Below are 57,532 nucleotides of genomic sequence, written 5' to 3'. Positions count from 1 at the left end.
GAGGACGAAGACGAAGGCCAGGCCCACCAGGAGGGCCGGGATCATCGGGACGAAGATGTCGCTGGCGTCGAGCTTGAGCGCGGTGGCGGCGCGGGCGGTCGGGCCGCCCCACGGCAGGGTGTTCATCACGCCGTTGGCCATGGCGGCGACACCGGTCATCACGACCAGGCTCATCTTCAGGCGCTTGTACAGCGGGTACATCGCCGAGACCGTGATCATGAAGGTGGTCGAGCCGTCGCCGTCGAGCGAGACGATCGCGGCGAGGATCGCCGTGCCGACGACGATCCGCATCGGGTCCGCCTTGGCGAACTTCAGAATCCCCCGGACGATCGGGTCGAAGAGGCCGACGTCGATCATCACACCGAAGTAGACGATCGCGAACATCAGCATCGCCGCGGTAGGGGCGAGGCTGGTGACGCCGTCGATGACGTAGTCACCGAGCTTGGCGCCCTTCCCGACGAAGACGCAGAACAGTGCCGGGATCAGCACGAGCGCCGCGATCGGCGACATCTTCTTCATCATGATCAGGACCAGGAAGGTCGCGATCATGGCGAAGCCAAGGATGGTCAGCATGAGTGGATACCTAACGTTCGCCTTTGAACGACCCCACCAGGGTCGGCGGTGCGTTGACGTTAGGTCCCGCTCTGCGGCGTTAACAAGACGTTGACGTGCGAGCAATAAGCGCAAAACTGCTGGTCACAGCTTTGCACTGCTCACAGGGCCGACGCGGGTGGCCGGTTCACTCATGTTTGCTTCGCCGATGTCCGTGCCGGTCGCCCCAGCCGACCTGCCTTTCTGCTGGGGGTCCGGGGGTCATCCCCCGGGGAAAAGCAGTACCGGTACGCCGTTGAGGACCGCGTTGCCCGACAGCGGGTCGAGCAGGCTGCCGTCGAGGAGCTGGTTGACGTTGACGCCGGGTTCTTTCAGCGCATGGTTCAGCCGGGTGCCGGGCCGGTCGTGTCCCCAGCCGTGCGGGAGGCTGACCACGCCCGGACGCACGCCGTCGGTGACCTCCGCGGGCGCGGTGACCTCTCCTCCGGCGCCCTTGACCCGCACGGGCGCCCCGTCGGTGACACCGAGCCGTTCGGCGTCCTCGGGGTGGATGTGCAGGGTGCAGCGGTTGCTGCCGCCGGTGAGGGCGGGGACGTTGTGCATCCAGCTGTTGTTGGAACGCAGGTGGCGGCGACCGACGAGGACGAGTCCCTCGGGGCGCTCGTGCAGGGCCTGGCGCAGCCGGGGCAGATCGTCCGCGATCGGCTGCGGCAGCAGCTCCACCTTGCCGCTGACGGTCTTCAGCGGCTGCGGCAGCCGGGCCCCGAGCGGCCCGAGGTCGATGCCGTGCGGATGCGCCAGCAGTTGCTCCAGGGTCAGTCCGTCCGGCCGTACGCCGAAGCCGTCGCCGTAGGGGCCCAGGCGCAGCATCATGTCGAGCCGGCGTTCGGCGCCGGTGTCGCCGGTCAGCTGCCCCGCGAGCTCGTGCGGGTCCCGCCCGTACGCAGGGGAGTGCGCCTCCTGCACCGCCTTGCCGAGGGTCTGCCCGATGACCAGGTCGTCGACGGCCGACGGGTCGGCGCCGTGCATCCCGGTCGCGGCCAGGATCAGCCGGGCCAGGATCTCCGTCTCGGCCATCCGGCCGGGCTCCAGCGGGACCGCGGGCCGGCTGAAGCGGACCTGGTTGCGTACGGCGAGGGTGTTGAACGCGAAGTCGTGGTGCGGGCTCTGCGAGGGCGGGGGCGGCGGCAGCACGACGTGGGCGTGGCGCGAGGTCTCGTTGAGGTACGGGTCGACGCTGACCATGAAGTCGAGCGAGCCGAGGGCCTTGTCGAGCCGGTCGCCGTCGGGCACCGACAGCACGGGGTTGGCGGCGACGGCGATGACGGCCCGGATCGGCTCGCCCTGCTCGGTCGCGGTGTCGATCTCCTCGGCGAGCGCGGAGATCGGCAGCTCGCCCTTGGCCTCGGGGTGCCGGCTGACCCTGGAGTGCCAGCGCCCCAGCGCGAAGCCGTGGCCGGGCCGCGCGGGGCGGGGCGTCTTGTCGGTGGCCGCCTGCGGGAAGAGGGCGCCGCCGGGCCGGTCGAGGTTGCCGGTCAGGATGTTCAGTACGTCGACCAGCCAGCTGGCGAGGGTGCCGTGCGGGACGGTGCAGCTGCCGATGCGGGCGTAGACGGCGGCGGTGGGCGCGGCGGCGAGCTCACGGGCGAGGGTACGGATCACGGCGGCCTCGACGTCACAGGCCCCGGCGACGGCTTCGGGGGTGAAGTCCCGTACGGCGTCCCGGAGTTCGGCGATCCCCTGGAGGTGCGGGGTGAGCTCGCCCGGGTCCACGAGGTCTTCCTCGAACAGGGTGTGCGCCATCGCCGCCAGCAGCAGCGCGTCGGTGCCGGGGCGGATCGCGAGGTGCCGGTCGGCGAGCTTGGCGGTGCGGGTGCGGCGCGGGTCGATGACGGTGAGGGTGCCACCGCGGGCCTTGAGCGCCTTCAGCTTGCCCGGGAAGTCGGGCGCGGTGCACAGGCTGCCGTTGGACTCCAGCGGGTTGGCGCCGATCAGCAGCAGGTGGTCCGTGTGGTCGAGGTCGGGCACCGGGATCGCGTTGGCGTCGCCGAAGAGCAGTCCGCTGGAGACGTGCTTGGGCATCTGGTCGACCGTGGAGGCGGTGAAGATGCTTCGGGTGCGCAGTCCGGCGAGCAGCACCTGCGGGTAGAGGGCGCCTGCCATGGTGTGCACGTTGGGGTTGCCGAGCACGACGCCCACCGCGTTCGGCCCGTACCGCTCGACGACCGGGCCGATACCGGCGGCGACCGCGTCGAAGGCCTCCTCCCAGGTGGCCTCGCGCAGCTCGCCGTCCTTGCGTACCAGCGGGGTGCGCAGCCGGTCCGGGTCGCCGTCGACGGCGCCGAAGGAGGCGCCCTTGGGGCAGATGAACCCTTGGCTGAACACGTCGTCGCGGTCGCCGCGGGCCCCGGTGACCTTGGTTCCCTCGATGGTGAGGGTGAGGCCACACGTGGCCTCGCACAGGGGGCAGATACGCAGTGCGGTGCGGGACACGGGTCCTCCCGAGGTGGCGGCGGCAATGACGCGCGGACTCACAGCCGAGCATACCGACCGGTATGCATGGAGGGGAGGGCTCGGAGGGGTGAGGTCGGAAATTCTCCTCCGGTTCAGTCGAGCACGCGCGCCAGATACGCCCGCAGCAGCTCCCGGGCCTCCTCGATGATCCGCTCATCGCCCTCCGGTGCCATCCGGAAGGCCAGGTGGACCAGGGTGTCGGCGGTCTCGACGGAGATCAGGAAGGTACGGCGCAGATCGTCGTCGGGCTCGCGGTCGAGGTAGCCGGAGAGCAGCTCGGTGAGGCGGTCGGCGACCCGGTGGTTGGGTTCGCCGCGGTTGCCGACCGGAATCTGGTTGCCGAAGTCGACCAGGGAGAAGCCGGGCGCGGTGCGCTTCATGGCGAGGTACTCGTCGAGCACGACGTCCATGGCGGAGCGCCAGCCTCCGTCGCCGGCCCCCTTGAGGCGCTCGGTGACGCGGGCGGTGTAGCGCTCCAGGTTGCGCTGGGCGAGGGCGTCGGCCATCTGGCGCTTGTTGCCGAAGAAGCGGTAGACCGAACCGATGGGAACACCGGCACGCTGGGCCACGGCCCGGGTGCTCAGGTCGTCGTAGCCGACCTCGTCGAGGAGGTCGGCGCAGGCGTCGAGGATTCGGGTGAGCCGTTCGGCGCTGCGCCGCTGCACGGGCGCCCGGCGTAGCGATGCGGGATGGGGCACGGTCTTCATGATGCCTTTCCGGCTCGTTCCGGTGAAGCTCGCCCCCCTGTACGGAAGCCGGTACCCGGCGCGCTCAGTGCCGCGGGGGACGGGGTCGCCGCCGGCGTGGCGGCCGGCTTCGGCGTGCCGGCCGGCGTCGCGGTCGCCTCCTCCTGAGATGCCGTGATGGCGGCCGTGTTCTCGACGGGCTTGCCGTCCACCGCCCACACCGTGCCGTCGTCGGCGTACAGCCGGACGGTGACCTGGTGCGTGCCGCGCGGGACGAGGTTGGGAGCCAGACGGTACTCCGGCATGCGGAGCCTGGTCACGAGACGGCCGTCCACGTAGAGGTACGCGAGCCCGCGGCCGGCCATCGCCTTCGCCTCGGCGCCGGCGGGCGAGAAGCGGAAGTCGCGCACGGTCAGCCGTACGTCCCAGCCGCCGGCACCGCCGGCACCGCCGCCCGGATCCGGCTGCACCTCTACGCCGACCTCGGGGGCGCCGCCCTTGCCCACCTCCCGGTAGTGCCGCCCCTCGCCGTCGGTGTCGTCGAGGACCTTGCCCACCGGGGACACCCCGCCCTGTCCCTGTTCCCGCGCATCACTGGGACCGCAGCCCACGGATCCGGTCAGCAGCAGGACACAGACCGCGAGCGCGGCGAGAAGGCTCCGCGTCCACGACATGTCCGGAGACTAGAACACCCCTCCGACAGCCGAATCCCCCTCAGGTCTGGTTGATGTCCCGATCCTGTCGTACCTCCTGAGGAGGACCGGCCGAATCTGTTCCGCCGCTCTTGCGCCCGGGAAAACGCAATCCTACGGTGAAGCATAGGAATCAGATCTCAAGGGAGCGATCATGAGCGGGGACGCGCGGAAGACCGCGGAAGGGCTGACCTACCTCTCCGGTTTCGGCAATGAGCACAGCTCGGAGGCGGTGCCCGGTGCACTTCCCGAGGGTCGCAACTCACCCCAGCGCGCCCCGCTGGGCCTGTACGCCGAGCAGCTGAGCGGGTCGGCGTTCACCGAGCCGAGGGCGCACAACCGCCGCTCGTGGCTGTACCGCATCCGCCCGTCGGCCGCGCACCCCGCCTTCAGCCGCATGGACAACGGAGCGATCCGCACGGCCCCCTTCACGGAGTCCGTGCCCGACCCGAACCGTCTGCGCTGGAACCCCCTGCCCGAGCCCGCACCCGGCACCGACTTCCTCGCCGGCCTGTGGACCCTCGGCGGCAACGGCGACGCGACCCAGCGCACCGGCATGGCCGTGCACCTGTACCACGCCAACTCCTCGATGGACCGCGTCTTCAGCGACGCCGACGGCGAGCTGCTGATCGTCCCGGAGCGCGGCGGACTGCTGCTGCACACGGAGTTCGGAATGCTGCATGTGGAGCCGGCACATGTGGCGCTGATCCCACGTGGGGTGCGCTTCCGTGTGGAGCTGCTGGACGCCTCCGCCCGAGGCTATGTGTGCGAGAACTATGGTGCGCCCTTCCACCTCCCCGACCTCGGCCCGATCGGCGCCAACGGCCTCGCGAACGCCCGGGACTTCAAGGCGCCGGTGGCCGCGTACGACGACACCGAGGGCCCGGTGGAGGTGGTGAACAAGTTCTGCGGCAACCTCTGGAGGGCCACCTACGACCACACACCCCTCGACGTGGTCGCCTGGCACGGCAACCATGTGCCGTACGTCTATGATCTGCGCCGTTTCAATGTGATCGGCACCATCTCATACGACCACCCCGACCCGTCGATCTTCACGGTGCTGACGTCACCGTCGGACACCCCGGGGCTGGCGGGCGTCGACTTCGTGGTCTTCGCGCCGCGCTGGCTGGTCGGCGAGGACACATTCCGGCCGCCCTACTTCCACCGGAACGTGATGAGCGAGTACATGGGCCTCGTCGAGGGCGCCTACGACGCCAAGGCGGAGGGCTTCGTGCCGGGCGGCGGCTCGCTGCACAACATGATGTCGGCGCACGGCCCGGACCGGGAGACGTTCGACAGGGCGAGCGCCGCGGAGCTGAAGCCGCAGAAGATCGACGACGGTCTGGCGTTCATGTTCGAGACCCGCTGGCCGGTGACGCTGACCCCGCAGGCGGCCGACGCCGACCACCTCCAGCGACGCTATGACGACGTCTGGCAGGGCATGGAGCGCCACTTCCGCCCCTTGCAGTAAAGATCCCCGACCGGTACGGATGGCCCCGTGACCTCCTTCGCCCCGGACTCGATCGTCCTGAACCGCAAGCTGCCGCTCTGGTACCAGGTGTCGCAGTCGCTGCGCGCCTCGATACTGGGCCGCCGCCCGCAGGACCCGCTGCGCCTGCCCACCGAGGAGCAGCTGGCCGAGCACTACGGCGTGAGCGTGCTGACCATGCGGCAGGCGCTGAAGGAGCTGGAGGACGAGGGCCTGATCACGCGGCATCGCAGACGCGGCACGTTCATCGAGCCGGACGCCCGCCGGGGCTCCCCCGTGCGGCTGCTCGGCTCGGTGGACGCGATCGTGGCCCAGCAGTCCGGCATGGCGACCGAGCTGCTGGACCACGGCAAGGCGCCGGTGCCGGGCGAACTCGCCGAGTACTTCCCGGACGTCGACGAGGTGGCGACGTACCACCGTCTGCGCAGCGACGAGAAGACGGGCGAGCCGACCAACCACGCCCGCAACTACGTCCGCCCCGAACTGGCCGCGCGCATAGACCTGGACGACCTGGTCCGCTGGCCGATGACCAAGGTGTTGCGGGATGTCGTCGGGGCGGACATCAGCCGCATCACGGACACGGTGGAGGCTCGCCTGGCCGACCCGGAGACGGCGAAGCTGCTCCAAGTCCCGTTGCTGAGCCCGATCCTGCACTACACGGGGGTGACGTACGACATGGAGGGGCGGGTGCTGGACGTGGCGGTCATCCACTACCGGGGCGACCGGTTCTCGTTCACGGTGACCTTGGAAGCAACATAGGCGTGGTACGAGACCTGCGGCCGGTGGGGGCTGGTCGCGCAGTTCCCCGCGCCCCTTTCGGGGCGCTGCCCCAACCCGCGTTTCGGAGCCAGGCCGTACGATGCCCAGCGTGACGCACGACGACGCTCCGCTGCTGGCGGACCTCATGCCGTGGTCCGTCGCACCGCCGCGGCTCGGCCGGGGGTGGCCGACGGGCCCCGACGCGGCGTCCCTGAAGGCCCGCTGGGACGCGTTCGTGAAGGCCGAGGGCCCGGACCGGGAGGCCCTGCTGGAGCCGACGCGCTCCCGCACCCTGCACTCGGCGGTCGGACAGCTTCCCGGCCAGTCGACCGACACGGCGAAACTGTTCCGTGCCTCGGGCCCCTGCCCGGACCCGGTGCGCGTCCTGCACGCACCGTTCGACGAGCAGTGGCTGATCCCCGACCACCGCCTGATCGACGCGGCCCGTCCCGAGCTGTGGCGGGTGGCGGACGAGCACCAGATCTTCGTCCTGGAGACCCCGGAGTCCGGCCTGCTGGCGACCTCGCTGCTCCCGCTGCTCCGCCCTGGCCGCGTCCGCCCGCTGTACCGCCGCCCCGGCGGCACGGAACCCAACCTGGCGCCGGGCCTCCTGGAGCACCTGCGGGACCGGCTCGGCGGACCGGTCGAGCCGCTGGACGTCCTCGCCTGGACGCTGGCGGCGGTACGCCCGGACCTCACCGTCCCCCTCACCGGCGACCCCGGACTCTGGGCCCGCGGCGTGGAGTCGGGCCGGCGCGCCCTGTGGCTGATGCGCCGCGACGGCGACCGCCCGAAGCTGCCCGGCGGCCGCCGCCCCTACGTCCGCGCCCCGCTCCCCTCCCGTCCGCTGACGCTGGAGTACGACCGCGAGGAGGAGGCCCTGCTGCTGGGCGAGGGCCGCATCTCACCGGTCCCGCCGCAGGCCTGGGACTACGAGGTGGCCGGCGTGAAGGTCCTGGAGCAGTGGTTCGCCGCCCGCGTCACGGAGCCCGAGCCGGGCACCCTGGCGGCGATCCGCCCGGCGACCTGGCCGCAGGCGTGGACGTCGGAGCTGCTGGAGCTGATCACGGTCCTGGCCCTGCTGGCGGAACTCCAGCCGCTCGACCAGGAGTTGACGTCGACCATCACCGCGACCGACCTCCACAAGGCCGCAGTCCTCCCGGTCGCCGAGTCGGCCCGCAGACCGGCGTCGGTGCTGGACGGCCACGAGGAAGGGCCGGAAGGGCAGCTCGCGCTGATCTGACGCGCGCCGGGATCAAAGGCGTCCAGCACCCGTTCGAGCGCCCGCCTGAACACCGCCTCCAGCTCGATCGACCCACTGTCCTCCATGAAGGCCGCGGCCAGTCGCGGGTACTTCCCGGTGGCGACCTGGCTGCCGAGGCAGGCGATGCGGACCGCGCTCTCCTCCTCGGACCAGGGCATGGCACGGGTGCGCTCGGCGGTGGTGACCTCGTTCGCGGTGTACGTCGCCACCAAGTCTTCGGCAACGCTGCGGTGCCGGACGGAGCCGCCTGGCCGGGCGCGTATCCGGTCGCCGGTTCGCCGGCGTGGTGCGCGGTACTGCTCGCGGTGTTCGCACCGCTCGCCGTACGCCGGGTACGCGCGCGGCGGACGGTGAGGAGCGGTACTCACGCGGTCGGCCCCGTCAACGTCCGTACGCGCCAAGGCGGTTACGGATGGGACGGGGCCGATGAGCGGGGTGGGTGAAATTCGGGGGACGTGCCCGCGCCCGGTAGGACTCCGAGGCGCCGCCGGGTGCCGTGGGGATGACGGCGGACGACAGCGCGGTACGGCGCCGGAGACGGTGTGATCTGTCGGGCGCGGGCCTGGAAGTCGTTCGGGGAGCGCCGGTAGGAGTCAGCGCCCGCCGAACAGCGAACGGCGGAGCCGACGCAGCGGGGCGAAGAGCGAGACGCGGCGAACGCGTGCACCCTGGTCGCTGCGCTCGTGCGTCTTGTCACGTGTGGTCAGCTCACGCATCAGCGAAGTCGCCTCGGCTGCCTCCCGCTGCGGCACGGCGGGACCCGCCAGCACCGAGAGATGGCGGTCGAGGCGCGAACTGGTCGCGCTGCTCCCGCAGGTGATCGCAGGGACCCTGGCCCTGCTGCGCACTGTTATCTGATCCATGTCACTCCCCACCCGTACGAGTCCACCCGGCCCGGGCAGGTTAACCCTATCGCCCCGGTGAGGCACTCGTGTATCGCGGTCACAGGATTCACCTTCCCCGTAAGGGTGTTGACAACCCGTTCCTGATTACTCTCCGAATCCAACCGATTTCAGGGCGAGTTGGACAACGGGCTGGCTGGTGGGTTGTGGTGAGCCTCCGTCAGGTTCGACGGTCACAGCCAGTGACGTCGCCGATTTGTCGAGACCGGCCGCGACCAAGGGCGTGTCGCCGTCGAAAAGCCCCAGGGAGCGCGGTTGCACGTCGGGGCGCATCTGCCAGAGCTGGTGCACCCGGCCGCTCGGCAACTCGCCGTATCCGCTCAGAGTGACGACGGCACGCCCCTCCGATGCGGAGGCGACCACTCCGATCGTCCGGCCCTCCGCGTCCTCGTCGGCGGTCGCGCGGGCGTCCGGCGCCCCGAGAACGTTAGCGATCTCACTTGCCCGGGCCTGCTGGGCGTCCAGCTCGTCCTGTGTCCGGTTGGCCTGGACGGCGAAGAGGGAGGCGACGACGAGGGCCGCGGCGGCCGTGGCCGTGGCGAACGGCACGAGCAAGAGGCGCGTCCTGGGCGCACGGGTGCGCGGCGGCGGCTGGGTGCCCCACACATGCGGCGGCAGCTGAGTGGCACGCGCGTGCGCCGGCTCCCGCCCGAGGGACTCCTGCGGGGTCGTCCGTACGGCGGCCAGGACCCGGTCGCGCATCGCGGCGGGGGCCGGGGCGGCCGTGGACCAGGCGAGGCGGACGGCGTCCTCGGACAGGGCGCGCACCTCGGCGGTGCAGCTGTCACAGGCCCGCAGATGCTTCTCGAAGCGCAGCCGCTCGCCGGGTTCCAGGGCGTCGAGGGCGTAGGGCGCGGCGAGGGAGTGCAGGTCCGCTCGGCGGAGCAGTCGGTCCATGAAACTCACGCGACGCCTCCCAGGCACTTGCGCAGCTGGGTGAGTCCGTCGCGCATCCGGGTCTTGACCGTGCCCAGCGGCAGGGAGAGCCGCTCGGCCACTTCACGGTAGGTGTAGCCGTCGTAGTAGGCGAGGGTGACGGACTGGCGCTGGAGCGCGGTGAGGCGGTCCAGGCAGCGGCGTACCCACTCGCGTTCGAGGCCGGCCTCGACCTCCTCGGCGACATGGTCGAAGGCGGGGTGGTTCGCGCGGAGCGCCTCGCGCTGCTCGCGTTCGCCGGCCGCGCGGGCGCTGCGCACCCGGTCGACGGCACGGCGGTGGGCGAGGGTGAGGATCCAGGACAGGGCGCTGCCCCGGCCCGGGTCGAACCTCGCGGCCGACCGCCACAGTTCGAGCAGCACTTCCTGGGTCACCTCCTCCGACTGCGCGATGTCGCGCACCACACGCCTCACCAGCCCGTACACCGGCCCGGAGACCAGCCCGTACAGCTCCTCGAACGCCTTCTGGTCTCCGCCAGCCACGAGCACCAACAGCTCGTCCGCCTCCAACTCGTCTCCCCCTCCAGCCAGACCGCAGCGCGGCCGTCTAGTCCCACGAGGCATTCGCAACCGACCCACCTCCGGATGGGGTTACGGATCAGCGGGCCGAAAACGCGGGTGGTCCACCGATGAAACAAGTTTTCAGTTCAGCCGTAAGAACGCTTGAGATTCGACCAATCCACCCTGGCGACCGCTCCGAATCGTGTTCGTCAGGCAAGTTGGCACTGAGGACGGACGGCATGACACCTAATTCCAGGAGCGGTGCGGGACGCAAGGGCCTCGCGACCCTCGTATGTGGTGCGCTGGCCGCCGGGGGGCTCGCAGCCGCCGGCGTCGCCGCGCTGGCACCGGGGGCGGCCTCCGCCTCCAGCCACCGGGAGGCCCCACTGATCTCGGGGACGCCGCAGTACGACAACACGGACGTGTACGCGTTCGTCAGCCCGGACAAGCCGGACACGACGACGATCGTCGCGAACTGGATCCCGTTCGAGGAACCGGCCGGCGGACCGAACTTCTACCCGTTCGCCGAGGACGCGCAGTACGACCTCCACATCGACAACAACGGTGACGCGCAGGGCGAGCTGCTGTACCGGTTCACCTTCGACACGCACGTGAAGAACAAGAAGACGTTCCTGTACAACACGGGTCCGGTCGAGAGTCTCGACGACAAGGACCTCAACATCACGCAGACGTACGACATCGAGCTGATCAAGCTCAAGAACCAGAAGCTGGTGTCGAAGACGAAGATCGCCAACGATGTTCCGGTGGCGCCGTCGAACGTCGGCAAGGCGTCGATGCCGGACTACGCCAAGCTGCGCGAGCAGGCCGTGCACGAACTGCACGGCGGCACGACGACGTTCGCCGGCCAGGCCGACGACCCGTTCTTCCTGGACCTGCGGGTCTTCGACCTGCTGTACGGCGGGAACCTCTCCGAGGTCGGCAACGACACGCTCAAGGGCTACAACGTCAACTCCATAGCCCTGCAGGTCCCGACCCACATGATCACCGAGTCGGCGGACCAGCCGATCGTCGGCATCTGGTCGACGACCCAGCGGCAGAACGCCAAGGGCTACTACGAGCAGGTCTCGCGCCTGGGCAGCCCGCTGGTCAACGAGGTCGTCAACCCGATCAAGGACAAGGACAAGTTCAACGCGTCCGCGCCCTGGGAGGACGCCCAGTTCCTGAAGAACGTCACCAACCCCGAACTGCCCAAGCTCATCGAGGGGATCTACAAGATCCCGGCACCCGACGAGCCGCGCAACGACCTGGTCGACGTCTTCCTCAAGGGCGTGAAGGGCCTCAACCAGCCGCCGCACGTGCGCCCGGCGGAGGAACTGCGTCTGAACACCTCGATCAAGCCGACCGCGGAACCCAAGCGCCTCGGTGTCCTCGACGGCGACAACCAGGGCTTCCCGAACGGCCGCCGCCTCAGCGACGACGTGATCGACGCCTCGCTCCAGGTCGTCGAGGGTGAACTCCTCGGCGCCAAGAACGACCTCGGTGACGCGGTCGACAAGAACGACAAGGACTTCGAGAAGGCCTTCCCGTACGTCGCCCTGCCGACCGAGGGTTCGCGCGGCCCGCTCGCCAAGGGCACGGACGGCGGGACCGACGTCCGCAGCCAGCTCGGTGACGCGCTGCAGCCGGCCGGTTCCTCCGGCGGCACGGACAACATGGCCCTGATCGCCGGGTCCGCGGGCGCCGGCGCCCTGGGCATCCTGCTGATCGGCGGGGCCCTGATGTGGTGGCGCCGGATGCGGGACCGGGCGTACTAGGCGCTCCGCGGGGAGAGTCGCGAGATGCCGTCGACCGACTGCGGGTCGGTCGTGGCCGGTCGCGCAGTTCCCCGCGCCCCTTGGGGCGCTGACGCCCCCCAGACTGGCGCGGCCCGCAATGTACTCATCCCCCACGGCGCGGGCCGCGCCCCCCACGACAACAACCGCCCCCGCAAACCCGATCGAGGAGAGGGCATGGCCCCGCGTACGAACGACAGCGCATCGGAGAACGAGAACAGCAAGGTCACTGGTGCGGATGCCGCTGCCGCGGGGGTCGATGAGCGTGTTGCCGCAGTACGTCGGCTGAGTGCCGCGAGGCGGGCTGCCTTGCAGCCGGTCCGGCGTTTGAGGACGAGGCCCCTTCAGGGCCGAAGCGGGGGTCCGGGGGCGGCAGCCCCCAGGAAGGCCGGGGTCGAAGGGGCAGCGCCCCTGAAGGACGGGACGGGTAGGGGCGGCGGGGGCGAGGAACCCGGCGACGAGCGCATCGCCGCGGTACGCCGAACCGCCGCGGCCGCCCGCCGCCGACGCGCCCTTCACCTCGCCGGCTGCGTGACACTCCTGGCCGTGGCCCTCACCGCCGGCTCCATCGCCCTCGGCGCCGCACGTGACAACGCGGGCCAGAGCGTCGCCCCGGCATCCGCCGCACTCTCACCGGGCCTCCTCGCGAGCGGTGACCTCGACTCCGGCATCGCCTCCCTCCAGTCCCACCTCCGCGACCAGCCGAGGGACTTCGGCAGCTGGGCCACCCTGGGCCTGGCCTACGTCGAACAGGCCCGCACCAAGGGCGACCCCTCCCGCTACCCCCAGGCCGACAAGGCCTTCGAGCGGTCGCTGGCACTGCGAGCCGAGAACGACCAGGCCCTCGCCGGCCGCGCCGCCCTGGCCGCCGCCCGGCACGACTTCGAGAACGCCCTGAAGTACGCCGACCAGGCCCTGAAGGTGAACCCGTACAACGAACGCGCCCTCTGCTCCCGCGTCGACGCCCTGGTCGAACTCGGCCGCTACGCCGACGCGTCCAAGGCCGCCGACACCGCCGACGACCGCCGCCCGGGCATCCCGGTCTTCACCCGGTACGCCTACGTGCACGAGCTGCGCGGCGACGTCCGCACGGCCGAGCGGGTCCTGAACCGGGCGCTCTCCTCCGCCGTCGCGCCCGGCGACACCGCCTACGTCGCCACCCAGCTGGGCCAACTCGCCTGGAACCAGGGCGACTACGAGGCGGCCCTCACCCACTACGCCCGAGCCCTCGCGGCCGACGAGAACTACCTGCCCGCCCTCGAAGGCCGCGCCCGTGCCCAGGCCGCGAGCGGCGACCGGACCGGCGCCCTGAACGGTCTGCGCGACGTCGTCTCCCGCTACCCACTCCCCGGCCCCCTCGTGGAGCTCGGCGAGCTGTACGAGGCGGCCGGCGACAAGGTCAAGGCCGACGACCAGTACGCCCTGGTCGACGCCTGGACGGCACTCGCCCGCGCCAACGGCGTCAACGCCGACCTCGACACCGCCCTCGCGGCCGCCGACCACGGCGACAAGGCGTCCGCCCTGCGCGCCGCCCGCGCCGAGTTCAAGCGCCGCGAGACCGTGCACACCGCGGACGCCCTCGCCTGGGCGCTGCACGTCAACGGCAAGGACGAGGAGGCCCTGCCCTACGCCCGCAGGGCCACGGCGACCGGCTACCGCAGCGCCGCGTTCCTCTACCACCGCGGCGTCATCGAGCGCGCCACGGGCCACGCCGAGGACTCCCGCAGGCATCTGCGCGCCGCGCTGAAGCTGAACCCCGGTTTCTCACCGCTGGGCGCCCGGGAAGCCCGTACCGCGCTGAAGGACCTGGAGGCGGCCAAGTGACGCTCCGTCGGCTGTTCGCCTCCACCGCGGCCGTCCTCACGGCGGCCTGCGCGCTCGCGCTCGTCCCCTCCCCGCCCGCGAGCGCGCACCCCCTCGGCAACTTCACCGTCAACCGCTACGACGGCCTCGTCGCCGCCCCCGGCGAACTGCGCGTCCACCATGTCGAGGACCTCGCCGAGATCCCGGCGACCCAGGCCAAGCCCGACATCGAGAAGGCGGGCGTGACGCAGTGGGCCCGGCAGCGCTGCGAGAAGGCGGCGCGGGGCAGCGAGGTCACGGTGGACGGCCGTACCGTCGATCTGGCGCTGAACAGCAGCCACGCGCGCGTGCGGCCCGGTCAGGCGGGGCTGGACACCCTGCGCGTGGAGTGCCGGCTGACGGCGCCGCTCCCCGAGGGCGCCACCGACGCCGTCGCCGTCGGCTTCCGCGGCGCGGGCGCGCAGTCCGGCCCCGGCTGGCGGGAGGTCACCGCGCGGGGCGACCGTATGACGCTCACCGCCTCGGACGTGCCGAAGGAGTCGATCTCCGGGGAACTGACCAAGTACCCCGAGGAGTTGCTCTCCTCCCCCGCCGACACCAAGGCCGCGTCCCTGCGCGTACGCCCCGGCGGGCCCGCCCTCGCCGAGTCCGAGCAGGACACCCCGGCCTCCTCCGTGCTGCCGCGCGGCGCCGACCGCTGGACGCGTGCACTGGACAGCCTGGTCTCGCGCCAGGACCTCACCCTCGGCTTCGCCGCGCTCGCCCTGGTCATCGCGGTCTTCCTCGGCGCGATGCACGCGCTCGCCCCCGGCCACGGCAAGACCATCATGGCCGCGGTCGCGACGGCGCGCGGCGGCCGGGCGCGCATGAAGGACGTCATGCCGCTGGCCGCCTCGGTGACGGTCACCCACACGCTCGGCGTGGTCGCCCTGGGCCTCCTGGTCACGGCCGGCTCGGCGGCGGCACCCTCGGTGATCACCTGGCTGGGCATCGCCAGCGGCGCCCTGGTGATCGCGGCGGGCGCGACCCTCGTACGCCGGGCCTGGCACATGCGCAAGCACGGCCTCGGGCAGGGGCACGGACACGAGCACGGGCACGACCACTCGCACGGGCACGGGCACGGGCACGGGCACTCGCACGACCACGAGCACGACGCCCCGCACGGACACGATCACGACGATCACCCGCACCCCCATCCCCACGAGCACCCCCACGAGCCCGACCACACCCACGAACGCCAACCGGTCCTGGTCGCCGCCCACACCCACACCGCGACGGAACCCTCCGCACCCACAACGGCCCACTCACCCGCACACCACGACCACAGCCACAGCCACAGCCACCAGCACGACCACGATCACGACCGCCACCCCCACGGCCACACCCGCAAACACGGCCTGCTCACCCACACCCACGGCGGCTTCGAGCACAGCCACCCCACCGCCCCCACCCTCCGCGGCACGATCCTCCTCGGCTTCGCCGGTGGTCTCGTGCCCAGTCCCTCCGCGGTCGTCGTGCTCGTCGGCGCGGCGGCGCTCGGCAAGGCGTGGTTCGGGCTGCTGCTCGTCGTGGCGTACGGCGTCGGGCTGGCCCTGACCCTCACGGCGGCGGGCTTCGCGGTCGTCAAGCTGGGTTCGGGGGTGACCCGGGTGCTGGACAGGCGTCCCCGCTGGACCACGCACCCGGCCACGACCTTCCTGCGCAGGACCGCCCCGCTGGCGTCCGCGTGTCTCGTCGTACTGCTCGGGGCCGGATTGGTGTTCCAGGGGGCGGCATCCGTACTCGGCTGAGCTACTTTTGGGAAGAAATAGCACGGAGTGGAGATTTCGCACGCATGCGAATGGGGGACGTCCGTGTCCGAAGACCACGGCAGTGAACGTGTGATCGCGGGCCGCTACCGCCTCCTGTCCCCGCTCGGCGAGGGCGGCATGGGCACCGTGTGGCGGGCCCGTGACGAGGTGCTGCACCGTGAGGTGGCCGTCAAGGAGGTGCGCGCGCCGGCCGGGCTGCCGGCGGCGGAGGTCGAGCGGATGTACGCCCGGCTGGAGCGGGAGGCGTGGGCGGCGGCGCGGGTCGCCAACCGCAATGTCGTCACGGTGTACGACGTGGCCGCGCAGGACGGCCGCCCCTGGATCGTGATGGAGCTGGTCCGCGGTATCTCGCTGGCCGAACTGCTGGACGCCGAGGGCCCGTTGAGCCCGCAGCGCGCCGGGCACATCGGTGCCGAGGTGCTGGCGGCGCTGCGGGCCGCGCACGACGCCGGGGTGTTGCACCGGGACGTGAAGCCGGCCAATGTGCTGATGTCGAACGACGGCCGGGTGGTGCTCACCGACTTCGGGATCGCCATGGTCGAGGGCAGTTCGGCGCTGACGATGACCGGCGAGGTCATCGGTTCCCCGGAGTTCCTGGCCCCGGAGCGGGCGCTGGGCCGTACGCCCGGCCCGGAGTCCGACCTGTGGTCCCTCGGTGTGCTCCTCTACGCGGCCGTGGAGGGCAACTCCCCCTTCCGCCAGAACACCCCGCTGAGCACCCTGCGCGCGATCGTCGACGACGAGTTGCCGCCGCCGCACCGGGCCGGTCCGCTCACCCCGGTCATCGAGGGGCTGCTGCGCAAGGACCCGGCCGAGCGACTGTCGGCCGAGCGGGCCGAGCAGGACCTGCGGATCGTCGGCGCGGGTGGCACGCCGCGCGCGGACACCGTGCAGGCGACCCCGTACACCCCGACGATGGCGGCGTTCCCGGCGCCGGAGCGGACCGCCCCGACGGCCCCGGTCCCGGCGCCCACGCCGACCCGGCCCGTCACCCCCGCCTCCACCACGACTCCGGTCCGCCCCGACCGCAACCGGCGCGCCGCCGTCACCCTGATCGCCGGCATCGCCGTCCTGGCGCTGGCCGTGGCAGGGCTGACGTACGCCCTCCTCAACCGTGGGGACGACGGGGACCGCGGCGCGGGCGGTGAGAGCACCAACAGCCAGGTGAGCGACGGGACTTCGCCGACCAAGACCGAGGACGAGAACGCCGCGGGCGGGGCCGACAGCCCGACACCGAGCAAGAGCGAGAGTCGTACGACCGCTCCGGCGCCGCAGTCCGTGCGGGTGTCGCTGGCGGGGGCCAACACCGAGTACTCCGGCGCCTGTCCGCCGTCGAGCGGCCAGGCGCCCGCCTTCACGGCGACGTTCACGGTGGGGCGGCTGCCTGCGCAGGTCAGCTATCGCTGGGTGTCGAAGGACGGCGACGTCATGGACCAGGGCTGGAAGACCCTGTCGTTCCCGGAGGGCGGGGATCGCACCAGGCAGGACCGGGTGTTCCTGACGACGTACGACGAGAGTGGGACCTTCGAGAGCGAGATCAGTGTCGAGGTGCGCGACCCGGTGGAGACGAAGTCGAACTCGGTGCCGTTCTCGGTGACCTGTGAGACGGAGACCCCGACGGGCGGGGTCTCACCAACGCCTACCGAGTCGCCCAGCTCGTAGGAGAGCGGCGGGCGGTCAGGCCGCGCTGTTCAGCACCGGCAGATATCCACCCGACTGGCCCGCGGCCGTCGGGTGGTACGACTCCGGGATGTTGAGCCAGCTCACGGCGTGCATCCATGAGCTGCCGGAGCAGATCTCGTGCCCGGTGAAGGTGGGCCGCACGTCGCCGAAGGTGAACCCGTGGTCCAGGGCGCGCTTCTCGGTCGCCGCGTCGATGTGGTCGGCGGCCTCGTTGAGCGCCCTGCGCTTGGTCTCGGACAGGCCCAGGCAGCCGGAGGCACCCAGCTTGTAGAAGCGCGGGTAGCCGAGCACGACCACATGGGCGGAGGGAGCCTTGGCGCGGATGGCCGAGTAGACGGTGTCGAGCCGGCCGGGGAGCGTCGAGTCGACGAACGCCTTGGCGGTGTTGATCCGGGAGACGCAGGCGCTGTCGGACTGCAGGACGCAGGTCTGCATGATGTCGGCGAACCCCGCGTCGTTGCCGCCGATGGTGATGGAGACGAGGGCGGTGGAGGCGCTGAGCGGGCCGAGCTGACTGGCGGTCACATCACCCGTTTGAGCGCCCGAGCAAGCTGTGAAGTCGAACGACGAGGGTGAGTGCGCGGCGGCCCACAGGTAGGGGTAGGCCCTGGTGCTGCGCGAGCAGTCGCCGCTTGAGGCGAGGTAGCTGCCGGCGCCGAGGCCGGCGGAGTACGAGTCGCCGAGGGCCACGTACCCGCCGGTGGCGGCGGTGTCGGCGGCCTGTGCGGACGCGGCCCCGGTGAGGGCGGTGCCGACGGCGAGGAGGAGCGAGGCGACGTATACGGAAAGTCGGGAACGTCTCATGGAACCTCCCTATAGCAGGATCACTGCAATAACCGTCGTACCAACTACGCGTGTTGACCGGAAGTGTTCATGCCAAGACTTTTCCGGGCATCGCGGAGTCTGTTCCTGTCGGTTTGCTGTGCGGTTTGTTGCGTGTTCATGACAGGTCTGTTGACAGGTCGTCAACTCCCTTGTCGGTCACCGCAGGACCACAGATCCTTTACCTCGGCTTTGGAACGGGAACGCGACGTTCCGAGGCCGTGCCCGCGATCACGCGCGCACCCCCCACAGACGTGCGCCCCACCCAGGCGCGCGCCGCCAAGAGGAGGACTCCCTCGTAATGGCACAACTGCGTAGCAGGAAAATCCGGTTCGCCGCGATAACCAGCCTGGCGACCGCCGCCCTCGTGGGCGGGCTCACCTCCCTCCCCGCCCAGGCCGCCCCGGCCGAGGGCAAGGTCCTGGCCGCCGGCTCCCCCACGGCGATCAAGGACAGCTACATCGTCACCCTCAACAAGAGCGCGGGCCTCAAGGCCGCCTCGGCCTCGGGCAAGGACCTGGTCGAGGAGTACGGCGGCACGGTGAACAGGACGTTCACCAAGGCGCTCAACGGCTACACCGCCACCCTCTCCGCCGCCGAGGCCAGAAGACTCGCCGCCGACCCGGCGGTGGCCTCCGTCGAGCAGAACCAGAAGGTCCACCTGGCCGACACCACGCAGTCCAACGCCCCCTGGGGCCTGGACCGCATCGACCAGGCCGCACTGCCGCTGTCCGGCACTTACACCTACCCGGACAGCGCGGGCAGTGGTGTGACGGCATATGTGATCGACACCGGTGTGCGCATCACCCACCAGCAGATCAGCGGCCGTGCCAGCTACGGCTACGACGCCGTCGACGGCGACACCACCGCCTCCGACGGCAACGGCCACGGCACCCATGTGGCCACCACCATCGCGGGCTCGACCTACGGCGTCGCCAAGAAGGCGAAGATCGTGGCCGTGCGCGTGCTCGACAACGCGGGCTCCGGCACCACCGCGGGCGTGATCGCGGGCATCGACTGGGTGACCGACAACCACTCCGGCCCCTCGGTCGCCAACATGTCGCTCGGCGGCGGCGCCTCCAGCTCACTCGACACGGCGGTGCGCAACTCCATCGCCAGCGGCGTGACCTACGCGATCGCGGCCGGCAACAGCAGCGCCAACGCCTCCTCGTACTCCCCGGCCCGGGTCACCGAGGCGATCACCGTCGGCGCCACCACCAGCTCGGACGCCCGGGCCAGCTACTCGAACTACGGCTCGGTCCTGGACGTCTTCGCGCCCGGCTCCTCGATCACGGCCGGCTGGAACACCGGCGACACCGCGACGAACACCATCTCCGGTACGTCGATGGCGACCCCGCACGTCGCGGGCGCGGCCGCGGTCTACCTGGCGGGCCACACCTCCGCCACCCCGGCCGCGGTGGCCTCGGCGCTGACCTCCGGGGCCATCGCCAACGTGGTCACCAGCCCCGGCAGCGGCTCCCCGAACCGGCTGCTGAAGCTCGTGCCGTGACGCACCCCCGCACCATCTGAACCACCGGTCCCCGCAGACCCCACGCCTGCGGGGACCGGCTGCGCGCGGGCGCGAAACGAACAGATGTCAAGAGGCCTTTCGCATCTTGACGGCCGACGCGGCGCTGAGCCACATTGAAGCCCGGCATCCGGCGCTTCGGGGGGCAAAGTCGCCAATGCAGACCATACGTATCAAGACAGCTTCATCCAGAGCCGAGACTCAGGACACCGAGGGCGCGCGACCAGGACCGGGGAGGGACCTGACGCCGCTGCTCGCGGGTGCCGCGACGGCTGTGGGGGCGGTCGGCGCGGTCCTCGCGCTCGTCGACTCGGACTCGCCGCTGCGCGGCCCCTTCACCCTGTTCTTCCTGCTCGCGGCTCCGGCGACGGCGATCGCCGCCGCGCTGCGCGGGCTGGAACCCTTCGGCCGGGCCATCGCCGCGGTTGCGGGCGCGGTCGTCGTCAACATGCTGGTGACCCAGGGCATGCTGGCCGTGCACCAGTGGTCGGTACGCGGCGGGATCGTGGCGGTGACCGCGATCAGCGCTCTCATTCTCCTGCTGGTTCTGGTGCGGCGGCTGCGCGGCCGTACGACGCGAAGGCGGACTCCCTGACGTGGACATCAGCGTGTACCGCCCCGGGGAGCTCAGCTCCGCCGACCGGGCGGCGTGGACATCGATGCAGTCCAAGGCCCATCTGCAGGGCTCACCCGAGCTCGCCAACCCCTTCCTGTCGCCCGAGTTCGCGCTCGCCGTCGGCCGCTGCCGGCGCGGGGTGCGGATCGCGGTCGTGCGGGAGGGCGGCGAGCCGGCCGCGTTCTTCCCGTTCCAGCGGACGGCGACCGGTGTCGGCCGGGCCATCGGCCTCGGCGTCTCGGACGCCCAGGGCGTCGTGCACCGGCCCGGGTTCGGCTGGGACGCCCAGGAGCTGCTGAAGGCGTGCGGGCTCGCCGTGTGGGAGTTCGACCACCTGGTGGAGGGGCAGACGGCGTTCGCGGCGGAGGCCTCCAGCACCTACCCGTCCCCGGTCATGGACGTCGACCAGGGCTACGACGCCTATCTGGCCCAACTCCGCGCACACTCACCGAAGTTCACCCGGACCACGCTGGCCAAGGAGCGCAAGCTGGGCCGGGACCACGACGGGGTGCGCTATGTGCACGACGAGCGCGATCCGGCGGCCCTGCGCACCCTGATGGCATGGAAGTCCGCGCAGTACCGCAGGACGGGGCGCAGCGACCGGTTCGCGCACGAGTGGATCACCCGGCTGGTGCAGCAGCTGTTCCACACCCGCTCCGAGCCGTTCGCGGGGGTCCTGTCGGTGCTGTACGCGGACGGCAGGCCGATCGCCGGGCACTTCGGGCTGCGTACCGAGCGGGTACTGGCCTGCTGGTTCCCGGCGTACGACCCGGCGTTCTCGAAGTACTCGCCGGGTCTGGTGCTGCATCTGCGGATGGCCGAGGCGGCCGCAGCCGACGGCATCGGCCATCTCGACCTGGGCCGGGGCCAGAAGGAGTACAAGGACTCCCTGAAGACACGTGAGCTGACGGTGTCGGAGGGGTGGGTGACCAGGCGTCACCCGGTCGCGTTCGGGCATCGGGCACGCCGTGCCCCGGTCCGGGCGCTGCGCAACACCGTGCAGACGCGGCCGGAGCTCTTCGAACCGGCGGACCGGCTCCTCAAACGTATGGGGAAGATCCGTTCCGGACGTAGCTAACTCCGGTCAAACCAACAAAAACGTGGGGGCTCGTTCCAGCTCTTGCCATACAGGTGCAATCGTCAATACCGTCGTATATCTCACTCGCATCGGACGGTTGACCGCGGCTCTAGGGGAGGGCTCAAGGACCGCGACGGTCCCGACGCGAGGCGTGGTAGGGGGGTGCTCGGTGAAGGTGTCCGCACTTGCGACCGGGTCGTGCCGCGCGACCGGCTGCCGTTCTTCCGGTGGCCGGCCAGAAATGCCAGCTCACCACACGCGTACGGAGATCCGTTCCTCTGTGCCGTGAGTGAGAAGAACCCCCCTTTCGAACCGGACACATAGCCGGGCCGCCCAGGGGCGGGCGGTCCACCGGACGAGAGGGACCTGACTCATGAGTTCTGTGCTGCGCCCGGCGGTCGCGGACCAAGATCCGTCACCGCAGGGAAGGTACCGGCCCGTCTCCATGCACCTGGCCATCGCGCCGCCGGTGAGTGTGGTGATCCCGGCCATGAACGAGGCGGAGAACCTGCCGTACGTCTTCAAGACCCTGCCGGACTGGATACACGAAGTGGTCCTGGTCGACGGCAATTCCACCGACGACACCGTGGAGGTGGCCCGGGAGCTGTGGCCCGACGTGAAGGTCGTGCGGCAGCGTGGCAAGGGCAAGGGGGATGCCCTGATCACCGGGTTCGAGGCGGCCACCGGCGACATCATCGTGATGGTGGACGCAGACGGCTCGGCCGACGGCAACGAGATCCTGTCGTATGTCTCCGCGCTGCTCTCGGGCGCGGACTTCGCCAAGGGGTCCCGCTTCGCCAACGGCGGCGGCACCGACGACATGACGCCGATCCGCAAACTGGGCAACTGGGCGCTGTGCACGGCCGTCAACCGCAAGTTCGGCGCCCGCTACACCGATCTCTGCTACGGATACAACGCGTTCTGGCGGCACTGCCTGGACAAGATCGAACTCGACTGCACCGGCTTCGAGGTGGAGACCCTGATGAACATCCGGGTCGTCAAGGCGGGCCTGAAGGTGCAGGAGATACCCAGCCACGAGTACCTCCGTATCCACGGCACGAGCAATCTGCGGGCCGTGCGGGACGGGTTGAGGGTGCTCAAGGTGATCCTTAGAGAGCGCTCCAACCGGCGTGCCCTGCGCCGCCGCACCGCCGCGGCGCACTCCCCGACGCTCGACTCGGTTCGCCCGGTTCACCCGGCTCGCCCGGTTCACTCGGCTCACTCGGTCCGGGGAGAGGCGTCTTGAGCGGTCCCGACATCTCCGTCGTGATCTGCGTGTACACCGAGGACCGCTGGGAGGACATCCTCGCGGCGGTCTCCTCGGTGCGGGCGCAGGCGTATCCGGCACTGGAGACGCTGCTGGTCGTCGACCACAACGAGGCGCTCCTGGACCGGCTGACCAAGGAGTACAAGGAGTCCGACGAGAGCGCGACCGAGGTTCGGGTGCTCGCCAATGCGGGCCCCCGCGGCCTCTCCGCCGGCCGCAACACCGGCATCGCCGCCTCGTACGGCGAGGTCGTCGCGTTCCTCGACGACGACGCCGTGGCCGAGCGGGACTGGCTGGGGCACTTCGCCGCCGGGTACGCCGACCCTCGTGTGATGGCCGTCGGCGGGCGCACCGAGCCGGTCTGGGCGTCGGGGCGGCGGCCGGACTGGTTCCCGGAGGAGTTCGACTGGGTCGTCGGCTGCACCTACCGGGGGCTGCCGCAGGGACTGGTCGAGGTACGCAACGTCCTCGGCGGCAACGCCTCCTTCCGGCGCACCGCGTTCGACTTCGCGGGCGGTTTCGCCACCGGCATCGGGCGCGACGGCGACCGGTTGCCGCTGGGCTGCGAGGAGACGGAGCTGTGCATCCGGCTCACCCGCGCCCGGCCCGACGCGGTCCTGCTGATCGACGACCGCGCGGTGATCCACCACCGGGTACCGGGAGCGCGCGAGCGCTTCCGGTACTTCCGCACCCGCACCTACGCCGAGGGCCTGTCGAAGGCACTGGTGGCCCGAAGTGTGGGCGCCGACAAGGGACTTGAGTCCGAGCGCCGGTACACCACCCGGGTGCTGCCGGCCGGGGTGGCGCGCGGCGTCAGGGATGCCGTACTGGCCCGGCCCGGTGGTGCGGGGCGGGCGGGTGCGATCGTCGCGGGGGTGCTGACGGCGGCCGGTGGGTACGTCGTGGGGAGTGTCCGGGCGCGCCGGGGAGGCGCCACCTACTCGGTGGCGGGGCTCGCCGGGGAGACGGGCAGCGAGGAGGAACCGGGCATCGAGGGGGGAACGAGATGACCGACGCGCGTGTGCCGATCCTGATGTACCACGCCGTCTCCACTTCGCCGAACGACGCCACCCGTGATCTGTCGGTGGCGCCGGAGGCGTTCGCGGAACAGATGGCGCTGATCGGCGACCTGGGCCTCACGCCCGTGCGGACGGCCGACCTCGCGGCGCGCTGGCGTTCCGGCAAACCGCTGCCCGAGCGGCCGGTGCTGATCACTTTCGACGACGGCTACGAGGGCGTGCACCGGCACGCCCTGCCCGTGCTCGCCAAGCACGGCTTCGCGGCCACGGTGTTCGTCTCCACGGGCTGGCTGAAGGGCCCGCACGACATGGGCGGCGGCCTGGACACCATGCTCGACTGGGACCAGGTCCGCGAACTCGCCGAGGCGGACATCGAGATCGGCGGCCACAGCCACACGCACCCCCAGCTCGACCAGCTCCCGGACACCAGGCTGCGCTCCGAGCTGATCCTCTGCAAGGAGATCGTCTCGGATCTGCTCGGCACCGTCCCGGCCTCGTTCGCCTATCCGTACGGCTACTCCAGCCGCCGGGTGCGCGAGGCGGTCCGCGAGACCGGGTACGCGCAGGCGCTGGCCGTCAACAACGGCCTGGCGCGGCGCCGGCAGGGGCCGTACGCCCTCACCCGGCTCACCGTGCGCCGCACCACCGGCATCGAGGAGTTCGGGCAGATGGTCGAGGGCCGTGCCATCGCCCGCGCCTTCGCCCGGGACCGCGCCCTCACCAAGGGGTACGCCGTGGTCCGCAGAGCCCGACAGGTCCGCCGGAAGGCCATCCGTTCCCGTGTCTGACACGACGACCACGACCGAGCCCGCCTCGACCGACGCGACGGCGCCCGAGCAGTCGGGGCGCCGGCTTCGCCTGCCCGGCATGGGCGGGCCATCCGGGGGCAGCCAGCTGTTCCGCAATGCCTACGCCCTGATGATCAACACCGGCATATCCGCCGTGCTGGGGCTCGGCTTCTGGCTGGCCGCCGCCCGCTACTACTCCGATTCCGCGGTCGGTCAGGGTTCCGCCGCGATCGCCGCGATGAAGTTCCTCGCCGGGCTCACCGCGGTGGCGCTGACCGGCGCGCTGGCCCGGTTCATCCCGGTGGCGGGACGCAGCAGCGGCCGGCTCATCTTCCGGACGTACGCGGGCAGTTGTGTGATCGTGGCGCTGGCCGCGGGCCTCTTCCTGCTGACGCTGGACCTGTGGGGTCCGTCGTACCGGTTCCTGAACGGGGCGGCGGGCGGGCTCTTCTTCGTCGTGGCCGTCATCGCCTGGAACCTGCTCACGCTCCAGGACGGCGTGCTGACCGGGCTGCGCAGCGCGGTGTGGGTGCCGGTCGGCAACACCGTGTTCTCCGCGGTGAAGCTGGGGCTGCTAGTGGCGTTCGCGGTGGCGATCCCCACCGCCGGTGTGTTCGTGTCGTGGGTCGCCGCGATCGCCGTGTCGGTGCTGCCGCTGGGCTGGCTGGTGTTCCGGCGCCTGGTGCCACGCCATATGGAGGCGACCGAGGACCACGCCGCCCCGCCGTCTCTGAGGGAGGTCGGGAGATTCCTGGCGGGCGACTACACCGGCTCGCTGTTCTCGCTCGCCGTGGTCTACCTCGTCCCGGTGATCGTGGCCGCGCAGGTCTCCTCCGAGGACAACGCGTACTTCTACATCACGGCCACGATCGGCGGCACCGTCAATCTGCTCGCCATCAACATGGGCGCCTCCCTCACCGTGGAGGGCTCGCACGACCCGGGGCGGCTGGCCGCCAACACCCGGGCGGCGCTGAGGCGCATGGCGCGGATCATGGTGCCGGTCGCCGCGATCCTGTTCTTCGGGGCGCCCTGGATCCTCGGCGTGTTCGGCGCGGGCTACACGGACGCGGCGACCCCGCTGCTGCGCTGGTTCGCGGTGGGCGCGCTGCTGCGGGTCGTCATGGAGACGTACTTCGCGGTCCTGCGCGCCCAGAGCCGTACGGCCGGACTGGCGTGGCTGCAGGGCGTGTTGTGCGTCCTGGTGCTGGGCCTGACGTTGCTGCTGCTCCCCCGGATGGGCCTGACCGGCGCCGGTGTCGCCGAGATCGCGTCCCTCTCGGTGATCGTGGCGGTCGCCGCGCCGAAGCTGTACCGGACCGTGCGGGCGACCTCGGCCGAGGTCCCCGAGGACGCGGCCCCCGACGGTGACCTCGCCGACCTGGGGGCGCGCGAGGTACCCGAGGGGGTCCGCAGGCGCATGCCCGCATGGGCGCTCGACACCGACACCCTCGCCCTCGGCGTCCATGTCGACTTCGACCACCTGGAACGCCGTCCCGACGTCCGCCCGGGCCCGGGTACGCCGCCCACGGGCACCCCACCGGTCCGCCCGGAACAGCGGCCGACCTGGGCACGGGGGTCCGAGCTCGGGCTGCCGGTCGAGGTGGGGGTCCCCCCGCGCGAGCGAATTCGAGAGTGGGGGAGGGCGCCGGGCTCGGAGGCATCGATGGGGCCCGCCGAGGTGGACGCCCCGTTCGAGTCGGAGTTCGACGCGGGCAAGGCCGAGGAGTCCGCGGCGGAGGAGCCCATGGAGGCCGCCGTACCGGAGGAGGCCGTCGTACAGCCGGAGAATGCCGTACGGGGAGAGCCGCCCCTGCCCGAGGAGCCCGTACGGCAGCCCGGCGTGCCCGCGCCGACCTGGCGGGAGCGGCTGCTGCCCACCCGTCTCGGGGTGGTCCTCGGCTGTCTGCTGGTCGCCGCGCTGCTGCTGTACTGGGTGCCCGCGCTGCGGCTCGGCGAGGCCGACCTGGACGGGATGGGCGGGCTCGGGCTGATCTCCGTGCTGCCGCTGCCGACGCTGGTCGGGGCCGCGCTGCTGGCGGTGACGTTCGCCTCGCTGCTGTGGCTGGGCCGCGAGCACAGGGCGTTGCTGCTGGTCACCCTGCTGGCGACGGTCGTTTCGCTGCACTCCCTGCCCGCGCTGATCGAGACCGAGCCGCGGTTCGCGACGGCCTGGCAGCACCTCGGCTTCCTGGACTACATCGACCGCACCGGGTCGGCCGTGCCCGACCTGGACGCGCGTTGGAGCTGGCCGGGCTTCTTCGCGGCGGCCGCGTTCGTCGCGAAGGCGTGCGGGCTCGGCGACCTCACCGAGGTCATCCGCTGGTGGCCGCTCACCATGCAATTGCTGTACCTGGTGCCGATGTTCCTGCTGGTGCGCCATATGCGGGCGAGCTGGCGGGCCAAGTGGACCGGCATCTGGGTCTTCGTGCTCAGCGGCTGGGTCGGCCAGGACTACTTCTCCCCGCAGGGCTTCACGTATCTGCTGTACCTCGTCTTCGCGGCGATCCTGCTGGTCTGGTTCCGCGCCCCGCACGTGATCTGGACGAAGCGGCGGCCCGGCGAGGTCGAGGTCGAGCCGACGGACCGGCGGCAGCGGGGCGTGCTGCTGCTGGTCGTGACCGGGCTGTTCGCGGCGAGCGTCCCGGCCCACCAGCTCACGCCGTTCGTGATGCTGGGCGTGCTGACGGCGCTCGTCCTGATCGGCAAGTCCGAACTGCGCGGCCTGCCCATCCTGTTCGGCGTCATGGTGACGGTCTGGATCGGCTTCCTGGCCGAGCCGTACTGGTCCGGGCACTTCGACGAGCTCTTCGGCGGGGTCGGCGGGGTCGGCTCCAACGTGTCGTCGTCGGTGTCCGGCCGTATCGAGGGCGGCAGCTCCACCCACAAACTCGTCCTCTACACGCGTGTGCTGCTGGCCGGCTCGGTGATGGCCTTCGCCTGCTGGGGCTGGTGGCGCCGGCGCTTCCACCACTACCGGGAGCGCTCGCTGCTCGTCCTCACCTTCGTACCGTTCCTGGGCTTCGGCATGCAGTCCTACGGCGGTGAGATGGCGCTGCGCGTCTTCATGTTCGCCCTGCCCGGCGCCGCCCTGCTCACCGGTCTCGCCTTCTTCCCGCGCACCGGGGTCACCGCCAAGGAGCGCGACAAGGACAAGGTGAGCCTGGCCCCGCTGGCCGCGCTCATGGCGGGCCTGGTGCTGATGGGCGGGTTCCTGGTGGCCCGTTGGGGCAACGAGCCGTTCGAGCGGGTCAGGCCCGGCGAGGTCGCCGCCATGGAGTACGTGTACGCCCATGACGATCCGAGCCTCAGGCTGCTGTGGCTGAGCAGCGATCCGGTGAACGACGTGACACCGGCGATGCCGTGGGGCTCGCGGGACATGGAGAAGGTGTCGTACGTGCCGACGCAGGCGCCGGTCGATCCGGTGCTGGTGTCGGGCCTGGTGAAGGCGCTGAAGGACGCGGGCCCGAACTCGTATCTGATGATCAACCGGGGTCAGGTCACCTATCTCCGCCTGGACCTTGGCTACTCCGCGACCTGGGAGTCACGGCTGATCGAGAACCTCGACGAGCGGCGGGAGCTGAAGAAGGTCTTCGTCAACGCCGAGGTGACGATGTACGCGCTGAAGAAGCAGCCGGCCGGTGGGATCCCGAAGGCCGACCCCGGTCCGATCGGGCCGCAGGTGACCTGGACGCCGTGGTCGGTGGTCGGCGGGTTGGCGGCCGTCGCGCTGATCGTGCTGCTGATGGCCCGCGAGATCGTCCGGGTGGCGACAGCGCCCAGCGTGCGGCAACTGCGGTGGCTGCAGAGCAGCTTCTGGTTCTCGCTGCCGCTGCTGGCGGTGCTGCTGGCCTCGCTCGTGCAGCGGTTCCTGACGATCAAGTAGGGGATGGCGGAGGTGAAGTGGCTCAGCGCTTGAGCCACTTCACCTCGTACGCCTGAAGCACGACCTTCGCACCGTCGATCTTCGTGCTGGTCTGCCGGTCGAGGGTGTTCACCGCGAGGATCACCTTGTCCGTGGCCAGGACCCGGACGTCGGGACCGTCCACGGGCACCTCCTTGTACTCGGCGCCCGGCCGGAACTCCTTGCTGAACCGGGAGACCAGGTCGTACATCGGCAGCTTCTTCCCGCCGCTCGCGCTGTCGGTCGGCGTCCACAGACAGCCGGCGCACTCGGTGCCCTTCTCCTCCTCCGGGTTCCAGTAGAAGGCCGAGGAGGCGCCGCCCTTGGCCAACGCCATCATCCCGGCGGCCTGGACGGCGACGCGGCGGGTCTCGGACCAGCCCTTGCGGTCGTCGTTGCCGTCGGCGGGCTCGACGTAGTACTCCGCCCACCACAGCGGCAGATCGCCGGTCTGCTCGCGCACCCACCGGCTCACGGCCGTGAACTTGTCGGTGGCCGTGAACTCGTCGGGCAGGAGCTCGTCGTCACGGGTGTAGCTGGAGCCGTCCACGACTACGAAGTCGGCGCCCGCCTTGTGCTCGTTCCAGTACTCGAATGCGTCGACGGTGCGCTGGTCCAGGGCGCCCCAGGGGCCCTTCAGCGCCGCCGACGCCTCCTCCGCGCGCGGGTCGACGCTGTCCATCACGATGTACGGCCCGCCGACCATGATCTCCGGGTTGACCTTCTTCAACGCCTTGTAGACCAGGTTGTACAGCTTGGTGTAGCCCTCGTAGTCCCAGCGGCCCTCGGCGTCGTTCCAGAAACCCTTGGCCTCGTTCCAGACGATGAAGTGCCGTACGTCCGGGTAGCGCTTGGCGACGGTCACCGCGAGCGCGGCGAAGTCCTCGAAGTGTTCGGGCTCGGGTGCCGTCTCCAAGGCGCCCTGGCTCCAGTCGGTGTGGTCGACACCGGCCTCGCCGCCCTTCATCCAGTCCGGGGCGCAGCACAGGGTGACGACCGGGGTGCTGCCGGAGGCGCGGATGAAGTCGATACGGCGGTCCATCGCGTCGAAGTCGTAACGCCCCCTGACCGGCTCGGGATTGTCGGCGCCCCAGCCCATGATGTGCTGGATCTGGGGCATCCCGCCGGCGTCCGCGAGCCGTCCCTCGACGCGCTCGACCGCGGCCGGGGTGCCCTCGTCCGCGCTGTTCTGCGTGTGCGTGAAGCCCCAGCCGACATCCGGATTCGTCGCGTCCGGCGTGGCGCTCGGGGTGCCGTGCGGCCGGTCCCCGTCCCGTGAGGTGCCGTCGGTGTTCACGCCGTTCCCCGGAAGCGTGTTGAGGAGGGTCACGATCAGCGCCAGAGCCGCCGCGCCCACGCCGAGCAGTGCGGTGAGCCGCCACCGCCGCGCCCCCGAATTCCACCCATGACGTCCCATCAAGGACAACGGTAACGGCGGTGTCGGCGGCTCGGGCGGCTTTCGTCGTACACGGTCGTGTAACAGGACTGAGGGGCACGGCGAAAGCGTCGGGCACGACCACGGCCGGGCGTCGTCACCTGGAAACCGGGTGCACACGGCGCTTTCGTGCCGGATCATGGCCGCATGTCTGCGAACCCACACGACGCTCTGCCGATCCGGCTCAACGTCGACGACAGCGACTCGCCGTCCGACGTCGTCGACGCGCTGTTCCTCGGCCGCTTCGCGACGGGCGAGCAGCCGTACTCGCACGCGGCGAACATCGACCGCGTACGGTCCGGGGCGACGCTGCTGCCGCCGGGCGCCCGGGTGCTGCGCGCCGCCCGTGACGACGACCGCAGCGCGACGCTGGCGGAGGGCGACGGCTGGACCCTGCTGATCTCCCGCTGGAACCGCGGCGCCGACGTCACGGTGACCGCGACCAGCGAGGAGCTGGCGGCGCGGGTGCTGGGCGAGGCGACGGACGGCGCGGTGGACGAGCCCGAGCCGCAGCCGGAGAACGTGACCATGGGCTTCTGGTACGTCTCCCCCAGGCGCGGCCCGCACCGCACGACCCGGCAGATCTCGGCGGGCACCTGGGACGAGGTGCGGGACAACTACACCGGGCCGGTCGCGGACGCGATGGACCGGCTGATGAAGACCACCCCGGAGGACATCGCGGGCCGTCTGCTCCTGCTGCACGGCCCGCCGGGCACCGGCAAGACGTCGGCGCTGCGCACGCTGGCCCGCTCCTGGCGGGACTGGTGCCAGGTGGACTGTGTCCTGGATCCGGAGCGCCTGTTCAGCGACGTCGGCTATCTCATGGACATCGCGATCGGCGAGGAGGACTCGACCGGCAAGGGTCGCTGGCGGCTGCTGCTCCTGGAGGACTGCGACGAGCTGATCCGCGGCGAGGCGAAGCACACGGCCGGGCAGGCGCTGTCGCGGCTGCTCAACCTGACGGACGGCCTGCTCGGCCAGGGCCGCAACGTCCTGGTCGGTGTGACGACCAACGAGGACCTGGAGCGTCTCCACCCCGCCGTCGTCCGCCCCGGCCGTTGTCTGGCCCGTATCGAGGTGGGGCCGCTGACGCGCCGGGAGGCCGTGGGCTGGCTGGGCACCGAGGAGGGGGTCGGCCGGGAGGGGGCGACCCTGGCGGAGCTGTACGCGCTGAAGCGGGGGACGTCTCCGACGTCGCTGCCGGAGCCTCGGGAAGGGGCGGACGCGGGGCTGTATCTGTAGGGGCGCCCCGGTGGTGCGGGGTGCTTTGATGGACGTATGACCCTGTTCGTCGGGACGTCGGGGTGGCAGTACCGGGACTGGCGGGACGTGTTGTACCCGCCGGACGTCCCCATCCGGCTGTGGCTTGAGGAGTACACGGCACACTTCGCCACGGTCGAGATCAACAACGCCTTCTACCGCCTGCCGACGCGGGAGAACTTCGAGGCGTGGCGGGACCGGGTGCCGGGTGACTTCGTGGTCGCGGTGAAGGCGAGCCGCTACCTGACCCACATCAAGCGGCTACGGGATCCCGAGGAACCGGTGACGCGCCTGATGACCCACGCGGAGGGGCTGGGCGCCCGGCTGGGCCCGGTCCTGCTGCAACTCCCGCCTACGCTGCGGGCGGATGCCGGGCTGCTGGACGCCTGTCTGGCGTGCTTCCCGGCGTCGGCGCGGGTCGCGGTCGAGCCCCGGCACGACAGCTGGTGGACACCGGAGATCCGCGAGGTCCTGGAGTCCCGGGGCGCCGCCCTGTGCTGGGCCGACGCCGAGTCCCGCCCCGTGACCCCGCTGTGGCGCACCGCCGACTGGGGCTACATCCGCTTCCACGAGGGCCGAGCCCGACGCTGGCCGCACTACGGCCGCCAGGCCCTGGACACCTGGGCCCACCGCATCGCCGACACGTGGTCCGCCGACGACGACGTGTACGCGTACTTCAACAACGACCCGACGGGCGCGGCGGTGGAGGACGCGATGACGTTCGCGCGGGCGGCGAGGGCGGGCGGCCTGCGACCGACTCGCACGCCGAAGCACCTGGCGCATGCCTAAAGGCTGTTGCAGAACGACGATCACAGTAGGATCCGGCCACCCGCGGCAAGATCAACTGCCCGATTGTGCGCCGATTTCCTCCGTCCTGACGGGGCCTTCGAAGCAGCTTTCTGGAGATCGGTCCGAGTTCTGCAACACGCTTTAGGGCCGGTCGCCCCGCAACGCTTCCGTCAGCAACCCGCTCCGTTGCCCTCCGCCGCGACGCCCCGCTCAGCCCCCGCAACGTCGCTCTCCGCCGCGACGCTTCCGTCAGCAACCCGCTCCGTTGCCCTCCGCCGCAACGCCCCGCTCAGCCCCCGCAACGTCGCTCTCCGCCGCGACGCTTCCGTCAGCAACCCGCTCCGTTGCCCTCCGCCGCGACGCCCCGTTCAGCTCCGCCCCATCACTCTCCGCCGCAACGCCCCCCTCAGCCCCGCCCCATCACCCTCCGCCGCAACGCCCCCCTCAGCCCCGCCCCATCACCCTCCGCCGCAACGCCCCCCTCAGCCCCGCCCCATTACTCTCCGCCGCAACGGCGAGCAGCCGTGACGGCGGAATCCGGCGGTGTCGATCCCCGCCCAGCCCTCCTCGCAGCGATCCCAGCTCAGCGCTCCCCCTGAGCCGCCCGCAGGGCATCCCGCACGGCTGCGAGTGCCGTCTTCTCGTCCTGACCCAGCTGTCGGGCCCGCTCCGCGTACACCTGCGCGGCTGCCGCCAGCTCACGCTCCGCGGCCGAGCCGGCGGCAGCCACGAACGTGCCGTTGCGCCCCCGCGTCTCGATCACCCCGTCGCTCTCCAGCGCCCGGTACGCCTTGGCGACCGTGTTGGCCGCCAGCCCCAGCGACTCGGCCAGCCCCCGCACGGTCGGCAGCCGGTAGCCCACCGGCAGCACCCCCGATCGCGCCTGCTCGGAGATCTGGGCCCGTACCTGCTCGTACGGTGCGGCACTGTCGTCGATGCGGATCTTCAAAGTCACGCAGCGATTGTCCCGTACCCCGCGGAAAATGAGAGGCACCGTGGCGCATCTCCCCCGTAGCGTGCGCCGCGATGACTATTACCGTGCGCCCTCTGCGTCCCGACGTCCGAGCCGACATCGAGGGCTTCTCCCACGTCCGCCACCTCGCCCTGCCCTTCATGGTGGGGACCCCGGACGCCGTCGCCTACGACGTCACACACATCCACCCCGACGCCCGGTACCGCCCGCTCGTCGCGGAGGAGGACGGCGAGGTGATCGGCACCGCCCAGGTCGGGCTCGTCCACGACAGCCCGGAGCCCGGCCAGGGCTACGTCAACGTGTACGTCCACCCGGAGCGCACCGGCCGCGGCGCCGGCACACTGCTGGTCCGCACCGCCGAGGAATACCTCGCCGAGCGGGGAGCGACCAGGCTGTTCGCGTGGATCCTCGACGCACCGGGCAACCGCGCCTTCGCCGAGCGGCACGGCTACCGCGCGGGCCGCTCGGCGCACTTCCTCCGGCTGGACCTGGCGGGCGGCACGCTGCCCCCGGTCCAGGCCCCGCCCCCGGGCGTCGAGTTGCGCACGGCAGCCGACTTCGCGGACGATCCACGCCCGCTGTTCGAGCTGGACGCGGAGACGGCGTCGGACGAACCGAGCGACGTCACCTACGAGTTCACGGATTACGAGGCCTGGCTGGAGGAGACCTGGAACCACCCTCTCCTCAGCCGTGAGCTGACGTCCGTCGCGGTCGTCGACGGCCGTCCCGCGGCCTTCAGCCTGGCCCGTACGGACGGCGCCACCCGGTACACCAACGCCATGACCGGCACCGCCCGCGCTTTCCGCGGCCGAGGCCTGGCCAAACTCGCCAAGAACGACTCCCTGCACCGCGCACGCGCCGCCGGTCTCACGGAGGCGTTCACGGGCAACGACACCGGCAACGGCCCGATGCTCGCGATCAACAAGTGGTTCGGCTACGAGATCTGCGCGACGGAGGTCCGCCATGTCCGCGAACTCGGCTGAACGGACACGCCCGCTGGACGTGGTCCTCGTCAAGGGCGGCCGTACGAAGATCCGTTACGCGGCCGAGCTGGTCGCCGACGACGGCACCCGGATCGCCGTCCGAGCCCCCTGGTCCGGCGCCGGGGTCCGTGACTTCGGCTTCGTGCGGTTCGAGCCGGGCGATGTCTTCACCGAGTACTACTGGCGCGACCGCTGGTACGCCGTGAAGGAGGTCCGCGACAGCGCGGGCGCCCTCAAGGGCTGGTACTGCGACATCACCCGCCCGGCCACGCTGTCCGGCGCCGAGCTGGTCGTCGAGGACCTCGACCTGGACCTGTGGCGGTCCGCCGACGGCACGGACGTACGCCGTCTCGACGAGGACGAGTTCGCCGAGAGCGGCCTGGCGGAGTCGGACCCCGAGGCCGCCGCCGCGGCGTTGGCGGCCCTGGACGAGCTGGAGGCGCTCGCCGGCGCGGAGGGCGGCCTGGAGTCCTTGCTCGCCTAGAGAGCCCCGGCCTGGACCTCCGCCACCACGGCATACCGCTCGTCGTCCACGGCCTTCCCCCAGAGCAGCTCGTCGTCCGACAGCCGGTCCACGCGCACGTGGGCGGCGAGCGGGGCGAGCAGGCCGGTGAGCCGGTCCGCCGGTATGCCGACGGGGCTGACCGTCCCCCACACGCCCTCGACCAGCACCAGCCGTCCCCCGGGTCGCAGCAGCCCCACCCAGTGCCGCAGCACGCGCGCCGGGTCGGGCAGCGTCCACAGGACATGCCGTACGAGGACGACGTCGTACCGCTCCTCCCCGACCGGCGGCGCCGCCGCGTCACCGACGAGGAACGCCGCGTCACGTCCGGCGAGCTTGGCGCGGGCGAGGTCCACCATCGCCGGGGAGCGGTCCACGCCCGTGACCCGGTGTCCCTGTTCGGCCGCGAGCAGCGACAGGCTGCCGGTGCCGCAGCCGAGGTCGAGCACGTCGGACGCGCGCCCGGGCAGCCACGAGCGCAGCCGGGAGGCCCAGGCCTGGCGCACCTCGGGGTCGCGCAGGCCATGGTCCGGTTCGTCGTCGAAGGAGGGGGCGGCGGCGTCCCAGTCCAGGTCCGCCCCTGTGAGGGCGTGTTCACCGTTCGTCATGCGCCAAGAGTGACACCCGCCACTGACAGTCGAATGGTGACAGCCGCCACTGACAGGGCCGGCGGCGATGAGGAACTCTCCCCGAAAGGGTCTACCTCCCATATGAACGAGGAACTCGGTGGACCCCGAAGGAGGCAGCCATGCGCCGTATGACCGTGCAGAAGCCCCTGAAGAGGAAGACGGACGCCCGCCGGGTCCGGGAGGAGGCCGACGAGAGCCCCTCGGGACGACCGGAGGTCCGCAAGGACATCGCACGCACCTGGTGGCCGGACGGCTGAGACGCCCTGCCGGCCGCAGACAACGAAAACGCACACAACGCAAACGCGTCAGGTCAGCCGCTTGCGGTAGTGGATGCGGTCGTACGGCCCGTCCACCCGACGCTCGACGACCTCATAGCCGTACTTCGGGTAGATCTTCTGGTTCTCCCACATCTTCGCGTTCGTCAGAAGCCTGACCTCGGGCAGGCCGAGCGCACGCGCGCGTGCGTCCACGAAGTGCAGCAGCCGTCGCCCCACGCCCGTGCCGTGCGCGTCGGGGTGGACGGCGATGCTGTCGAGGTACAGATGGTCGACGTACGCCTCGATCACCACGAGGCCGATCACCGGATCACCCGTCACGAACACCTTCCCCGCGGCCACGTCCGCCGCGTGGTCCGCCTCCATGGGCACGGGCACCAGGCCGATGCGCTCGATGTAGGGCGTGTAGGCCGCGTCGGTCACGGCCCTCACCACGGGTACGTCGGCGGCCGTCGCGGGCCGGATCTCCTCGCTCGTCATGACACGAACGCTAGCTACCTGATCCCAGTCCGAACACTCCCTTAAGGCGACCCTAAAGATCGCCATCACCCGCCTTCAGCAGGCGATTCCGCGGTTTCCTCGGGCTAGTTTCTGATCGCCCCCACGGGATTCACCCCACGTGTCAGAACCCCCCTGAGGAGATCTTCCATGCCCGCACGCCGCAAGGCCGCCGCCGTCGCCGCGCTCGGCCTGACCCCGCTCGCCCTGACCGCCCTCGCCGCCGCCCCCGCCGCGGCGCACGGTTCGATGGGCGACCCGGTCAGCCGGGTCTCGCAGTGCTACGCGGAGGGTCCGGAGAGCCCGAAGTCCGACGCGTGCAAGGCGGCGGTCTCGGCGGGCGGGGCGCAGGCCCTGTACGACTGGAACGGCATACGCATCGGCGACGCGGCCGGCCGGCACCAGGAGCTCATCCCGGACGGCAAGCTGTGCAGCGCGAACAGCGAGGAGTTCAAGGGCCTCGACCAAGCCCGCGCCGACTGGCCGGCGACGCGCGTGAGCAGCGGGTCGTACACCTTCAAGTACCGCGTGACCGCCCCGCACAAGGGCACCTTCAAGGTCTACGTCACCAAGCCTGGCTACGACCCCGCGAAGCCACTGGCCTGGGACGACCTGGACCTGGCGAACCCGGTGGCGACGGCCACCGACCCGGCGGCCTCGGGCGGCTTCTACACGTTCTCCGGCACCCTGCCCCAGCGCTCGGGCAAGCACCTGCTGTACGCGGTCTGGCAGCGCTCCGACAGCCCGGAGGCGTTCTACTCCTGCTCGGACGTCGCCTTCGGCGGCGGCAGTGGCGGAAACGGGGGCGGCACCGGCACGGGCGGCTCAGGCCACTCCGGCGGCGGGGCCGCGCCCGCCCCGAGCGCCTCCGCGCCCTCCGAGGAGCAGATCGAGGCCGGTGCCGACCAGTCGACGGTCGAGCACCACGGCCACGGCGACCAGGACGCCAGTACGTCGGCGGAGCCGGCCGCGGCGGCCGAGGAGGCTCAGCCCGCGGCCCCGGCCAACCGGCCGAAGGCGGCCGGTGCGAGCGAGAACCTCGCCGAGACCGGCGGGGACGGCAGCACGCCGTATCTCGCGATGGGCGGCGCGGCCACCCTGGCGCTCGGTTCGGCGGTCCTGTTCGCATCGGTGCGCAGGCGCGCGGCCGGCGGCGCTCGCCACGGCCGCTGACACCAAGGCTCCGGGGTCTGACCGGCGGCTCAGGCCGGTCAGACCCCGGCGGTGTGTCCAGCATCCACGGACTCAGGTGCTCACGTGCTCACGTGCTCACGTGCTCACGTGCTCAACTGATCCCGGACGCACAGGTGGTGGGGCTGGCGTGGGCCGGGTCGAGCGCGTTGGCCACCTCGTGGAAGGCGATCCGGTCGGTCAGGCCCAGGAACGCGTGCTCGGATATGTCGACCGCGCACAGGTCCTGGATCAGCACGTTCTTCACATCGGGCCCGGTCAGGAACTGGGTCCGGTACGGCGTGACCACCTCGTCGTACTTGGTGGCGATGACCGTGTAGCGGACGCCGGAAACGGTGTCTCCGCCCGCGTTGAGTTTGTTCATGAAGTCGGATCCGGCGACCTGCTGGGCGAGGGCGGGGGTGGCGCTGCTGAGCAGGTCCTCCGCGCCGGGGAAGTACGGCAGCAGGTTGGCGAGCCCGGACAGCGTGGTGCCGTGGTTGTTGGGCGCGATGCCGACGAGGGCGTTCACCTTGGCGGCACCGCCGAGGAACTTGACGTAGTAGCGGGGCATCATGCCGCCCTGCGAGTGACCGACGAGGTCGGCCTCGGCGGCGCCGGTCGCGGCGAGCACCTTGTCGACATAGGCGGAGAGCTGCTCGGCCGACTTGTCGATGGGGCCGAGCGCGTGGAAGAACGGCACGCCCGGCAGTTGGCCGTAGTCGAGGGAGAAGACGCAGTAGCCGCGGCCCTTCAGGTAGGGCGCGAGTCCCAGCCAGTTGTCGACGGAGTTCCCGAGGGTGCCGTGCACGAGGACGACGGGGCGGGGATGGGCGGCGGACGGCTTGCAGGAGTAGTCGTTCCAGCCACTGCTCGAAGTCGCGGCCGCGTCGGCCGCCTGGGCGGTGGTGGCGGGAACGACGGCGACCGCGGTGGTCAGCAGCAGCGCGGCCAGAGGTCTGAGCACTCGTTTCCAGGGCAGCATCGGGTGATCTCCTTGCGGCTCAAGGGAGGTACGACGGCCTTACGCCCTGTGATCCGGATCACGGGATGCTGTTCACTCGTCAAGTTACGGGCGAGTAGTAGAGGTGTGAAGTTACGCGTCAGTAAAAACTTCCAGTGATAGTCAGGGGCGGTTCACAACCACCGATGAACCATCACCAGGCAGGCCTGATGGGCCCATAGGGCGCGATGCGGACCAATTGCCCGAGCAGCGCCCGCACTTCGACCTCACCGAGCACGTCGCCCCACCCCCGCACGACCTCCGCCGCCGCCTCCTCGGCCGCACGGGTACAGGCCCACCCCTGCTCGGTCAGCACGACCAGCCGCGCCCGCGCGTCATCGGGATGCGGCCGCCGCTCGGCATACCCCTTGCGTACGATCTCGTCGACGAGCTGACTCGCCGCCTGCTTGGTCACCCCGAGATGAACGGCGAGGTCGGTGACCGTCGCACCGCTCGGAGCGAGCCGCGCGAACGCGAAACCATGCGCGGGCCGCACCCCCTCGAAGCCCCGGGCGACCACGCCGTCATTGATGCGTTGCGTGAGCTCACCGGCGACGGCGAGCAGGGCGGCGGACAGGGCCATGGCTTCGGAGTTCTGCACGCAGGCATTGAAACACCCTTGACGAATTGGTCAAGCAGCTTGACCATAGATACATATGGTCAATCTGCTTGACCATTTAGCTCCTGCACACCGCCCGCACACCACACAGGAGGCACCCATGCCCGTAATCCGCGCGTCCGAGGCCGTCACCCACGAGATCCATGGCGCCCGTTTCGTCTCGTACGCCACGCCCGACACCGGCAGCAAGGAGCTGTGCGCCTGGCGCGGCGAGATCCCGGCGGGGACCAAGGCGCCCGCGCACACCGTCAACCGCGAGGAGATCCTCCATCTGCTCGACGGCGAACTGCTGATCACACTCGACGGCCGCGCCGACCGGATCACGGCCGGCGACACCCTGATCATCAACCCCGGTGCCACCCTGACCGTCGAGAACCCGACCGAGCGCACCGCCGTCACCTGGGTCACCACATCCATCGGCCTGACGGCGGAGCTGGCCGACGGTACACGCATCGTGCCGCCGTGGGCCAACTGACCGATGACCAAAAGGAGTCAGGCGGCCAGCGACCCCGGCATCACCGCACGCGGCCCGAACTTCGCTCGCGCGCGGTCCGCGACCTCCTCGATACGGCGGGCCTTCTCGTCGAGCGGGTCGAAGCTGAGCTGGTAGGAGGCCTGCTCGGCGGGGTCGAGCCCCTCGACGCGCAGGGCGAGAGCCCGGACGCGGGCGCGCTGGAGGCCGAGGCCTTCGTACATGCCGTACGCCGCCCTGGTCAGCGCCGCCGAGTGGGCCGTCGGCTCCTTCAGGGTGCGGCTGCGGGTCGTCGAGGAGCGGTCGGCATAGCGGGCGGTGAGGGTCAGGGTGCGGCAGACCTTGTCCAGGGCGCGCAGCCGGGCGCCCAGTTCCTCGGCGGCCGAGAGCAGGGCGCGGCGGTGCCGGTCGGGGTCCAACTCGTCCCGGGTGAAGGGGCGTTCGGTGGCCAGCGAGCGCGACATGGCGTTCGGCACGACCCGGCCCCGGTCGATTCCGCTCGCCTTCTCGCGCAGCTCACGGCCCGTCTTCACGCCGACCAGCCGCTGGAGCGTGGACAGCGGCGCGGCGGCGACCAGACCCAGGCTGTCGAGACCGTACTCGCACAGGGTGCGGGCGGTCGCGGCGCCGACACCGGGCAGCGCGGCGACGGGCTTGCCGGCGAGGAACTCCGCGATGGCGTCCGGCTCCTCGGGCACCGCGCACGTCACCCCGGGCCGCGCGTCCCCCAGTGCCACGCGGGCCAGCATCGGCCCCGGCCCGGCGCCGATCACACAGTCGACCCCGTGGTGGGCGAGGGCGCGCACCCGGATCACCGACGCCAGCTCGACCGCGTCCCGCCCGAAGTACCGCTCGGCGCCCCGCAGATCGACCAGCGCCCCGTCCGGTGGCAGCGCCTGGACGACCGGCGTGAAGTCCTCCAGCAGTCCGAGCAGCCCGGGCAGGGCCGCCTCGCACATCGGCGGCAGCTGGAAACGTACGCAGAGGATGGTCATCCCGCACTCCCCGGACTCTGGTGCCACAACTTCCGTACCTGTGAAGGCTCTTGACCCGCCGGTCGTAGATCGGCCCACGGGTTGAGTTCGTATCCGGTGGGCATGTGGATTCGCCGGCCGCGCGCCGGATCCCCGCCGTCCCCCGTCGGCTCAGGCGCCGCCACCGGTTCGGCCAGCCGCGCCGCCACCTCGTCCAGCCCGCCTTCGGCGCGCAGCTCGACCAGCTCGGCGAGGTTCCAGGCGGCGGAGCCCACCACACTCAGGCTGCGCGGCCCGCGCCGCTGCACGACCCCACGCACCAGCAGCAGCCAGGAGTGGAAGACGGTGTGGGCGCACGCGTCGTGCGAGTCGTCGAAGAAGGCGAGATCCACCAGGCCCGTCCCGTCGTCCAGCGTGCTGAAGATGACCCGCTTGCCGGACCGGATCGGCGGCGTCTGAGTGGCTGCCTTGGCCCCCGCGACCAGCACGGTCTCCCCGTGCCGCGCCTCCCGCAGCCGCCGCGCCGAGACGACGCCCAACTCGTCGAGGAACGCCCGGTGGTCGTCCATCAGATTCCGCGAGGCATCCATCGACAGCACCCCCAGCTCGGCGCTGAGCCGCTCCGCCGAGGTGAGGTCGGGCAGCCCGGCCCCGGCCGTCTTCCGCCCGCCGGCCAGCGGGAGCTGTCCCCCGCCGCCGCCCTTGCCCCGGGCGCCCCGGTGCAGTTCGGTCAGATGCAGTTGCAGATCACGCCGATTGGACCCGAAGGCGTCCAGCGCACCGACCTGCGCAAGCCGCCCAGCGAGCGGACGACTGGGCCGGCCCCGCTCCCAGAAGTCGAGCAGCGAGGCGTACGGCTGCCCGTCCGCGATCCGAGCCGCCTCGGCCTCACTGATGCCATGCACGTCGGAGAGGGCGAGCCGCAGCCCCCAAGTCTCCTTCGAACCCGCAGATTCAGACACCAGTTCGATCCGATGTGCGACCCCCGACACATTCACGTCCAACGGCAGGATCGGCACCCCACGCCGCCGCGCGTCCGCCAGCAGCAGCCGCTTCGGATACATCCCGGGGTCATGCGTGAGCAGCCCGGCGTAGAAGGCGGCCGGGTGATGGGCCTTCAGCCAGGCCGACTGATAGGTCGGCACGGCGAAGGCGACCGCGTGCGCCTTGCAGAAGCCGTACGACCCGAAGGCCTCGATGATCTCCCAGGTCCGCCGAACGGTCTCCGCGTCATATCCGTTGGCCGCCGCGTGCTGCGCGAACCACACCCGGATCCGCCCCTGCGACTCGGGGTCGGACAACCCGCGCCGCACCCGGTCGGCCTCGCCCCGCCCGCAGCCGGTCATGATGTGCACGATGTCGATGATCTGCTCATGGAAGACGACGACCCCGTACGTCTCCCGCAGCGGCTCCTGAAGATCCTCGTGCGGATACCGCACCGGCGCCCGCCCGTGCCGTGCCTCGATGAACGGCCGCACCATGTCGGCGGCGACCGGGCCGGGCCGGAAGAGCGAGATGTCGACGACGAGATCGTGGAAGGTGGCCGGCTGGAGCCGCCCGATCAGGTCCCGCTGCCCCGGCGACTCGATCTGGAAGCACCCCAGGGTCTCAGCGGAACGAATGAGCCGATACGTCTCCGGATCGCCGTCCCCCCGCTCGAAGTCGAGGGCGTCCAGATCGACCCGCTCGCCCGTGACCCGCTCCACCTCCGCGACCGCGTGCGCCATCGCCGACTGCATCCGCACGCCCAGCACGTCGAGCTTGAGCAGCCCGAGGTCCTCGACGTCGTCCTTGTCGAACTGCGACATGGGGAAGCCCTCGCCGCTGGTCGGCATGACGGGCGTACGGGAAAGCAGCGAGGCGTCGGACAGGAGCACCCCGCACGGATGCATGGCGATGCCACGCGGCAGCGCGTCGAGCGCCTCGACCAGCTCCCACAACTTGCCGTACTTCTCCCGCTCCCCCGCCAGTTTCCGCAGCTCGGGCAGTTCCTCCAGCGCCGCCCGGGCGTCGCGCGCGCGGATGTGCGGGAAGGACTTGGCGATGCGGTCGATGTCGGCGGGGTCCATGGACAGGGCGGCACCCACGTCCCGGACGGCGTGCCGCACCCGATAGGTCTCCGGCATCGAGACGGTCGCGACCCTCTCGGTCCCGAACCGGTCGATGATCGCGCGATAGACCTCAAGCCGCCGCGCGGACTCCACGTCGATGTCGATATCGGGCAGCACCAGCCGCCGCTTGGACAGGAAGCGCTCCATCAGCAGCCCGTGCTCCACGGGATCGGCGTGCGCGATACCGAGCAGATGGTTGACGAGCGACCCCGCACCGGAGCCGCGCGCGGCCACCCGGATCCCCATCTCCCTTACGTCATCGACGACTTGAGCAACCGTCAGGAAGTACGAGGCGAACCCGTGGTGGGCGATGATGTCCAGCTCCTGGTGCAGCCGTTCCCAGTACGCCCGCTGCCCGTCGTGGCCGCGCAGCACCATGCCCGCCACCGCCCGCGAGGCGAGCGCCCGCTGGGCGGTGCGCCGCCCGGCACCGACGAGATACGGCTCGGGAAAGTGGACGCTGCCGATCCCCAGATCGTCCTCGGGATCGACCAGGCATTCGGCGGCCGTCGCCCGGGTCTGCTCCAGCAGCCGGTACGCGGTGTCGCGCCGGAAGCCGGCGGCCTCGACGACCCGCTCCGCCACCCCGAGCATGTCGTCCGCACCCTTGAGCCAGGCCTCGCCGGAGTCCAGTTCCTTGGTGGAGTCGATGGGCACGAGCCGCCGCGCGGAGTCCAGCACATCGGCGACCGGCCCAAGGCCCGGGTCGGCGTACCGGACGGCGTTGCTCAGCACGGGCCGCACCCGCTGCTCGGCGGCGAAGCCGACGGTACGGGCGGCCAGGCGCAGCGAGCCCGGGCCGGTGCCCTTGCGCCCGTGCCAGACGGCCTCCAGCCGCAGGGAGTCGCCGTAGACCTCCCGCCAGGGCACCAGCAGCCGGGCCGCCCGATCAGGACGACCGGCGGCGAGCGCACGCCCGACATCGGACTCGGTACCGAGCAGGACGGTCAGCCCGTCCCCCCGGTTGTCGCCCCGGGGCAACACCGGCGGCCCCTCTCCGCCGCGCCCCTCCTCACCGCGCCCGTCTCCACCATGCGAGGCAGAAACGATTCGGCACAGATCACCCCACCCATGGGCCCCGTCCCGGGCGATAAAGGTGACCCGGCACATGGACTCATCGACAAAGGCACCCCCGCGCACGGGCACCCGCCGCCGCCCCGGAGTCTCACCCGCCCCCACGGCCTCGAACTCCGCCACGGCGAGCTCCACACCGAACAACGGCCGCACCCCCGCCGCCGCACAGGCCTTGGCGAAACGAACCGCACCCCCGAGCGTGTCGCGATCAGTGAGCGCCAGGGCATCCATGCCCCGCTCGGAGGCACGCTCGGCCAGCCGCTCCGGGTGCGAGGCGCCGTACCTCAAGGAGAACCCGGAGGCGGTGTGCAGATGCGTGAACCCCGGCACACGCACCTCCCGCACTCATGCGTCCGGGCCGGAACCCCGACCATCGAACACTAGTTCCCACTTCTCCCACCCCCACCATAGACCATCTCCAGCCCATTTCTCGAACACTCGTACGACATCCGTTCGGCCGCCTCCCACCTGCACAAACGCCCGGAGCCCCGGACCGTGGGGGCATGACGCAGACCACCGGCGCCGACACTCCCCACAGCCCCTTCATGGCCGAGGTGAAAGACGCCGTCACCCCACGAGCCACGCTGCTCATGATCGGCACGGTGGCCCTCGCCCTGCTCTTCATCACCTCCTATGTGGGCGCGCTCCACGACCCGAAGCCCAAGGACGTGCCCTTCGGAGTGGTGGCCCCCCAGGCGGCCGCCCAGCAAGCGGTGACCCGACTGGAAAACCTCCCCGGCGACCCCCTGAACCCCCGCTCGCTGCCCAACCCGGCAACGGCCCGCGCCCAGATCCTGAACCGAGAGATCGACGGCGCCCTGTTGATCGACCCGGCAAGCACCACCGACACCCTCCTGGTCACCACCGGAGGCGGAAGAGTGCTGGCCACGACCCTGGAGAACCTCGTCACCGCGCTGGAGAAGTCCGAGGCCCGCACCCTCCGCACCCTCGACGTGGCCCCCGCCGACCCACACGACGCCAACGGACTCACGTCCTTCTACCTGACCGTGGGCTGGTGCGTGGGCGGCTACCTCTGCGCATCGATCATGACGATCAGCTCGGGCGCCCGCCGCCCCACCCCGAGACGCTCGGTGATCCGCCTCATCGCCATGGCCGTGGTCGCCATCGTCGGCGGCCTGGGCGGCGCCCTGATCGTCGGCCCCATCCTGGGCGCCCTGCCAGGCAGCATCGCCGCCCTCTGGGGCCTGGGCGCCCTGATCATCTTCGCGGTGGGCGCGGCCACCCTCGCCTTCCAGGCCGTCTTCGGCCTCGCCGGCATCGGCCTGGTCATCCTGATCATCGTCATCCTGGGCAACCCCAGCGCAGGCGGCGCCCTCCCGCCCCCACTGCTCCCACCGTTCTGGCGAGACATCGGCCCAGCCCTGCCCCCAGGCGCGGGCACCTGGGCAACCCGCTCGATCGCCTACTTCAACGGCAACGACATGACCGCCTCCCTACTGACCCTCTCAGCATGGGCAGCAGCAGGAACCGCGATCACACTCCTGGCGGCGACCCTACGAGGCAGGGAGCCCAAAGCACCGTAGGAAGCAAACGCACCGGGTGAAGCGAACCCGCACCCGCGTACGGCGGGAAGGGGACGTGCCGAGGGGTGTCCGCCCGCAGCGGCGGGCGTCAAGAAACAGCACCTCTTGAGAAGAGCAACCGCCCGACCGAGGACGGACACCCCCCGGCGCGGCCCCGACCCACAACGCAACCCAAGGCGCTACACGCACCCCCACCGAACAGCAACGGGCCGCCGCAGGCATATCGGCCCACCCGCCGAAGGCACACGCAAAGTCCCGCCCCCCACAACCCGGGACGGGACTCCGCAATGCGCCAAACGTGTCAGCCGATCTCGGTACCCGTGGCAGACAGCGCCTCGGTCACCGGCTGGAAGAAGGTCTCCCCACCGGAGGTGCAGTCACCGCTGCCACCGGAGGTGAGCCCAACCGCCTTGTCGCCGGAGAACAGCGAACCACCACTGTCACCGGGCTCGGCGCAGACGTCGGTCTGGATCAGCCCGTTGACGATGTCACCGTTGCCGTAGTTCACGGTGGCGTCCAGGCCGGTCACCTTGCCCTCGTGCACCTGGGTGGTGGACCCGCTACGGGTGACCGCCATACCCACGGTGGCGTCGGCGGCACCGCTGATCGCCTGCGAGGACCCGTTGTAGAGGTTGACCTCGCTCGGGTGGTCGACCTCAGCCGTGTACTTGACCAGCCCGTAGTCGTTGTCCGGGAAGCTGGACGTCTCGTTCTTCCCGATCTCGGTCCCGCTGGAGTCCGACCAGGTGGAGATCGACTCCGTGCAGTGCCCGGCGGTCAGGAAGAACGGCTCGCCGCCCTTGACCACGTTGAAGCCGAGCGAGCAGCGCCCGGTGCCACCGGTGATCGCGTCACCACCGGCGATGAAGGGCTTGAACTCCCCCTTCGTCCGCTTCAGTTCCGCCGTGGCACCCAGCCCGTCGACCACCTTGCCGAGCTTGGCCCACTCGGCCTTGGACACCGTACGGTCGGCCGTCACGACAACCTTGTTGGTCGTCGGGTCCGTCATCCAGGAGGTGCCGGGAATGGTCGCGTCCTGCTTGAGCGTCGTACGGGCGCTCTTCAGCTCGGCGAGAGAGTTCTCGACGACTCTGGCCTTGGCGCCGGCCGCCTCGACGGCATCGGCGGCGGCCTCGTCGAGGACGTTCACCACAAGGTTCTTGGCCTGCGCGTCGTAGTAGGTACCCGCGGCATCGGCGCCGAGGTCCTTGGCGAGCGTAGAGGCGAGCTTTCCGGCCGCGCCGACCGAAAGGAGCTTCGGCGAGGACGCCTCAGGCGTCTCACTCGCGTTCGCAGACTGCAAAGTCACGCCCGCGGCCACCAGTGCGGCGATACCCGCACCTGCCAGGGCTGCACGCCGCTTGGGTATGCGTCGGTGCTTCAACTCACGTCCTCCTGTGGGGGGTCGGCCCGAGAGGTTGTGGGGACCTCGACGGACCGGAAGGCGTACGGCCACGGGGACGACTCACAACAAAAGCCGCACCCGCACCGGTTGAACAACTCTCACTATTCCTAGGTTCGAAGGGAGCACACAAGGTCGACTTCCGGACGCGCGTAGAACACCGCTGCGCGCCCCCGCCGACTTGACCGTGCACAGTCACACCCGCTCTCTTCGCACAGCAAACACCGCCAGCGAGCGAACCATAAGCAGCGTGTGAGGTCTACTCCTGTCTCAAATTCGCCCCTTCGGGGTCCGATTCCAAGCGGACTTCGAGCGGCGGACGTTCGCCCGTGACGCCCGCCCCTTTCTCAAGAAATCGCAACAATTCCACCGGAATCGGCAGCACCAAGGTGGAGTTCTTCTCGGCCGCCACCGCCATCACCGTCTGCAGCAGCCGCAACTGAAGGGCCGCCGGCGCATCGGACATCTGATGAGCGGCCTCGGCCAGTTTCTTCGAGGCCTGAAGCTCCGCGTCGGCGTTGATCACCCGCGCCCGCCGCTCCCGGTCGGCCTCCGCCTGCCGGGCCATCGACCGCTTCATGGTCTCGGGCAGCGACACATCCTTGATCTCCACCCGGTCGATCGTCACACCCCACTCGACCGCCGGGCTGTCGATCATCAACTCCAGCCCCTGGTTGAGCTTTTCGCGGTTGGACAGCAGATCGTCCAGCTCGCTCTTGCCGATGATGGACCTGAGCGAGGTCTGCGCCATCTGCGAGACCGCGAACCGGTAGTCCTGCACCCGCACGACCGCCTCGGCCGGCGAGGTCACCTTGAAGTAGACGACGGCGTCGACCCGCACGGTGACGTTGTCCCGTGTGATTCCCTCCTGCGCGGGCACGGGCATCGTCACGATCTGCATGTTCACCTTCTGCAGCCGGTCGAAGCCCGGAACGATCATCGTGAACCCGGGCCCGCGCACTTGCGGCCGGAGCCTCCCGAGGCGGAAGACCACGCCCCGTTCGTACTGCTTGACGACCCGCGCGGCCGCCGCGACGTACACCACTGCGGCGGACGCGAGCGCCACTCCCGCCACCACCAGCTCCTCGACCATCACCGACCCCCAGGGTCCGACGTGGGCGCGTTACAGGGGAGTCCTGCCTGTACTCCGACGGTAACCCCGCCTCACGACCAAGGGCGAGCCCCCGCACGGCAGTTGCGTGCGGGGGCTCGATGCTGCTGGCTGCGGTTCAGGCCATACTGAACGCGAGGTCCGGACGGACGTCAGTAGACGCTGACGCCGTACGCGCTGAGAGCCTCGGTGACCGGCTGGAAGAAGGTCGTGCCGCCGGAGGTGCAGTTGCCGCTGCCACCGGAGGTCAGACCGTAGGCGGTGCCGTTGCTGCCGTACAGCGAACCGCCGGAGTCGCCGGGCTCGGCGCAGACCGTGGTCTGGATCAGGCCGCCGACGACGTCGCCGCCACCGTAGTTGACGGTCGCGTTCAGGGCGGTGACCCGGCCGCTGTGCGTGCCGCTGGTGGAGCCGTCGCGGATGACGGTGGTGCCCACGCTCGGCGTGGCCGCGCGGGTGATGTCGACGCCGTTCGCGGTGCCGGGCCGGCTGACGGAACCGGAGTAACGCACGATGCCGTAGTCGTTGCCCGGGAAGCTGGACCCGGCGGTCGAACCGATGACGTTGGTGCGGCCGGAGTTGGAGTACCAGGTGCCCGCGCCGTCGGTGCAGTGACCGGCCGTCAGGAAGTACTGGTTGCCGCTGCTGTCCTGGACGTTGAAGCCGAGCGAGCAGCGCCAGCTACTCGCATAGATGGCGTCGCCGCCCTGGATGAACTTGCTGAACTTGCCGGGGGTGCGCTTGATCGTCAGCGCGTCGGCGTTGGCCCCGGCCTGCTGCTTGATCTTCGCGATCTCCGCCTGGGAGACCGTGCTGTCGGCGGTGACGACCACACGGTCGGTCTTGCTGTCGACGGCCCAGGCGGTGCCCGGGACGTCGGCCTTCAGCACGGAGGCGCCGGCGCTCTTGAGCTGGGCGGCGCTGAAGGTGGTGGGAGTGTCCGCTGCGTTCGCGTTGGGGATCGCGATCGCGGCTGCGGCCACGAGGCCGGTGGATACGGCGATCAGCCGGGTCCGTCTCGCAATGCCGCTGCGGGGAGTGGTGCGCTCGATCCTCACTTTTCGTTCCCTCCAGGGAAGCCGGGGGCCCGCGTGGGGTCGGGGCCCGTGAGGCGCAGTCAGTTGGCCGAACGCCTCCGGATTCCGAACACGCCGTGCCCCTGACAAGCGCTGAGGGGGAGTATTCGGCCGAAGGACGGGTAGCCGCAAGGGCGCCTTTCGGCCGTCAACATTTGAACGATCTGGGCTGATTGGTCACACCCGCCCCGGTCAGCGCTGCTCTCGACACGAGTCGTGCCCTGTCTCGGACCGCGGTCGAAGTCACGTGCCCCGCACGCCCCCTCGTGCATCAACACAACCAACCGACGCTCCCCGTACACCCCCCACACCCGGCCCGGACGGCTCCATCGGCATCGACTGTCCACCGGTTGTCCACGCCCCGGAGATGTCCGGAAGTCGCCGCCTTCCCGGACAGCCTCCATCGAGCCCCGGACGGCCCCTAGCAGCCGTCGCAGGGGCAGCAGCAGTCGCAGCCGTCACAGTCGCAGTCGCGGCAGCAACCCTCGCGCTTCTTGCGGGACCACGGGCCCTCGTACTCCTTGGCGCAGCACAGCTTGCAGGTGCAGCACAGCAGCCAGAACATCCCGCAGCCGGCCCAGAACCCACGCCGTCCCTTCGGCGGCTGGGGAGCCGCTCCGCCCCCGAACCCGCCGAAGTCGCCACCGCCGCCTCCACCGAAGCCACCGGCACCACCGCCGGGCGCGCCCCCGCCACCCGTGTACGGGTTCCCGCCGGCGTACGGATTCCCGCCACCCGCATACGGATTCTGCGGCGCCCCGTACGGCCCCTGCTGCGGCTGCTGTGGGGGGTACGGCTGCTGCCCGTAAGGCCCGGGCTGATGCGACGCGCACACCGGCACCGTGCCGAACACCCGGTCCACCGAGCGCCGCAGCTCGTGGACGAGCAGCAGGTGCGCCAGCTTGGCGTCCGCGCTGTGTCCTTCCGGGGAGCCCCCAGACCCCCAGGTCACCTCACGCAGCGCCAGCCGCACCCCGTGCACGGCGTCGTCGGCGAGCCGGCGGGCCTCGGCGAGTGAGGTCCCGGTAGCGGTGAGCGGGTTCCACGCACCCGACTCGGCGTCGGCGGCCCGGTCCTCCACCGCGTCCAGGAGATGTGCCAGCCGTCCGAAGAGGCGCCCGGCCTCGGCGAGCGGTTCGGCGTTGCCCGGTCGTCCGGCCAGGATCGCGGTGTGCGCGAAGGCGGCGGCGGTCGCCGTCTCGGTCGGCTCGGTCACGGCGAGGATCGGCGTCCCGATCCCGGCGAGCGCCTCGATGCCGATCTGCCGGTCCACGGCGTCCACGAGTACGGCGGTGTCGAACCCGACGGCCGAGCCGCTGCGGGCACCCGCCGCACCCCACCCCGCGGCCACCCGGCGCGCGGCGAGCGCCACCGGCCTGCGGGCCAGCAGCCCGTCGCCGTCGGCCACATGGTCCCGCACCTTGGCCGCGGCGAGCACCAGCGAGACGGCGCCGGCGAGACGGGCGCCCTCCCCCTGGGCGACGGACGCGGTGCGCATCCCGCGCAACGGGCACGGTCCCGCCGTACGCTGCAGCCCGCTGTCGCTCTCTGCCTGAGCCGCCGTCAGAACGGAGATGAGGAGTCCGTCATAGTTCGTAACGATTCGCGCGAGCTGACCGTGGTCCCCGCGCAACGAGAGGCAAAGCCCGCACAAATGCGCCATCCACTGCCCGGTGAGCTTCTCTCCGAGCCGATGGCGACATGGCCTGACGATTCCGAACACGACGCTCCCCCGAGGTTCTTAACGACGTTCCGACGACGCTGAGCTGCCGCATCGTACCGATCGGCGCATCGAGCGCCACGGTCGCGTCGTTCACCCGGACGCACTCCGCCTCACCCATACGCCGCGAAGAATCATATTTCACTCACAGTCAGCAGCCGTACGTGGCATGCCCCTTGGGGGACACGGGCTCTCGACGGATTCGCTGTGCACCAGTACCGTCACAAACCCCCCGCGCGGCGTCTATCCACTTGGCACGACGTCCGCATCATGGATGACCATAGGGATGCGGAATGCGAAAAGGACCGCTGTGAGAGGAGGCGTCCATGGGATCGGTGCGCAAGGCGAGTGCCTGGCTGGGCCTCGTTGACGACAACGATGACGAGCGTTACTACGACGACGACTACTCCGAGGGGACCGAGCCCGGGGATGCCTGGGTCACCGATCCGAGGGTCAAGGTGGCCTCGGACGTCGCCGAGGAGAAGGGCCGTCGTATCGGCACGGTCACCCCGGACAGCTTCCGGGACGCCCGGGCCATCGGCGAGCTGTTCCGGGACGGGGTCCCGGTCATCATGAACCTCACGGCCATGGAGCCCGCCGACGCCAAGCGCGTCGTCGACTTCGCGGCGGGGCTCATCTTCGGTCTGCGCGGCTCGATCGACCGGGTGTCCAACCGGGTGTTCCTGCTGAGCCCGGCCGACACGGAGATCGTCAGCAGTGAGCGGGCGCCGCACCGCGAGGACGGCTTCTACAACCAGAGCTGAGGCAGGGCCGCTCACCGGCCCTGCCCCCTGGTGGGGTCAGCGGAAGGCGTCGAGTCCGGTGAGCGCCTTGCCCAGCACGAGCTGGTGCATCTCGACGGTGCCCTCGTAGGTGAGCACCGATTCGAGATTGGTCGCGTGCCGCATCACGGGGTATTCGAGCGAGATCCCGTTGGCACCGAGAATCGTCCGCGCCGTACGGCAGATGTCGATGGCCTCGCGGACGTTGTTGAGCTTGCCGAAGCTGACCTGCTCGGGACGCAGGCGGCCGGCGTCCATCCGCCGCCCCAGATGGTGGGCGAGCAGGATCCCCTTGTGCAGTTCGAGCGCCATGTCGGCGAGTTTGGCCTGGGTGAGCTGGAAGCCCCCGATCGGCCGGCCGAACTGCTCCCGCGTCTTCGCGTAGTCGACAGCGGCCTCGAAACAGGATCGCGCCGCACCCATGGCACCCCACACGATCCCGTACCGGGCGTGCGAGAGACAGCTGAGCGGCCCCTTCAGCCCCACGACCTCCGGCAGCACGGCGTCGGCCGGCAGCCGTACGTCGTCCATCACGAGCTCACTGGTGACGGAGGCGCGCAGCGACAGCTTGTGCTTGATCTCCGGGGCGGAGAACCCGGCGCTGTCGGTCGGCACGACGAACCCGCGGATCCCCTCGTCGGTCTGCGCCCACACCACGGCGACCCCGGCGACGGACCCGTTGGTGATCCACATCTTCCGCCCGTTCAGCACCCAGTCGGAGCCGTCCCGCTTGGCGTACGTCCGCATGGAGCCGGGGTCGGAACCGTGGTCGGGCTCGGTCAGCCCGAAGCACCCGATGACCTCCCCGGAGGCCATCCGGGGCAGCCACGCCTGCTTCTGCTCCTCGCTCCCGAACCGGTGAATGGCGTACATGGCGAGAGAGCCCTGCACGGACACCAGGGACCGGATCCCGGAATCGGCGGCCTCCAGCTCCAGACAGGCGAGCCCGTACTGCACGGCGGAGGCCCCGGCGCACCCGTATCCCTCCAGGGACATCCCGAGGGCACCGATCTCCCCGAGCTCCCGGGCGAGCTCACGGATCCCCGGCAGCTCGCCGTTCTCGTACCACTCGGCGACGTACGGCACGACCCGATCCGCCGCCCACGCCCGCACGGTGCCCCGAACGGCAAGGTCCTCGGGCTCCAGGAGGTCGTCGATGCCTAGGGGGTCGGCGGGGTCGAACGGGGGCAACTTGGCGGACGAGGACGCGGACATGGGAGACCCTCCGGCAACGATTAAACTAGCACCGCTAGTTACGGCTCTGGGCAGACGCTACGACGCAGTGTCCCGCGCGTCCAGTGCGACTTCACGCGGGACGGCCCGATTCCCACGGGGCACGGCCCGTTCCCATGCGCCGCGCCCCGATTCTCACGCGCCACGGCCCGACTCCCACGCACCGCGACCCGTCTCTCTCCCCCACGCGTCGCAGCCACCGACGGCGATCAGCCCCACAGGAGACGCCCACCCGTCCATGAACGGGAAACGGGTGGGCGTGGGTGAAAGAAGGCCTGGTCAGGCGGAGACGCGGGAGTCGGCGACTTCCCTCGGCTTGGGCAGCTCCACGGCAGGGGCCTCGCACTGCATGGCCCGCGGCAGCCGCAGTGCCATCACCGCCCCGAGCAGCAGCAGCCCCGCGCTCACCAGCAACGTCACATGCAGCCCGTGCACGAAGGAGTGCCGCGCCGCATGCCGCAGGGCGCCCCCGGCCGGGCCGCCGAGCTGCGCGGCAACCTCGTACGCCTCCCCCAACGAGTGCGCGGCAGCCGTGGAGGCCGATGTCGGCACCCCCGACACACCGGCCAGCCCGGGGGCGTACGCCGCGTTCATCACGCTGCCCAGCAACGCGATGCCGATCCCCGCGCCCAGTTGGTACGACGTCTCACCGATCGCCGCCGCGCCACCGGCCTGCTCCGGCGGAGCCTCGCTGAGCATCGACTCGTACGCCCCGAAGAGCGTCGTCTCCAGCCCGAAGCCCAGCAGTACGAACCCGGCCAGCAGCAGCCCGGGATTGTCCTCGCCGCCCATCGCCGTCAGCAGCAGCACTGCGAGGGCCGTCAGCACGAACCCGGCGCACACCATCCGCCGCGGCCCGAACAGCCGCAGCAGCCGCGCCCCCGCCAGCCCGGCCGCCATCGCGGCGAAGGTCAGCGGCAGCAGCCGTAGCCCCGTCTCCAGCGGCGACAGTCCCAGCACGAGCTGCAGATACTGCGCCGCGATCAGTTCGAGGCCCACCAGCGCGAGCATCGCCAGCACGATGCACCCGACGGACGTACTGAACGCCGGTCGCCCGAACATCTTCAGGTCCACCAGCGGATACGTCCGGCGCTTCTGCCGTCGGACGAAGAGGATCAGCAGCGCGGCGCCGACGACCAGCGGCACCAGGGTGAGCAGGCTGGCCACCTGCTCCCCGCCGCCGAGCCGCTTCACACCGAGTACGACGCCGAACAGCCCGGCCGCCGCCATCAGCGCGCCGACCACGTCCCAGGGACCCTTGCCGTCGCCCTTGGACTCGGGCAGCAGCAGTCGTCCGACCGGAAGGCTGACCAGCATCAGCGGGATATTGACGAGGAAGACCGAGCCCCACCAGAAGTGTTCGAGCAGGAAGCCACCGAGCAGCGGCCCGACCGCCGCACCCACGGCGGCGACCGCGCTCCAGATGCCGATGGCGAGGGCCCGCTCGCGCCGGTCGGGGAAGACCTGGCGCAGGATCGACAAGGTCGCGGGCATGATCATCGCGCCGCCGACCCCGAGCAGGGCGCGGGCCAGGATCAGCACCTGCGGGTCGTGCGCGAGGGCCGCGAGACCGGAGGCGAGGCCGAAGAGGCCGTATCCGAGCAGCAGGACCCGTCTGCGGCCGACCCGGTCGCCGAGCGTGCCGAAGAGGATCAGCAGCGAGGCGCAGACCAGCGGGTAGATGTCGACGATCCAGAGCAGTTCTATCGCGCCGGGGCGGAGGTCCTCGGTGACGGCGGGCACCGCCACGTGCAGCACGGTCGCGTCAACGGCGACGAGCAGCAGGCTGACACAGAGGACGACGAGGACGACCCAGCGGTTGGCACCGGCCCCGGCCGCCCGACGGCGCAGCGCAGCGGCGGCCGTGGTCGTCCCGGACATGTACGTACCTCCCAGATGTTCCCTCGCCCCGGCGGGCTCACGGGGTGGGGACTTCCCGTGACTCGGCCGGAGAGGAGCGGTGGTCTCCGGCCCGCGCTACGAAGGGCGAGTGATTCGTCAGGGTACGCGAGTCGTCGTCTGTGCCGAGTGGCGGACCTCTCACACGTCCGGCGCAACGAGTGTGGCATACGCCACTCCCGTCCCCTTCGGCCGCGTCCCGGCCGACCTCCCGATTCGCGCCGGGCCGATAATCGAGCCCGTGACCGATCTTGCGATGCGCGTGGCTCCGGCCCGCTCCGAGGCGCTGCGCCGGGCCGCCCCGGCGCTCCTCGGGTACGCGGCCGTACGCGCTCTGGGCCTGCTCGCCCTGGCCCTGTGGAGCGCGGCGCGCGACAAGGACGCCTACACCCTGCTGACGGCCCGCTGGGACGCACTCTGGTACGCCAGGGTCGCCGAGCTGGGCTACGGCTATGAGGTGCGCCTGCCCAACGGGGACGTGCACTCGAACCTCGCGTTCTTCCCACTGCTGCCCTGGCTGGAGCGATTGGTCGCGCAGGTGTCCCCGCTGTCGTACGCCGACGGGGGCTTCGTCGTCAGCGTGCTCGCCTCGCTCGCCGCGGCGTGGGGGATCTTCGCGGTGGCGGAGCATGTGTACGGCCGTCGCGTCGGGGTGTGCGCCGTTCTGCTGTGGGCGGTGCTGCCCGTCGGGATCGTGCAGTCGATGGCGTACAGCGAGTCGCTGTTCACGGCGCTCGCGGCGTGGTCGCTGTACGCGCTGCTGACCGGCCGCTGGCTCACGGCAGGCACGCTGGCGCTGCTGGCCGGGCTGACCCGTCCGGTGGGGCTGGCCGTGGTCGCGGCGGTGTGGGCGGCCGGCATCGCCTCGTTCGTGCGAGAGCGGAGCGCGAGGCAGGCGCCGGGCGCGGACCTCGCGGCTCACGCCCCCGGGGCGACGGCGCGCCGCGTCCTCGGCATGCTGCTCGCCCCGCTCGGCGCCGCCGGATACGTCCTGTGGGTCGGCCACCGCACCGACAAGGGTCCGCTGGGCTATCTCGACGTCCAGGCGGGCTGGCGCAACGGTTTCGACGGCGGATACGCCTTCGCCCGATTCGTCGGCGAAAAGTTCACGTCGTTTCCATCGGCCCTGGCCGGGGTCGGGCTCATCGTCGGTGTCGGCCTGGTGGTCTGGCTGTATGTCGTCTGTGTACGGCAACGCCAGCCGCTGCCGCTCCTGGTGTACGCGGGCGTCGTGACCGCGCTCGCCCTGTGCGCGTCGAGCTACTTCGGCTCGAAACCGCGCCTGCTGCTGCCCGCGTTTGCGCTGCTGCTGCCGCTCGCCCGGTCCCTCGCCGGGCTGCGAACGCACAGGTCGGCGCTGGTGGTGGGGGCGGTGGCCGTGGCGTCGGCGGTGTACGGGGCGTTCTGGCTGAACGGCAGCGGTCCGCCCTGACCACGGGTGAGCGCCGGTGTGCGCCGAGAGAATTCCGGATTATGCCCCGGTGAACGAACTCAAAAGCGTAATAAACCCCCCCATCCGGAATGATCAAAAGAATTGAAGGCCGCACTGCCCGGTGATTGCGGATTCACTGGAATTAAACCTCCGCCTGAGAGGAATCCCACATCACATCGTCATCACAAAGCCGTTGAATCGACCGGGATCTGAGCTCACTCGCTGTAACGTCGATTGGGTGCGTACCGAACGGAAGCCCACCCGTCTGGACCGGGTGTTCGCCAGGCTGGATCGTGAGCCGGAACGACCGGCTCTCATCAGCGCGCCCGAAATGAGCCGGCACAGGATCGTGCTCCTGGGCGCGACCCTGGCCTTCTACGTGGCGATCGTGTGGGCCATCGTGATCACCTCCTGGCTGGTCCGGCTGGACTGGCAGGTGATGTTCTTCCGGCCCTACCAGCAGTGGTCGGAGATCCACGCCTTCGTGGACTACTACGTGGTGCTCGGCCAGCGCGGCCCCACCGCCGTGATGGTCGCGGCCTGGCTGGGCTGGCGCTCCTGGCGGCAGCACACGCTGCGGCCGTTGCTCGCGCTCGGCGTCTCGCTGCTCCTGCTGAACATCACGGTCGGCGCCGCCAAGATCGGCATGGGCCGCCTCGGACCGCACTACGCGACCAGCATCGGCTCCAACGAGATGTGGCTGGGCGGCGATATATTTCCCAGCGGTCACACCGCCAACGCCGTGGTGACCTGGGGAATCCTCGCCTATCTGGCCTCGACGCCGAGAGCGCGCCGCTGGCTGTCGGCCGTGTCGGCGGTGACCTCGCTGGGTGTCGGCCTGTCCACCGTGTACCTCGGTACGCACTGGCTGAGCGATGTGCTGCTCGGCTGGGCCGCGGGCCTGCTGATCCTGCTCGCCCTGCCGTGGTTCGAGCCGCTGATCACCCGCTCCGAGAGCTGGATCCTGGACCTGCGCGACCGCCTGCGCGAGCGCCGGACCGGCAACGTTCCGGTTCCGACGGCTCCGGTCGAGGCGCCGGTGCTGCTCAAGCCGCGGCCCGCGCCCGCCGACAAGGAGGTCGCGGCCCGCGAGGCGACGCCCACGGCGCACTCCCCCCGGGCGACCGTCCACCAGCCCGCCTATCTGACTCCGGGCCCGCACACGGCCCGCGCGGAGCGCACCCCGGTCACCCCGGCCGGCAGCCGCCGTCCACCGCACACGGACCGCATCAGCCGCGGCTCGGCCCCGACGGCCCGCCCGCTCGCAGGCGGCTGACCAGCACGGCAGAAGGCCCCGGTTCCTCCAGGAACCGGGGCCTTCGCGCGTCGTCAGCCCTTCCAGGCCCGCGCCACCCGGCCGTCCTTGACCTCGAAGTTCAGGCGACCGCTCAGGTACTCCATGGTGATGATCGCCCCCGGCGGCAGCGAACGCACCGTCGACCACCCTCGGTCACGGGCGAGCCGCTCGGCCCGTTCGGCGTCGAGTCCGACATATGTGTCCGGATTGTCCTGGGGTTCGGCGGGGGGTTTCGGAATGGGTGCCATGGCGCCACGCTAGGGCCTGAGCGAAGGGTCGGGCCAGTGCCGACCGGGGACCTTTGTAGCCGCCATCCAGGTCGTTTTGTAGCTGCCATCCAGGTCACACATCCCCCTCCGGTCACACTTTTGTCACAGAACCACGACACGTGTTTCGTGCACACTTCGTCACACGGACGAGGGGTTCCATAGGCCTTCCGCAGGCATTCGATCGTAATTTCCGCGTGTCGCGAGGAGCCCGCCAATAACCCGGCGGAAAAGTTCCCCGGGAACTGTCTGCGGACTCCTTTTCCCTCCGCCGCGCATTGGCCGCGGCCGCAGCGGGCGCGCGGGCCGCGGGAGCCGGTGCCGCACGGAAAGTGCATGGTTTCAGCACAGAACCCCCGCACGCCCTCTGTCGGAGCACTGCCGACGCGAGCATCATGGCGTGAGCTCGCGTCGGCGCGTGCGGCGCGGGCTTCAGTGGGCCCGGGACGCGGCGAGCGAAGGGGCGAGCGAGCGATGGGGACACAGACCGCACCGGTGACGGAGGGGCCCGCGCGGCCCAGGCAGCCCGGCGGCCGTGTGATCGTCGACTGGCTGACCACCACCGACCACAAGAAGATCGGGCATCTCTACCTGATCACG

48 protein-coding genes and 2 pseudogenes (2 of these 50 only partly in view) are annotated in these 57,532 nt (G+C 70.9%); 26 read left to right on the top strand and 24 right to left on the bottom strand.

The window, feature by feature from the left end:
• The 4 genes from POF73_RS18490 to POF73_RS18475 all read right to left on the bottom strand — a co-directional run.
• Positions 1 to 573, bottom strand: partial view of a CitMHS family transporter gene (locus POF73_RS18490; protein WP_272116593.1) — the start only. It extends 837 nt beyond the left edge of the window; only the first 573 of its 1,410 coding nucleotides appear in the window; the start codon lies at positions 571 to 573; its stop codon lies beyond the left edge, outside the window.
• A gap of 240 nt (positions 574 to 813) precedes the next feature.
• Positions 814 to 3,045 (bottom strand): molybdopterin oxidoreductase family protein, encoded by a 2,232-nt coding sequence (locus tag POF73_RS18485; RefSeq protein ID WP_272116591.1) that lies wholly within the window; start codon positions 3,043 to 3,045, stop codon positions 814 to 816.
• A 113-nt stretch (positions 3,046 to 3,158) separates the two neighbouring features.
• Positions 3,159 to 3,773, bottom strand: a complete 615-nt coding sequence (locus tag POF73_RS18480) for a TetR/AcrR family transcriptional regulator (RefSeq protein WP_272116589.1) — start codon at positions 3,771 to 3,773, stop codon at positions 3,159 to 3,161.
• Positions 3,770 to 4,426, bottom strand: a complete 657-nt coding sequence (locus POF73_RS18475; RefSeq protein ID WP_272116587.1) for a hypothetical protein — start codon at positions 4,424 to 4,426, stop codon at positions 3,770 to 3,772. The genes POF73_RS18480 and POF73_RS18475 overlap by 4 nt, the downstream gene beginning before the upstream one ends.
• Positions 4,427 to 4,598: 172 nt before the next feature.
• On the opposite strand from POF73_RS18475, the gene hmgA reads away from it, so the two are divergent.
• From hmgA to POF73_RS18460, 3 genes are all read left to right on the top strand, one after another.
• Complete coding sequence (gene hmgA, locus POF73_RS18470; RefSeq protein ID WP_272116585.1) at positions 4,599 to 5,915, top strand: homogentisate 1,2-dioxygenase; 1,317 nt, start codon at positions 4,599 to 4,601, stop codon at positions 5,913 to 5,915.
• Between the two features lie 27 nt (positions 5,916 to 5,942).
• Positions 5,943 to 6,692 carry a GntR family transcriptional regulator gene (locus tag POF73_RS18465; RefSeq protein WP_272116583.1) on the top strand — a complete coding sequence of 250 codons (750 nt, stop codon included), beginning with the start codon at positions 5,943 to 5,945 and terminating at the stop codon, positions 6,690 to 6,692.
• Positions 6,693 to 6,792: 100 nt separating this feature from the next.
• Positions 6,793 to 7,935: a type ISP restriction/modification enzyme gene (locus POF73_RS18460; protein WP_272116581.1), complete on the top strand. Its 1,143-nt coding sequence runs from the start codon at positions 6,793 to 6,795 to the stop codon at positions 7,933 to 7,935.
• 8 nt (positions 7,936 to 7,943) lie between these two features.
• Here the strand turns inward: POF73_RS18460 and POF73_RS18455 are convergent.
• The 4 genes and pseudogenes from POF73_RS18455 to POF73_RS18440 form a co-directional block, all read right to left on the bottom strand.
• Positions 7,944 to 8,165 (bottom strand): annotated as a pseudogene (locus POF73_RS18455) (TetR/AcrR family transcriptional regulator); the annotation flags it as partial.
• Between the two features lie 384 nt (positions 8,166 to 8,549).
• A complete protein-coding gene (locus tag POF73_RS18450; RefSeq protein ID WP_272116579.1) occupies positions 8,550 to 8,819 on the bottom strand; it encodes a hypothetical protein in 270 nt (89 codons plus the stop codon).
• Positions 8,820 to 8,945: 126 nt separating this feature from the next.
• Positions 8,946 to 9,755, bottom strand: a complete 810-nt coding sequence (locus tag POF73_RS18445) for an anti-sigma factor (RefSeq protein ID WP_272116577.1) — start codon at positions 9,753 to 9,755, stop codon at positions 8,946 to 8,948.
• Between the two features lie 5 nt (positions 9,756 to 9,760).
• Positions 9,761 to 10,303 carry a sigma-70 family RNA polymerase sigma factor gene (locus tag POF73_RS18440; RefSeq protein WP_272116575.1) on the bottom strand — a complete coding sequence of 181 codons (543 nt, stop codon included), beginning with the start codon at positions 10,301 to 10,303 and terminating at the stop codon, positions 9,761 to 9,763.
• A gap of 230 nt (positions 10,304 to 10,533) precedes the next feature.
• Between POF73_RS18440 and POF73_RS18435 the strand changes: the two genes are divergently transcribed.
• The 4 genes from POF73_RS18435 to POF73_RS18420 all read left to right on the top strand — a co-directional run bounded on the left by POF73_RS18435 (position 10,534) and on the right by POF73_RS18420 (position 17,363).
• Positions 10,534 to 12,069: a DUF4331 domain-containing protein gene (locus POF73_RS18435; RefSeq protein WP_272116573.1), complete on the top strand. Its 1,536-nt coding sequence runs from the start codon at positions 10,534 to 10,536 to the stop codon at positions 12,067 to 12,069.
• Between the two features lie 195 nt (positions 12,070 to 12,264).
• Positions 12,265 to 13,911 (top strand): tetratricopeptide repeat protein, encoded by a 1,647-nt coding sequence (locus POF73_RS18430; protein WP_272116572.1) that lies wholly within the window; start codon positions 12,265 to 12,267, stop codon positions 13,909 to 13,911.
• A complete protein-coding gene (locus POF73_RS18425; RefSeq protein WP_272116569.1) occupies positions 13,908 to 15,680 on the top strand; it encodes a nickel transporter in 1,773 nt (590 codons plus the stop codon). Before POF73_RS18430 ends, POF73_RS18425 begins: the two co-directional genes overlap by 4 nt.
• A gap of 63 nt (positions 15,681 to 15,743) precedes the next feature.
• A complete protein-coding gene (locus POF73_RS18420; RefSeq protein ID WP_272116567.1) occupies positions 15,744 to 17,363 on the top strand; it encodes a serine/threonine-protein kinase in 1,620 nt (539 codons plus the stop codon).
• Between the two features lie 15 nt (positions 17,364 to 17,378).
• Here POF73_RS18420 and POF73_RS18415 read toward each other — a convergent pair whose 3' ends face one another.
• The gene (locus tag POF73_RS18415; RefSeq protein WP_272116565.1) at positions 17,379 to 18,188 is read right to left on the bottom strand and encodes an SGNH/GDSL hydrolase family protein; all 810 of its coding nucleotides are present in this window, start codon (positions 18,186 to 18,188) and stop codon (positions 17,379 to 17,381) included.
• A 319-nt stretch (positions 18,189 to 18,507) separates the two neighbouring features.
• Here POF73_RS18415 and POF73_RS18410 point away from each other — a divergent pair, with 319 nt between their 5' ends.
• From POF73_RS18410 to POF73_RS18380, 7 genes are all read left to right on the top strand, one after another.
• On the top strand, positions 18,508 to 19,716 hold the full coding sequence (locus POF73_RS18410; protein ID WP_272116563.1) for a S8 family peptidase: 1,209 nt from the start codon (positions 18,508 to 18,510) through the stop codon (positions 19,714 to 19,716).
• Positions 19,717 to 19,891: 175 nt separating this feature from the next.
• On the top strand, positions 19,892 to 20,329 hold the full coding sequence (locus POF73_RS18405) for a hypothetical protein (protein WP_272116561.1): 438 nt from the start codon (positions 19,892 to 19,894) through the stop codon (positions 20,327 to 20,329).
• 1 nt (position 20,330) lies between these two features.
• Complete coding sequence (locus POF73_RS18400; RefSeq protein ID WP_272116559.1) at positions 20,331 to 21,428, top strand: GNAT family N-acetyltransferase; 1,098 nt, start codon at positions 20,331 to 20,333, stop codon at positions 21,426 to 21,428.
• A gap of 373 nt (positions 21,429 to 21,801) precedes the next feature.
• Positions 21,802 to 22,674: a glycosyltransferase family 2 protein gene (locus tag POF73_RS18395; RefSeq protein ID WP_272116557.1), complete on the top strand. Its 873-nt coding sequence runs from the start codon at positions 21,802 to 21,804 to the stop codon at positions 22,672 to 22,674.
• Positions 22,671 to 23,705 carry a glycosyltransferase family 2 protein gene (locus POF73_RS18390; protein ID WP_272116555.1) on the top strand — a complete coding sequence of 345 codons (1,035 nt, stop codon included), beginning with the start codon at positions 22,671 to 22,673 and terminating at the stop codon, positions 23,703 to 23,705. Before POF73_RS18395 ends, POF73_RS18390 begins: the two co-directional genes overlap by 4 nt.
• Positions 23,702 to 24,502, top strand: coding sequence for a polysaccharide deacetylase family protein (locus tag POF73_RS18385; protein ID WP_272116553.1), 801 nt, complete (start codon positions 23,702 to 23,704; stop codon positions 24,500 to 24,502). Before POF73_RS18390 ends, POF73_RS18385 begins: the two co-directional genes overlap by 4 nt.
• Positions 24,495 to 28,385, top strand: coding sequence for a lipopolysaccharide biosynthesis protein (locus POF73_RS18380; RefSeq protein ID WP_272116550.1), 3,891 nt, complete (start codon positions 24,495 to 24,497; stop codon positions 28,383 to 28,385). Before POF73_RS18385 ends, POF73_RS18380 begins: the two co-directional genes overlap by 8 nt.
• Before the next feature lie 22 nt (positions 28,386 to 28,407).
• Here the strand turns inward: POF73_RS18380 and POF73_RS18375 are convergent, their stop codons facing one another.
• Positions 28,408 to 29,820, bottom strand: coding sequence for a GH39 family glycosyl hydrolase (locus tag POF73_RS18375; protein WP_272116548.1), 1,413 nt, complete (start codon positions 29,818 to 29,820; stop codon positions 28,408 to 28,410).
• 165 nt (positions 29,821 to 29,985) lie between these two features.
• On the opposite strand from POF73_RS18375, the gene POF73_RS18370 reads away from it, so the two are divergent.
• Positions 29,986 to 31,080, top strand: a complete 1,095-nt coding sequence (locus POF73_RS18370; RefSeq protein WP_272116546.1) for a DUF5925 domain-containing protein — start codon at positions 29,986 to 29,988, stop codon at positions 31,078 to 31,080.
• A 36-nt stretch (positions 31,081 to 31,116) separates the two neighbouring features.
• Positions 31,117 to 31,887 carry a DUF72 domain-containing protein gene (locus POF73_RS18365; RefSeq protein ID WP_272116544.1) on the top strand — a complete coding sequence of 257 codons (771 nt, stop codon included), beginning with the start codon at positions 31,117 to 31,119 and terminating at the stop codon, positions 31,885 to 31,887.
• Between the two features lie 583 nt (positions 31,888 to 32,470).
• On the opposite strand, the gene POF73_RS18360 is transcribed toward POF73_RS18365, so the two are convergent.
• Positions 32,471 to 32,842, bottom strand: coding sequence for a GntR family transcriptional regulator (locus POF73_RS18360; RefSeq protein WP_272116541.1), 372 nt, complete (start codon positions 32,840 to 32,842; stop codon positions 32,471 to 32,473).
• A 71-nt stretch (positions 32,843 to 32,913) separates the two neighbouring features.
• On the opposite strand from POF73_RS18360, the gene POF73_RS18355 reads away from it, so the two are divergent.
• Complete coding sequence (locus POF73_RS18355) at positions 32,914 to 33,843, top strand: GNAT family N-acetyltransferase (RefSeq protein WP_272116539.1); 930 nt, start codon at positions 32,914 to 32,916, stop codon at positions 33,841 to 33,843.
• A complete protein-coding gene (locus POF73_RS18350; RefSeq protein WP_272116537.1) occupies positions 33,824 to 34,327 on the top strand; it encodes a DUF402 domain-containing protein in 504 nt (167 codons plus the stop codon). The genes POF73_RS18355 and POF73_RS18350 overlap by 20 nt, the downstream gene beginning before the upstream one ends.
• On the opposite strand, the gene POF73_RS18345 is transcribed toward POF73_RS18350, so the two are convergent.
• On the bottom strand, positions 34,324 to 34,953 hold the full coding sequence (locus tag POF73_RS18345) for a class I SAM-dependent methyltransferase (RefSeq protein WP_272116535.1): 630 nt from the start codon (positions 34,951 to 34,953) through the stop codon (positions 34,324 to 34,326). The two genes, POF73_RS18350 and POF73_RS18345, sit on opposite strands and share 4 nt — an antisense overlap.
• Before the next feature lie 140 nt (positions 34,954 to 35,093).
• Here POF73_RS18345 and POF73_RS18340 point away from each other — a divergent pair, with 140 nt between their 5' ends.
• The gene (locus POF73_RS18340) at positions 35,094 to 35,231 is read left to right on the top strand and encodes a hypothetical protein (protein WP_272116533.1); all 138 of its coding nucleotides are present in this window, start codon (positions 35,094 to 35,096) and stop codon (positions 35,229 to 35,231) included.
• 48 nt (positions 35,232 to 35,279) lie between these two features.
• On the opposite strand, the gene POF73_RS18335 is transcribed toward POF73_RS18340, so the two are convergent.
• The gene (locus tag POF73_RS18335) at positions 35,280 to 35,729 is read right to left on the bottom strand and encodes a GNAT family N-acetyltransferase (RefSeq protein WP_272116531.1); all 450 of its coding nucleotides are present in this window, start codon (positions 35,727 to 35,729) and stop codon (positions 35,280 to 35,282) included.
• A gap of 168 nt (positions 35,730 to 35,897) precedes the next feature.
• On the opposite strand from POF73_RS18335, the gene POF73_RS18330 reads away from it, so the two are divergent.
• Positions 35,898 to 36,920: a lytic polysaccharide monooxygenase gene (locus POF73_RS18330; RefSeq protein WP_272116529.1), complete on the top strand. Its 1,023-nt coding sequence runs from the start codon at positions 35,898 to 35,900 to the stop codon at positions 36,918 to 36,920.
• Positions 36,921 to 37,032: 112 nt separating this feature from the next.
• Here POF73_RS18330 and POF73_RS18325 read toward each other — a convergent pair whose 3' ends face one another.
• Both POF73_RS18325 and POF73_RS18320 read right to left on the bottom strand, forming a co-directional pair.
• Complete coding sequence (locus tag POF73_RS18325) at positions 37,033 to 37,902, bottom strand: esterase/lipase family protein (protein ID WP_272116527.1); 870 nt, start codon at positions 37,900 to 37,902, stop codon at positions 37,033 to 37,035.
• Positions 37,903 to 38,074: 172 nt separating this feature from the next.
• Complete coding sequence (locus tag POF73_RS18320) at positions 38,075 to 38,521, bottom strand: MarR family winged helix-turn-helix transcriptional regulator (protein ID WP_272116525.1); 447 nt, start codon at positions 38,519 to 38,521, stop codon at positions 38,075 to 38,077.
• Positions 38,522 to 38,639: 118 nt separating this feature from the next.
• Here POF73_RS18320 and POF73_RS18315 point away from each other — a divergent pair, with 118 nt between their 5' ends.
• Positions 38,640 to 39,014 (top strand): cupin domain-containing protein, encoded by a 375-nt coding sequence (locus POF73_RS18315; RefSeq protein WP_272116523.1) that lies wholly within the window; start codon positions 38,640 to 38,642, stop codon positions 39,012 to 39,014.
• Positions 39,015 to 39,031: 17 nt separating this feature from the next.
• On the opposite strand, the gene POF73_RS18310 is transcribed toward POF73_RS18315, so the two are convergent.
• Entirely contained in the window at positions 39,032 to 40,006 is a 975-nt protein-coding gene (locus POF73_RS18310) for a DNA polymerase Y family protein (protein WP_272116521.1), read from the bottom strand.
• Positions 40,003 to 43,500: a DNA polymerase III subunit alpha gene (locus POF73_RS18305; protein WP_272116519.1), complete on the bottom strand. Its 3,498-nt coding sequence runs from the start codon at positions 43,498 to 43,500 to the stop codon at positions 40,003 to 40,005. The genes POF73_RS18310 and POF73_RS18305 overlap by 4 nt, the downstream gene beginning before the upstream one ends.
• A gap of 173 nt (positions 43,501 to 43,673) precedes the next feature.
• Here POF73_RS18305 and POF73_RS18300 point away from each other — a divergent pair, with 173 nt between their 5' ends.
• Entirely contained in the window at positions 43,674 to 44,714 is a 1,041-nt protein-coding gene (locus POF73_RS18300; RefSeq protein WP_272116517.1) for a DUF3533 domain-containing protein, read from the top strand.
• Positions 44,715 to 45,015: 301 nt separating this feature from the next.
• Here the strand turns inward: POF73_RS18300 and POF73_RS18295 are convergent, their stop codons facing one another.
• From POF73_RS18295 to POF73_RS18280, 4 genes are all read right to left on the bottom strand, one after another.
• Positions 45,016 to 46,098, bottom strand: a complete 1,083-nt coding sequence (locus POF73_RS18295; protein ID WP_272116514.1) for a S1 family peptidase — start codon at positions 46,096 to 46,098, stop codon at positions 45,016 to 45,018.
• 277 nt (positions 46,099 to 46,375) lie between these two features.
• Positions 46,376 to 47,209, bottom strand: a complete 834-nt coding sequence (locus POF73_RS18290) for a slipin family protein (protein WP_272116512.1) — start codon at positions 47,207 to 47,209, stop codon at positions 46,376 to 46,378.
• 170 nt (positions 47,210 to 47,379) lie between these two features.
• Complete coding sequence (locus POF73_RS18285) at positions 47,380 to 48,285, bottom strand: S1 family peptidase (RefSeq protein WP_272116510.1); 906 nt, start codon at positions 48,283 to 48,285, stop codon at positions 47,380 to 47,382.
• 439 nt (positions 48,286 to 48,724) lie between these two features.
• On the bottom strand, positions 48,725 to 50,026 hold the full coding sequence (locus POF73_RS18280; protein ID WP_272116508.1) for a DUF5685 family protein: 1,302 nt from the start codon (positions 50,024 to 50,026) through the stop codon (positions 48,725 to 48,727).
• A gap of 323 nt (positions 50,027 to 50,349) precedes the next feature.
• Here POF73_RS18280 and POF73_RS18275 point away from each other — a divergent pair, with 323 nt between their 5' ends.
• Positions 50,350 to 50,787, top strand: a complete 438-nt coding sequence (locus POF73_RS18275) for a cell division protein SepF (RefSeq protein ID WP_272116506.1) — start codon at positions 50,350 to 50,352, stop codon at positions 50,785 to 50,787.
• 36 nt (positions 50,788 to 50,823) lie between these two features.
• On the opposite strand, the gene POF73_RS18270 is transcribed toward POF73_RS18275, so the two are convergent.
• Together POF73_RS18270 and POF73_RS18265 are read right to left on the bottom strand one after the other, a co-directional pair.
• Entirely contained in the window at positions 50,824 to 52,020 is a 1,197-nt protein-coding gene (locus POF73_RS18270; protein WP_272116504.1) for an acyl-CoA dehydrogenase family protein, read from the bottom strand.
• Between the two features lie 297 nt (positions 52,021 to 52,317).
• Positions 52,318 to 53,919: an MFS transporter gene (locus POF73_RS18265; RefSeq protein ID WP_272116502.1), complete on the bottom strand. Its 1,602-nt coding sequence runs from the start codon at positions 53,917 to 53,919 to the stop codon at positions 52,318 to 52,320.
• A gap of 259 nt (positions 53,920 to 54,178) precedes the next feature.
• Between POF73_RS18265 and POF73_RS18260 the strand changes: the two genes are divergently transcribed.
• Positions 54,179 to 55,369: a mannosyltransferase family protein gene (locus POF73_RS18260; RefSeq protein ID WP_443049542.1), complete on the top strand. Its 1,191-nt coding sequence runs from the start codon at positions 54,179 to 54,181 to the stop codon at positions 55,367 to 55,369.
• Positions 55,370 to 55,607: 238 nt separating this feature from the next.
• On the top strand, positions 55,608 to 56,645 hold the full coding sequence (locus POF73_RS18255) for a phosphatase PAP2 family protein (protein ID WP_272116500.1): 1,038 nt from the start codon (positions 55,608 to 55,610) through the stop codon (positions 56,643 to 56,645).
• 53 nt (positions 56,646 to 56,698) lie between these two features.
• On the opposite strand, the gene POF73_RS18250 is transcribed toward POF73_RS18255, so the two are convergent.
• Positions 56,699 to 56,914 carry an I78 family peptidase inhibitor gene (locus POF73_RS18250; RefSeq protein WP_272116498.1) on the bottom strand — a complete coding sequence of 72 codons (216 nt, stop codon included), beginning with the start codon at positions 56,912 to 56,914 and terminating at the stop codon, positions 56,699 to 56,701.
• 492 nt (positions 56,915 to 57,406) lie between these two features.
• On the opposite strand from POF73_RS18250, the pseudogene ctaD reads away from it, so the two are divergent.
• Positions 57,407 to 57,532 (top strand): annotated as a pseudogene (gene ctaD, locus POF73_RS18245) (aa3-type cytochrome oxidase subunit I); its annotated part runs 1,560 nt beyond the window's last position; the annotation flags it as partial.

Origin of the sequence: Streptomyces sp. HD (assembly GCF_028369295.1) — a bacterium.
Classification (GTDB): Bacteria; Actinomycetota; Actinomycetes; order Streptomycetales; family Streptomycetaceae; genus Streptomyces.
This window is presented reverse-complemented; position numbering and strand designations above follow the sequence as displayed.

Excerpts from the sequence above, each read along its gene's own strand:
- POF73_RS18415 (WP_272116565.1), bottom strand. The coding sequence starts at position 18,188 with ATGAGACGTTCCCGACTTTCCGTATACGTCGCCTCGCTCCTCCTCGCC.
- POF73_RS18340 (WP_272116533.1), top strand. The coding sequence starts at position 35,094 with ATGCGCCGTATGACCGTGCAGAAGCCCCTGAAGAGGAAGACGGACGCC.
- POF73_RS18335 (WP_272116531.1), bottom strand. The coding sequence starts at position 35,729 with ATGACGAGCGAGGAGATCCGGCCCGCGACGGCCGCCGACGTACCCGTG.
- POF73_RS18355 (WP_272116539.1), top strand. The coding sequence starts at position 32,914 with ATGACTATTACCGTGCGCCCTCTGCGTCCCGACGTCCGAGCCGACATC.
- POF73_RS18450 (WP_272116579.1), bottom strand. The coding sequence starts at position 8,819 with ATGGATCAGATAACAGTGCGCAGCAGGGCCAGGGTCCCTGCGATCACC.
- POF73_RS18370 (WP_272116546.1), top strand. The coding sequence starts at position 29,986 with ATGTCTGCGAACCCACACGACGCTCTGCCGATCCGGCTCAACGTCGAC.
- POF73_RS18345 (WP_272116535.1), bottom strand. The coding sequence starts at position 34,953 with ATGACGAACGGTGAACACGCCCTCACAGGGGCGGACCTGGACTGGGAC.
- POF73_RS18405 (WP_272116561.1), top strand. The coding sequence starts at position 19,892 with ATGCAGACCATACGTATCAAGACAGCTTCATCCAGAGCCGAGACTCAG.
- POF73_RS18430 (WP_272116572.1), top strand. The coding sequence starts at position 12,265 with ATGGCCCCGCGTACGAACGACAGCGCATCGGAGAACGAGAACAGCAAG.
- POF73_RS18265 (WP_272116502.1), bottom strand. The coding sequence starts at position 53,919 with ATGTCCGGGACGACCACGGCCGCCGCTGCGCTGCGCCGTCGGGCGGCC.
- POF73_RS18445 (WP_272116577.1), bottom strand. The coding sequence starts at position 9,755 with ATGGACCGACTGCTCCGCCGAGCGGACCTGCACTCCCTCGCCGCGCCC.
- POF73_RS18435 (WP_272116573.1), top strand. The coding sequence starts at position 10,534 with ATGACACCTAATTCCAGGAGCGGTGCGGGACGCAAGGGCCTCGCGACC.
- POF73_RS18350 (WP_272116537.1), top strand. The coding sequence starts at position 33,824 with ATGTCCGCGAACTCGGCTGAACGGACACGCCCGCTGGACGTGGTCCTC.
- POF73_RS18315 (WP_272116523.1), top strand. The coding sequence starts at position 38,640 with ATGCCCGTAATCCGCGCGTCCGAGGCCGTCACCCACGAGATCCATGGC.
- POF73_RS18375 (WP_272116548.1), bottom strand. The coding sequence starts at position 29,820 with ATGGGACGTCATGGGTGGAATTCGGGGGCGCGGCGGTGGCGGCTCACC.
- POF73_RS18385 (WP_272116553.1), top strand. The coding sequence starts at position 23,702 with ATGACCGACGCGCGTGTGCCGATCCTGATGTACCACGCCGTCTCCACT.
- POF73_RS18325 (WP_272116527.1), bottom strand. The coding sequence starts at position 37,902 with ATGCTGCCCTGGAAACGAGTGCTCAGACCTCTGGCCGCGCTGCTGCTG.
- POF73_RS18475 (WP_272116587.1), bottom strand. The coding sequence starts at position 4,426 with ATGTCGTGGACGCGGAGCCTTCTCGCCGCGCTCGCGGTCTGTGTCCTG.
- POF73_RS18480 (WP_272116589.1), bottom strand. The coding sequence starts at position 3,773 with ATGAAGACCGTGCCCCATCCCGCATCGCTACGCCGGGCGCCCGTGCAG.
- POF73_RS18275 (WP_272116506.1), top strand. The coding sequence starts at position 50,350 with ATGGGATCGGTGCGCAAGGCGAGTGCCTGGCTGGGCCTCGTTGACGAC.
- POF73_RS18460 (WP_272116581.1), top strand. The coding sequence starts at position 6,793 with ATGCCCAGCGTGACGCACGACGACGCTCCGCTGCTGGCGGACCTCATG.
- POF73_RS18270 (WP_272116504.1), bottom strand. The coding sequence starts at position 52,020 with ATGTCCGCGTCCTCGTCCGCCAAGTTGCCCCCGTTCGACCCCGCCGAC.
- POF73_RS18250 (WP_272116498.1), bottom strand. The coding sequence starts at position 56,914 with ATGGCACCCATTCCGAAACCCCCCGCCGAACCCCAGGACAATCCGGAC.
- POF73_RS18330 (WP_272116529.1), top strand. The coding sequence starts at position 35,898 with ATGCCCGCACGCCGCAAGGCCGCCGCCGTCGCCGCGCTCGGCCTGACC.
- POF73_RS18300 (WP_272116517.1), top strand. The coding sequence starts at position 43,674 with ATGACGCAGACCACCGGCGCCGACACTCCCCACAGCCCCTTCATGGCC.
- hmgA (WP_272116585.1), top strand. The coding sequence starts at position 4,599 with ATGAGCGGGGACGCGCGGAAGACCGCGGAAGGGCTGACCTACCTCTCC.
- POF73_RS18310 (WP_272116521.1), bottom strand. The coding sequence starts at position 40,006 with ATGACCATCCTCTGCGTACGTTTCCAGCTGCCGCCGATGTGCGAGGCG.
- POF73_RS18365 (WP_272116544.1), top strand. The coding sequence starts at position 31,117 with ATGACCCTGTTCGTCGGGACGTCGGGGTGGCAGTACCGGGACTGGCGG.
- POF73_RS18290 (WP_272116512.1), bottom strand. The coding sequence starts at position 47,209 with ATGGTCGAGGAGCTGGTGGTGGCGGGAGTGGCGCTCGCGTCCGCCGCA.
- POF73_RS18410 (WP_272116563.1), top strand. The coding sequence starts at position 18,508 with ATGGCACAACTGCGTAGCAGGAAAATCCGGTTCGCCGCGATAACCAGC.
- POF73_RS18395 (WP_272116557.1), top strand. The coding sequence starts at position 21,802 with ATGAGTTCTGTGCTGCGCCCGGCGGTCGCGGACCAAGATCCGTCACCG.